Source organism: Paraburkholderia sp. RL17-381-BIF-C, from assembly GCF_046026435.1.
Taxonomy (GTDB): Bacteria; Pseudomonadota; Gammaproteobacteria; order Burkholderiales; family Burkholderiaceae; genus Paraburkholderia.
Genome location: NZ_JARESX010000039.1, coordinates 1 through 57,671, shown reverse-complemented (window position 1 = coordinate 57,671; position 57,671 = coordinate 1). Strand labels below are relative to the sequence as shown.

Annotated in this window: 42 protein-coding genes; 31 read left to right on the top strand and 11 right to left on the bottom strand. The window is 62.3% G+C overall.

Features of this window, described 5'->3' with window-relative positions; all coding sequences use genetic code 11:
* Positions 1 to 113: 113 nt before the first annotated feature.
* Both P0D70_RS22915 and P0D70_RS22910 read left to right on the top strand, forming a co-directional pair.
* The gene (locus P0D70_RS22915) at positions 114 to 1,013 is read left to right on the top strand and encodes a LysR family transcriptional regulator (RefSeq protein ID WP_091795365.1); all 900 of its coding nucleotides are present in this window, start codon (positions 114 to 116) and stop codon (positions 1,011 to 1,013) included.
* Positions 1,014 to 1,157: 144 nt separating this feature from the next.
* Positions 1,158 to 1,475, top strand: a complete 318-nt coding sequence (locus tag P0D70_RS22910; protein ID WP_091795362.1) for a single-stranded DNA-binding protein — start codon at positions 1,158 to 1,160, stop codon at positions 1,473 to 1,475.
* Here P0D70_RS22910 and P0D70_RS22905 read toward each other — a convergent pair.
* Positions 1,445 to 2,371: a LysR family transcriptional regulator gene (locus P0D70_RS22905; RefSeq protein WP_091795359.1), complete on the bottom strand. Its 927-nt coding sequence runs from the start codon at positions 2,369 to 2,371 to the stop codon at positions 1,445 to 1,447. The genes P0D70_RS22910 and P0D70_RS22905 overlap by 31 nt on opposite strands.
* Before the next feature lie 122 nt (positions 2,372 to 2,493).
* On the opposite strand from P0D70_RS22905, the gene P0D70_RS22900 reads away from it, so the two are divergent.
* The 4 genes from P0D70_RS22900 (at position 2,494) to cuyB (ending at position 8,507) form a co-directional block, all read left to right on the top strand.
* Positions 2,494 to 4,260, top strand: a complete 1,767-nt coding sequence (locus P0D70_RS22900) for an acyl-CoA dehydrogenase family protein (RefSeq protein ID WP_408186147.1) — start codon at positions 2,494 to 2,496, stop codon at positions 4,258 to 4,260.
* Positions 4,257 to 5,486 carry a CaiB/BaiF CoA transferase family protein gene (locus tag P0D70_RS22895; RefSeq protein WP_408186146.1) on the top strand — a complete coding sequence of 410 codons (1,230 nt, stop codon included), beginning with the start codon at positions 4,257 to 4,259 and terminating at the stop codon, positions 5,484 to 5,486. Before P0D70_RS22900 ends, P0D70_RS22895 begins: the two co-directional genes overlap by 4 nt.
* Before the next feature lie 57 nt (positions 5,487 to 5,543).
* On the top strand, positions 5,544 to 6,857 hold the full coding sequence (locus P0D70_RS22890) for an MFS transporter (protein WP_408186145.1): 1,314 nt from the start codon (positions 5,544 to 5,546) through the stop codon (positions 6,855 to 6,857).
* Between the two features lie 153 nt (positions 6,858 to 7,010).
* Positions 7,011 to 8,507 (top strand): cysteate racemase, encoded by a 1,497-nt coding sequence (gene cuyB, locus P0D70_RS22885; RefSeq protein WP_408186144.1) that lies wholly within the window; start codon positions 7,011 to 7,013, stop codon positions 8,505 to 8,507.
* 361 nt (positions 8,508 to 8,868) lie between these two features.
* On the opposite strand, the gene P0D70_RS22880 is transcribed toward cuyB, so the two are convergent.
* Positions 8,869 to 9,363, bottom strand: coding sequence for a tlde1 domain-containing protein (locus P0D70_RS22880; protein WP_091800645.1), 495 nt, complete (start codon positions 9,361 to 9,363; stop codon positions 8,869 to 8,871).
* Between the two features lie 484 nt (positions 9,364 to 9,847).
* Between P0D70_RS22880 and uvrA the strand changes: the two genes are divergently transcribed.
* The 17 genes from uvrA to P0D70_RS22795 all read left to right on the top strand — a co-directional run bounded on the left by uvrA (position 9,848) and on the right by P0D70_RS22795 (position 37,624).
* Positions 9,848 to 15,733 carry an excinuclease ABC subunit UvrA gene (uvrA, locus tag P0D70_RS22875; protein WP_408186143.1) on the top strand — a complete coding sequence of 1,962 codons (5,886 nt, stop codon included), beginning with the start codon at positions 9,848 to 9,850 and terminating at the stop codon, positions 15,731 to 15,733.
* Between the two features lie 978 nt (positions 15,734 to 16,711).
* A complete protein-coding gene (locus tag P0D70_RS22870) occupies positions 16,712 to 17,422 on the top strand; it encodes an energy transducer TonB (protein ID WP_408186142.1) in 711 nt (236 codons plus the stop codon).
* 76 nt (positions 17,423 to 17,498) lie between these two features.
* Positions 17,499 to 18,404: a MotA/TolQ/ExbB proton channel family protein gene (locus P0D70_RS22865; protein ID WP_091795332.1), complete on the top strand. Its 906-nt coding sequence runs from the start codon at positions 17,499 to 17,501 to the stop codon at positions 18,402 to 18,404.
* Positions 18,405 to 18,416: 12 nt separating this feature from the next.
* The gene (locus P0D70_RS22860) at positions 18,417 to 18,839 is read left to right on the top strand and encodes an ExbD/TolR family protein (protein ID WP_012432473.1); all 423 of its coding nucleotides are present in this window, start codon (positions 18,417 to 18,419) and stop codon (positions 18,837 to 18,839) included.
* 58 nt (positions 18,840 to 18,897) lie between these two features.
* Positions 18,898 to 19,326, top strand: coding sequence for an ExbD/TolR family protein (locus tag P0D70_RS22855; RefSeq protein ID WP_011487696.1), 429 nt, complete (start codon positions 18,898 to 18,900; stop codon positions 19,324 to 19,326).
* Positions 19,327 to 19,335: 9 nt separating this feature from the next.
* Positions 19,336 to 20,520 (top strand): tetratricopeptide repeat protein, encoded by a 1,185-nt coding sequence (locus P0D70_RS22850; RefSeq protein WP_408186141.1) that lies wholly within the window; start codon positions 19,336 to 19,338, stop codon positions 20,518 to 20,520.
* Positions 20,521 to 20,823: 303 nt separating this feature from the next.
* Entirely contained in the window at positions 20,824 to 21,399 is a 576-nt protein-coding gene (locus P0D70_RS22845) for a helix-turn-helix domain-containing protein (RefSeq protein WP_091795326.1), read from the top strand.
* A 305-nt stretch (positions 21,400 to 21,704) separates the two neighbouring features.
* The gene (locus P0D70_RS22840; protein WP_408186140.1) at positions 21,705 to 24,446 is read left to right on the top strand and encodes a TonB-dependent receptor plug domain-containing protein; all 2,742 of its coding nucleotides are present in this window, start codon (positions 21,705 to 21,707) and stop codon (positions 24,444 to 24,446) included.
* Positions 24,447 to 24,728: 282 nt separating this feature from the next.
* Positions 24,729 to 26,678 carry an extracellular solute-binding protein gene (locus P0D70_RS22835; RefSeq protein WP_408186139.1) on the top strand — a complete coding sequence of 650 codons (1,950 nt, stop codon included), beginning with the start codon at positions 24,729 to 24,731 and terminating at the stop codon, positions 26,676 to 26,678.
* A gap of 8 nt (positions 26,679 to 26,686) precedes the next feature.
* Positions 26,687 to 27,739, top strand: coding sequence for a microcin C ABC transporter permease YejB (locus tag P0D70_RS22830; protein WP_408186138.1), 1,053 nt, complete (start codon positions 26,687 to 26,689; stop codon positions 27,737 to 27,739).
* Positions 27,693 to 28,808 carry an ABC transporter permease gene (locus tag P0D70_RS22825; RefSeq protein ID WP_091795318.1) on the top strand — a complete coding sequence of 372 codons (1,116 nt, stop codon included), beginning with the start codon at positions 27,693 to 27,695 and terminating at the stop codon, positions 28,806 to 28,808. Before P0D70_RS22830 ends, P0D70_RS22825 begins: the two co-directional genes overlap by 47 nt.
* Positions 28,805 to 30,472 (top strand): ABC transporter ATP-binding protein, encoded by a 1,668-nt coding sequence (locus tag P0D70_RS22820; protein ID WP_408186137.1) that lies wholly within the window; start codon positions 28,805 to 28,807, stop codon positions 30,470 to 30,472. Before P0D70_RS22825 ends, P0D70_RS22820 begins: the two co-directional genes overlap by 4 nt.
* Complete coding sequence (locus tag P0D70_RS22815) at positions 30,465 to 31,901, top strand: TldD/PmbA family protein (protein ID WP_408186136.1); 1,437 nt, start codon at positions 30,465 to 30,467, stop codon at positions 31,899 to 31,901. The genes P0D70_RS22820 and P0D70_RS22815 overlap by 8 nt, the downstream gene beginning before the upstream one ends.
* A complete protein-coding gene (locus P0D70_RS22810) occupies positions 31,901 to 33,262 on the top strand; it encodes a TldD/PmbA family protein (RefSeq protein ID WP_408186155.1) in 1,362 nt (453 codons plus the stop codon). Before P0D70_RS22815 ends, P0D70_RS22810 begins: the two co-directional genes overlap by 1 nt.
* 7 nt (positions 33,263 to 33,269) lie before the next feature.
* On the top strand, positions 33,270 to 33,851 hold the full coding sequence (locus tag P0D70_RS22805) for a GNAT family N-acetyltransferase (RefSeq protein ID WP_408186135.1): 582 nt from the start codon (positions 33,270 to 33,272) through the stop codon (positions 33,849 to 33,851).
* 4 nt (positions 33,852 to 33,855) lie between these two features.
* Complete coding sequence (locus tag P0D70_RS22800) at positions 33,856 to 34,404, top strand: GNAT family N-acetyltransferase (RefSeq protein WP_091795303.1); 549 nt, start codon at positions 33,856 to 33,858, stop codon at positions 34,402 to 34,404.
* A 13-nt stretch (positions 34,405 to 34,417) separates the two neighbouring features.
* Positions 34,418 to 37,624, top strand: coding sequence for a multidrug efflux RND transporter permease subunit (locus P0D70_RS22795; protein ID WP_408186134.1), 3,207 nt, complete (start codon positions 34,418 to 34,420; stop codon positions 37,622 to 37,624).
* An 81-nt stretch (positions 37,625 to 37,705) separates the two neighbouring features.
* Here the strand turns inward: P0D70_RS22795 and P0D70_RS22790 are convergent, their stop codons facing one another.
* Positions 37,706 to 38,059: a DUF4148 domain-containing protein gene (locus tag P0D70_RS22790; protein WP_408186133.1), complete on the bottom strand. Its 354-nt coding sequence runs from the start codon at positions 38,057 to 38,059 to the stop codon at positions 37,706 to 37,708.
* Between the two features lie 365 nt (positions 38,060 to 38,424).
* Between P0D70_RS22790 and P0D70_RS22785 the strand changes: the two genes are divergently transcribed.
* The 4 genes from P0D70_RS22785 (at position 38,425) to P0D70_RS22770 (ending at position 42,592) form a co-directional block, all read left to right on the top strand.
* Positions 38,425 to 39,102: a response regulator transcription factor gene (locus tag P0D70_RS22785; protein WP_091800641.1), complete on the top strand. Its 678-nt coding sequence runs from the start codon at positions 38,425 to 38,427 to the stop codon at positions 39,100 to 39,102.
* A gap of 10 nt (positions 39,103 to 39,112) precedes the next feature.
* Positions 39,113 to 40,510 (top strand): HAMP domain-containing sensor histidine kinase, encoded by a 1,398-nt coding sequence (locus P0D70_RS22780; RefSeq protein ID WP_408186132.1) that lies wholly within the window; start codon positions 39,113 to 39,115, stop codon positions 40,508 to 40,510.
* Positions 40,511 to 40,546: 36 nt separating this feature from the next.
* Positions 40,547 to 41,254, top strand: a complete 708-nt coding sequence (locus P0D70_RS22775) for a response regulator transcription factor (protein WP_091795291.1) — start codon at positions 40,547 to 40,549, stop codon at positions 41,252 to 41,254.
* 222 nt (positions 41,255 to 41,476) lie between these two features.
* Positions 41,477 to 42,592, top strand: coding sequence for a porin (locus P0D70_RS22770; RefSeq protein WP_408186131.1), 1,116 nt, complete (start codon positions 41,477 to 41,479; stop codon positions 42,590 to 42,592).
* A gap of 255 nt (positions 42,593 to 42,847) precedes the next feature.
* On the opposite strand, the gene P0D70_RS22765 is transcribed toward P0D70_RS22770, so the two are convergent.
* The gene (locus P0D70_RS22765) at positions 42,848 to 43,123 is read right to left on the bottom strand and encodes a DUF4148 domain-containing protein (RefSeq protein ID WP_408186130.1); all 276 of its coding nucleotides are present in this window, start codon (positions 43,121 to 43,123) and stop codon (positions 42,848 to 42,850) included.
* Positions 43,124 to 43,448: 325 nt separating this feature from the next.
* On the opposite strand from P0D70_RS22765, the gene P0D70_RS22760 reads away from it, so the two are divergent.
* Positions 43,449 to 44,627, top strand: a complete 1,179-nt coding sequence (locus P0D70_RS22760) for a porin (protein ID WP_408186129.1) — start codon at positions 43,449 to 43,451, stop codon at positions 44,625 to 44,627.
* Positions 44,628 to 44,712: 85 nt separating this feature from the next.
* Here P0D70_RS22760 and P0D70_RS22755 read toward each other — a convergent pair whose 3' ends face one another.
* The 6 genes from P0D70_RS22755 to P0D70_RS22730 form a co-directional block, all read right to left on the bottom strand.
* Positions 44,713 to 46,203: an efflux transporter outer membrane subunit gene (locus tag P0D70_RS22755; RefSeq protein ID WP_408186128.1), complete on the bottom strand. Its 1,491-nt coding sequence runs from the start codon at positions 46,201 to 46,203 to the stop codon at positions 44,713 to 44,715.
* On the bottom strand, positions 46,196 to 47,410 hold the full coding sequence (locus P0D70_RS22750; RefSeq protein ID WP_408186127.1) for an efflux RND transporter periplasmic adaptor subunit: 1,215 nt from the start codon (positions 47,408 to 47,410) through the stop codon (positions 46,196 to 46,198). Before P0D70_RS22750 ends, P0D70_RS22755 begins: the two co-directional genes overlap by 8 nt.
* Positions 47,400 to 50,645, bottom strand: a complete 3,246-nt coding sequence (locus P0D70_RS22745) for an efflux RND transporter permease subunit (protein ID WP_408186126.1) — start codon at positions 50,643 to 50,645, stop codon at positions 47,400 to 47,402. Before P0D70_RS22745 ends, P0D70_RS22750 begins: the two co-directional genes overlap by 11 nt.
* Before the next feature lie 243 nt (positions 50,646 to 50,888).
* Complete coding sequence (locus P0D70_RS22740) at positions 50,889 to 51,563, bottom strand: response regulator transcription factor (protein WP_091795272.1); 675 nt, start codon at positions 51,561 to 51,563, stop codon at positions 50,889 to 50,891.
* Positions 51,564 to 51,579: 16 nt separating this feature from the next.
* Positions 51,580 to 52,503 carry a LysR family transcriptional regulator gene (locus tag P0D70_RS22735; RefSeq protein WP_408186125.1) on the bottom strand — a complete coding sequence of 308 codons (924 nt, stop codon included), beginning with the start codon at positions 52,501 to 52,503 and terminating at the stop codon, positions 51,580 to 51,582.
* A 319-nt stretch (positions 52,504 to 52,822) separates the two neighbouring features.
* A complete protein-coding gene (locus P0D70_RS22730) occupies positions 52,823 to 53,197 on the bottom strand; it encodes a hypothetical protein (RefSeq protein WP_408186124.1) in 375 nt (124 codons plus the stop codon).
* A gap of 750 nt (positions 53,198 to 53,947) precedes the next feature.
* Here P0D70_RS22730 and P0D70_RS22725 point away from each other — a divergent pair.
* Both P0D70_RS22725 and rfbC read left to right on the top strand, forming a co-directional pair.
* The gene (locus P0D70_RS22725; RefSeq protein WP_091795262.1) at positions 53,948 to 54,943 is read left to right on the top strand and encodes a GlxA family transcriptional regulator; all 996 of its coding nucleotides are present in this window, start codon (positions 53,948 to 53,950) and stop codon (positions 54,941 to 54,943) included.
* A 108-nt stretch (positions 54,944 to 55,051) separates the two neighbouring features.
* Positions 55,052 to 55,603, top strand: coding sequence for a dTDP-4-dehydrorhamnose 3,5-epimerase (gene rfbC / locus P0D70_RS22720; RefSeq protein WP_091795259.1), 552 nt, complete (start codon positions 55,052 to 55,054; stop codon positions 55,601 to 55,603).
* A gap of 47 nt (positions 55,604 to 55,650) precedes the next feature.
* On the opposite strand, the gene P0D70_RS22715 is transcribed toward rfbC, so the two are convergent.
* On the bottom strand, positions 55,651 to 56,541 hold the full coding sequence (locus P0D70_RS22715; protein WP_408186123.1) for an EamA family transporter: 891 nt from the start codon (positions 56,539 to 56,541) through the stop codon (positions 55,651 to 55,653).
* Between the two features lie 102 nt (positions 56,542 to 56,643).
* Here P0D70_RS22715 and P0D70_RS22710 point away from each other — a divergent pair, with 102 nt between their 5' ends.
* A complete protein-coding gene (locus P0D70_RS22710; protein ID WP_408186122.1) occupies positions 56,644 to 57,549 on the top strand; it encodes a LysR substrate-binding domain-containing protein in 906 nt (301 codons plus the stop codon).
* Positions 57,550 to 57,671 lie beyond the last annotated feature (122 nt).

The following is a 57,671-nucleotide window of genomic DNA, read 5'->3' as shown; positions in this document are numbered from 1 at the left end:
TAGATGAGCTGAATCATGGACGCTTTTCGCCCATAGATAATCCGGTTAGACTGGCCATCATCATTCCATTTGCTTTAACAATGGGCGCGCAGCCCGCCCGCCAGGCACCGAACATGGATCGTTTTGAGGAAATGCGCGTTTTCGTGCGGATCGCCGAGCGGCAGAGCTTCACGCGCGCCGCGGACGATCTGCAGATTCCGCGCGCCACCGTGACCAACCTGATGAAGCGCATGGAACAGAGGCTCGGCGCGCGGCTGCTCGAACGCACCACGCGTACGGTGCGCCTCACGCACGACGGCGAGGCGCACTACCGCCGCTGTGTGCGGCTGATTGCCGACATGGAAGAGGCGGAGGGCTCGTTTTCGAACCTCGCGCCCAAGGGACTGCTGCGGGCGAATTTGCAGGGCACGCTGGCGCGGCACTTCGTGGTGCCCGCGCTGCCGGCGTTTCTCGCGCGCTTTCCCGAGATCGAATTGACCATCGGCGAAGATGACCGGTTCGTCGACCTGGTTCGTGAGGGCGTGGATTGCGTGCTGCGAGCAGGCAATCTGCAGGATTCGACGTTGGTGGGCCGCCGCGTCGCGCAACTAGCGCAAGTCACTGTCGCGAGTCCGGCGTATCTCGCAGCCTATGGCGAGCCGGCCGATCCGGCGGCGCTGTCCGCGCATCGGGCGGTCAATTATGTGTCGAGTGCAACGGGCAAGGCCGTACCGCTCGAATTCAACGTGGCGGGGCGAATCGTGGCGACGGTGCTGCCGTCGGCGGTGTCGGTGACCGGCACCGAACTCTATACCGGCTCGGCGCTTGCCGGGCTCGGTATCGTGCAGGTGCCGCAATACCGGGTCGCGGCGGAGCTGGAAGCGGGCCAGTTGAAAATCATTCTTGCGGACTTTCCGCCGCCGCCGATGCCGGTGTCCGTGCTGTATCCGCAGAACCGTCAGTTGTCGTCGCGAGTGAGGGTGTTTGCGCAGTGGTTGAGCGACATCTTCAGCCCGCGCCGCGCGGCGGCTTGAACGTCTGGCGTCAGCCCATACGCCGAGCCGCACGCAATCGCGCGGCTTTTTATGCGGGCGGCGCGGCTTCTCGTGGGATCATACGCGCCGTGCGGGGCGATTCTGCTTTTGCACGGTACGGTACGGCACAAAAGGAGCAGGGCAATGATCGATGGACTGGTGGGCGGGCGATTGTACGGCGAGGCGCAGATCCGCACGGGGCAGAACGGCAGGCGTTTCGTGACCTGCAAGGTGCGCGCGACCACCAACGACGGCGACACGATTTTCGTCAACGTGATTGCCTTCGACGACGACGTGCAAACCGCGCTGCTCGCGTTGAGCGATGCGGACAGCGTCGCGCTGAGCGGCACCTTGACGCCCAAGGTCTGGACCGACAAGAACGGGCTCGTCAAACCGGCGGTGGATATGGTCGCCCACAAGCTGCTAACGGCCTACGAAGGACGCCGCGAAGCGGACGAGTGACGCGTGGCTCCCGGCGCGCCGCCGGCATCGCTGAGATACTCGACAAAGCGCTCGGCGACAGGCTCCGCGTCGCCGCTTCTGCGCAAAAGGAGCACTTGCGATGACAGCGTCTCGCCCGTTAGCGGCAAAAAACACACGCGAGGATCCTGCACCTGGCGCAACGTGTACGGCACCAGCGCAACGCCCATGCCGAAGCCGACCATCGTCACGACGGTCTGCCACAAGCGCGCCTCATGGCGAATCAGCGGACTGAATCCTGCTCCCACGCACTGCGCGATGATCAGGTCGTGATAGTGCGGCGACACGGTACGTGGAAACAGAATGAACGGTTCCTGCGCCAGCGCGCGCAGATCGACCTTGCGTTTGCGCGCGAGCGGATGAGCGGCGGGCAGACAGCACAGGAACGGCTCGGAGAAGATCGGCGTGGAAGTGACATCGGACGGGAAATTGCCCCAGTGCGCGCAACCCATGTCGATCTGCATCCGCTGGATTGCGTGCACCTGCTCGCTGGTGTTCATCTCCTTCAGGACGATTTCGACGCTGGGGTAATCGGCCTCGAAGCGTTTCACTGCTTGCGGCATGCCGCGGTACAGCATCGAATTCACGAAGCCGATGCGCAAGCGGCCGGCGAGGCCATGCGCCGAGCGAACGGTCATGCGTTGCGCTTCGCTCGCCTGCAATAACAGGCGGCGCGCTTCGCCGAGCAGCACTTGCCCGGCGTTGGTCAGCGACACGGTTTTGTTGGTCCGCGCGAGCAACTGCACGCCGAGTTGCTCCTCGAACTTGCGAATGTCGAAGCTGAGGGCGGGCTGCGAAATGAAGAGCCGCTTGGCTGCGCGGCCGAAATGCAACTCCTCGGCGACCGCCACGAAATAGCGCAACTGTTTCAGGTCCATGGCTGTCTCCCGGTTTCTTATCGATAAGCTGTGTCTATCGTACCGGACATAAGTTGTATTAGACGATTATCGTCGGCGCTCATATGCTCCTTTCACTAGCACTATCGTGCATGGAGACAAGCATGAGCGAAGACGACGCGCAGCCGGCACACGGCTCGTCCAACATTCCCGACAGCCGGGGCATCAACTTCTTCACCAGCGATCCCGACTTCGAGCGTCTGCTCAAGCTGCATCTCGGCGACACGCTGTTTCACGAACTCGAAAATCAGTTCGTTTCGCTGGGCCAGCGTGCCTCCGAAGAACTCGACGCCTGGGCGCTGTCCGCCGACAAGCATCCGCCGCAATTGAACCATCGCACGCGGCGCGGCGAAGCACTGCAAAGCATCGACAAGCATCCCGATTACGTCGCGCTGGAACGCGTGGCATATGCGGAGTTGGGACTCGCCGCGACGAGTCATGAGACGAACGAGGGCAAAGCCTCACCGCCGCCGCTCGTCAAGTACGCGCTGACCTTCCTGTTCGTGCAGGCGGAATTCGGCCTGTGCTGCCCCGTGAGCATGACCGATTCGCTCACGCGCACGCTGCGCAAGTTCGGCGCGCCAGAGCTGGTCGCGCGCTTTCTGCCGATGCTCGCCTCGCGCGATTTCGACACGCTGTTTCAGGGCGCGATGTTCATGACCGAACAGGCGGCGGGCTCGGACGTCGCGCGTATTGCCACGCGCGCATCGCTCGGAACCGATGCGAACGGCGAAGAAACGTGGCGCCTCTACGGCGACAAATGGTTCTGCTCGAACGCCGACGCCGATCTCGCGATGGTGCTCGCGCGTCCGGACACGGCGCCGCCCGGCATCAACGGACTCGGTCTGTTCCTCTTGCCGAAGACACTGCCGGATGGATCGCGCAATAGCTATCGGATCGTGCGTCTGAAGGACAAGCTCGGCAGTCGTTCGATGGCGAGCGGCGAAATCGTGCTGGACGGCGCGGTGGCCTATCTGATTGGCGAAGTGGGGCGGGGTTTTCATCAGATGGCCGACATGATCAACATGTCGCGTTTGTCTAACGGTGTGCGTGCCGCGGGTTTGATGCGCCGTGCGCTGACGGAAGCGCTGCACATTGCCCGCCATCGCGAAGCGTTCGGCCGCAAGCTGATCGATATGCCGTTGATGCAGCGTCAGTTGCTCAAGATGATGCTGCCCGCCGAACAGGCGCGTTCAATGTTCATGCGCATTGCACAGCTGCTGCACCAGGCCGACGCAGGCGACCGGCAGGCGGCTAAATGCGTACGCATCCTTACGCCGCTCATCAAGTTCCGCGCTTGCCGCGACGCGCGCCGCGTGACCGGCGACGCGATGGAAGTGCGCGGCGGCACCGGCTATATCGAAGAATGGAGCGACGCGCGGCTCGTGCGCGACGCGCATCTCGGCTCGATCTGGGAAGGCACGAGCAACATCGTCGCACTCGACATCGCGCGCGCGGCGAAACGCGACGGCGCGCTCGAACCGTTGCGCACCTATCTGCAGGATCTGCTCGGCACGGCGGGTTTGCCGACGGCCAGCCTCGCGTTGCTGCGCTCGACGCTCACGCGTGCGTGCGATGCGCTGGCCAAGGTGGCGGATTCCGGCTGCGACGAATGGGTTCGCCAGGCCGGCACCGCGTTGTATCACGCGAGCGCCGCCGTGCTGATGGCTTGCGAAGGCGTGCATTTCGCACCCGATTACCGGCGTCTTGCGCTCGCTCATCTGGTCGTGCGGCACAAGCTGTTGCCCGTGGATCCGCTGGCATTGCATTCGGCATCGGATGAAAGCGCTGTGATCGATGCGTTGGTCAATGGCCGCAGCGTGACGCTTGAAGAGGCGCTGCAACTCTTGCCGGCAGGGAGCGCGCAATGACCACACACGTGAACGACGGCAAGCAAGGCGCGCTGCAGGGCATCAAAGTCATCGACCTGAGCCGTGTGCTCGGCGGCCCGTACTGCACGCAGGCGCTCGCCGATCACGGCGCGCAGGTGATCAAGCTCGAACCACCGGACGGTGACGAAACCCGCGGCTGGGGGCCGCCGTTTTATGGCGACACCGCGTGGTACTTCGCGGGCGTGAACCGCAACAAGCAGGGCATCGCGGTCGATCTTTCGCGCGACGAAGGCCGCGCGATTCTCTGGAAGCTGCTCGAAGACGCCGACGTGCTGGTCGAAAATTTCAAGCCCGGCACGCTCGCGCGCTGGGGCATGGACTACGAGCGCGATTTGCGTGAGCGCTTCCCGAAGCTGATTCATTGCGCCGTATCCGGGTTCGGTCCCGACGGTCCGCTCGGTGGTTTGCCCGGCTACGACGCCGCGATTCAGGCGATGACCGGCCTGATGAGCGTGAACGGCGAGCGTGACGGGCCGGCCACACGCGTCGGCTTGCCGGTGGTCGACATGGTTACCGGCCTGAACGCGCTCGCCGGGATTCTGCTCGCACTCGCCGAGCGCGCGCAGAGCGGTCGTGGCCAGTCGATCGATATTGCGTTATACGACTGCGGCGTATCGCTGCTGCATCCGCATCTGCCGAACTATTTCGGCTCGGGCCGCACGCCGCAGCGCAGCGGCAACGCGCATCCCAACATCACGCCGTACGACAGCTATCGGACCGCGACCGCGCCGATCTTTCTCGCGGTGGGCAACGACCGGCAGTTCGCGAAACTGTGCTCGCATCTCGGCGCACCCGACCTCGCCGACGACCCGCGCTACGTCGACAACCGCAGCCGCTGCGCGCATCGCGAGCCGCTGAAGGCCGCGCTCGAAAGCCTGCTCGCCGCGCACGAGTGCGAACCGCTCGCGCACGCGCTGATCAACGCGGGCGTGCCGTGCGGACCGGTGCAGACCGTCGACGTCGTGGCACGGCATCCGCATACCTTGCATCGCGGCATGGTGGTCGAGATGGGCGAGTATCGCGGCACCGCTTCGCCGATCAAATTGTCGCGCACGCCGGCCACGTATCGCAGTGCGCCGCCGTCGCTCGGTGCGGATACGCGCGACGTGCTCGATAGATTGGGTATCGACTCCGCGACCCAGCAGCGTCTGTTCGAAGCAGGCGTGCTCAAAGCGGGCGGGCACCCAGCATCAGCGCAGCAGTGAGCGGTGACGGCACGAAGAAGCCGCGCCATCCAGAAGAAAGACCTAGGAGACAGAGACATGAATCGCGAGCCCGATGTCCACGCCGCAGGCCGGCAACCCACGCGCGCCGCAGCCGCGGCTTTTGTCGGCACCACGATCGAGTGGTACGACTTTTATATCTACGCCACGGCGTCCGCACTGATCTTCGGCAAGCTGTTCTTTCCCGGCAGCGATCCGTTTTTCGCCACGCTGGCTTCGTTCGGCACGTTCGCGGTCGGGTTCTTCGCGCGACCGTTCGGCGGGCTGGTGTTCGGCCACCTCGGCGACCGTATCGGCCGTAAGAAAGCGCTCGTGGCGACGCTGGCGATCATGGGCGTGGGTACTGTCGGCATCGGCTTCCTGCCGACCTATGCGAGCGCCGGTGTGTGGGCGCCCGTGCTGCTCGTGCTGCTGCGCGTCGCGCAGGGGATCGCGATCGGCGGCGAGTGGGGCGGCGCGGTGTTGATGGCGAGCGAACACGCGCCGCAAGGACGGCGCACGTTCTTTGCGTCGTTCGCGCAACTCGGCAGCCCAGCGGGGCTGATTCTGTCGCTGCTCGCGTTTCGCGCGGTGGCCTCGATGGACAAGGATGCGTTCCTCACCTGGGGCTGGCGTCTGCCGTTTCTCGCGAGCGCGGTGCTTCTAGTGGTCGGCCTGCTGGTCCGGGCGGGCGTTGACGAATCACCGGAATTCAATGCACTGAAGGCGCAACGGCGAGTGGCCGCGCTACCGGTCGCCGAAGTCGTGCGTGATGCGTGGCGCACGCTCTTGCTGTGCCTCGGCGCGAACGTGATTGGTGTGGCCGGAGCGTGGTTCGTCAACACCTTCATGCTCAATTACACGACGCAGACCCTCGGCCTCGATCGATCGTTGATTCTCGATTGCCTGTTCGTCGTGGCGTTCATTCAGTTGTTCACGCAACTAGGTTCGGGATGGTTCGCCCAACGCATCGGCACCGGACGATTCCTGAAGGGCGCGGCGGCGTTGGCGATGCTCTCGCCGTATCCCATGTTCGCGCTCGTTTCGACCGGGCGGCCGGTGGCGATCGTGATCGGCATTGCGCTGGCGGTGATGTGCATGTCGAGCTCGTATGCGGTGATGGCCGGGTTCATGTCGACCGCATTCGCCGTGCGTGTCAGGTATTCGGCGATTTCGCTGTCGTATCAGGTGTGCGCCGCACTGGCCGGCGGCCTCACGCCCCTGATCGGAACGTTGCTCGCGCATCGATATCCGGGCGCCTGGTGGCCGCTGGCCGTGTTCTATAGCGTGCTGGCCGGGGTGTCGCTGGTGTGCATCAGTACGCTGGAGCGCCACAAGCGCGTGGCGGCGCACGGCGTCGTCGAAGCGGCCTAGCGGGATATCCGTGCCGTCGACGCCTGGAAACGCGAGGAAATATGCGCTTCGTGGTTAACCCCACGTCATACTCCCCCGACATAATGTCATCCTCAGTGGCGCCAAAGCCGCCTACCATCAAAGCGGATGGCAAGAAAAACAGGGGAAGTCATCATGAATCGCTATCGTTCGCTGGGCGTCGTGACCGGTGCGGCGCAACTCGCCAGCGCCGATGTCCTGTGCAGAATGAACGCTGCCTGGCAGCGACACGGCGCGGCGCGTCCATTCGATCTCGTTCTCGAGCAGCAGTCCTGGCAGGGGCCCGCCCCGCAGAGCGAAGTGAGCGCCCAGTTCAAGATTCATGTGTTCGATACCCTACGCGCGTTTGAAAAGCGCGGTGTCGAAGCGATCGTGTTGCCGTGTTTCCTGAGTCATACCTTCATCGACGAACTCTCGGCGAATGTCGCCGTGCCTGTCGCCAACATCATGACGGCGCTGACGGCGCATGTGCGGCAAGCGTTTCCGTCGGTGCGACGGATCGGCGTGCTGACTTCGGACGCCATCCGCGATAACGGCCTTTTCGAGCGTTATTTCGACGCCGCGCAGTTCGACGTGCTGCATCCACGTAACGAAGCGGGCTTCGACTGTGTGACGAGCGCAGTCTTTAGCGACGAAGGCATCAGGAATGGCCGCCTTTTTGGCCGCCCGGTCGAATTGTTGCGCGCGGCGTGCGCGGATCTCATTGCGCAGGGCGCGGAGATCATCCTGCCCGGGCTGGTTGAGATCGCGCTGGTCGCGCCCGCGCTCGGCCGACTCGAAGTGCCGTTCGTCGACGTCAATCTGGTCTACGCGCGCTACGTCGCCGCGGCCCAATATTCGCAGCCGGAGCGGCGCTTCAAGGTAGGCGTGCTGGGCGGCGTGGGGCCCGCGGCGACGGTCGATTTCATGGCCAAGCTGGTACGCAACACTCCGGCCGCATGCGATCAGGATCACATCAAGATCATGGTCGAGCAGAATCCGCAGATTCCGGATCGCACCGCCGCGTTGCTCGGCAACGGCGAGGATCCGACGCTCGCGCTTTACGCCGCCTGCAAGACGCTCGAAGAGGGCGGCGCGGACCTGATCGCGATTCCGTGCAATACGGCGCATGCGTTCGTCGAACGGATCCAGCCTTCGCTCGGCATTCCGATCGTGAATATGCTGACCTGTACCGCGGATTATCTGCACGAGACCTTTCCGGGTCTGCGTGAAGTCGGCGTACTGGCGACCACCGGCACGCTCGCGAGCCGCGTGTACGAACGGTCGCTCGAAGCACGTGGCTTCGTGCAGATCGCGCCGGGCGAGCAGGCTCAGGCGCGACTGATGCGCGCCGTCTACGGACCGAAGGGCGCGAAGGCCGGCTTTACCTCGGGCGAATGCTGCGACGACCTCGCCGTGGCCGTGAACGATCTGGTCGCGCAAGGCGTGCAGGTGATCGTGCTGGGCTGTACCGAGTTGCCGCTGCTATTGCGCGATGCCGTGCTGGCCTGCGCGGGCGGGCGGGTGGTGCGGCTTGTCGATCCGACCGAGGTGCTGGCGAGGCGCTGCGTGGCGTATGCGCTGGGGGAAAGCGCGGGGCTGGAGGGGGTTCCGGTGGCGCAACGGATCAGCGTTGAGAGTGTTTGCGGATAGGCGGGCACGTCGCGCCGGGCTCTGATGTCAAGAGCCGATTGCAGCAAGTCCGCCCGCACCGTAGGGTGGCGCGCCGGCGCTAGCGCGTCTGTGTAGCGGCGCTTCAGAGGCGCAGTCTACGTCCGGGCGCCGGTGCGTCTCCACCACAATGCCCAGAGCACGACCGCGAACAGCACCGCGGCGTCCAAGGCGCCAAGTATGGGCAACGGATCAGTCCACTTGTCCATGTTTATCGATCGGGAATAGTAAGGTGCGCCGCTGCCATAAGCCTCCGTCAGATTGCATACGTTGAGCGCGCCTGTGGCAAGCAGGACGGCACACACCACAACAACGGATAAAATGCGTCCTGGGCCATTTCTGATCATTTTGAGTATCGGACCTTTAGCAGGATGAAGCAGTCTCGATCGGCTTTCACTTCGTCCTGGAGTTCGCGCACAAAGTTCTCCATTCCACCATGCAGGTTGATACAGCCGGCACTGCCCGGGTGCGTGCCGCCGTGAATGAAGAAGCCGCCACGCTTAAACGTCATAGTGGTTGGAAATACATGGATAGTAATCCTGTGAACTCCCCATGCTGCGGTCGGTGCGACGTTGTACCAGCGATTGGTCCACATCTGCGACGGCTGAAGCCAATAGTCTCCTTCGGGGATTGGGCCTTCCTGACTTTTCTGCTGTCTGTCCAAAGAATAGTCGAACCGACCGTCTGGCGAAGGGTGACCTGACACGGCCCAGTAGAAGTAGGAGCGCTTGCCACCGGTCATCCTTAGCGAATGCCCATTGAAAGCAAGTGCGAGGCTTGAACGTTTGCAACCGGGTAATCTCGGGTAAGTCTGCTCCGACGCGTACAAATTGCTCATGCATTCCTCTTTGGTCATCAAAGGGGATTCAGACTATCCGCGTCGCGGCTGCGACTTGTGCAAATTTGTCAATCGGGCGCAAGCTTGGAATGGCGCGCTAGTCGATTACCGTCTTCCCGTGATTGATCCCAACGAATGCGCGCGTTGCAGTCGTTAGCGGCGGCCCTGCGGCGCGCGGAGCCGCGAACCACCGCCGGCCGTGGGAACGGCGTTTCGGGCGTTGTCTCGGATAGCGTCTTGACCGGTCACGGTAACGCCCGATCGGGTAGGCTGGTGCTGGCGGAACAGCAGGTCCTGGCCGCCGACGGCTCCTGGCAAGACACTTGAAATTGTGACTTGCGGGCCAAACCTGTATAAATATACAGTATAGTATCCCGTTGCAAGCTGGGCCTCCGCGTGCGTCTCCGCCGGCCCCGCTGCACTGAACTTGCGCGGTCGCGAGGCGTCCGTGAGAGGTAGCCCACTCATTCAGGCGGTCGAAAAATTGGCATCTAACGGCATTATCAAGATTCGCGGCGCGCGCCAGCACAACCTCAAGAACGTCGACCTCGACGTACGAACCGGCGAAATGACGGTCGTGACCGGCCCGTCCGGCTCCGGCAAGTCGAGCCTCGTGTTCGACACGCTTTACGCGGAAGGGCAGCGGCGCTACGTCGAAACATTCAGCGCCTACGCCCGGCAGTTTCTGGACCGCATGGACCGGCCGCAAGTCGACCGTGTCGACGGCGTGCCGCCCGCCATCGCGATCGACCAGACCAACCCGGTGCGCAGTTCGCGCTCCACCGTCGGCACCATGACGGAGCTCAACGATCACCTGAAGCTGCTGTACGCGCGCGCGGCCGAACTGTTCGACCGCCAGACGGCCCGCCAGGTGCGGCACGACACGCCCGAAACGATCTACGCCGAGTTGCTCGAGCGCACCGCGCAGAACGAGCCGCGGCTCGTCGTCACGTTCCCGGTCGAACTGCCGGAGTCCGCGTCCGAGCAGGAAGTCGAGCAGTGGCTGTCGGCGAGCGGCTATACGCGCGTTCAGGCGCAGCGCGAAGTCGATTCGCCGACCGGCAAGCGCAAGCTGCTCGACGTGGTGGCCGACCGTTTCCGGCTGAGTTCGGTGGACAAGCAACGCGCGGTCGAGGCGATCGAGGCCTCGCTCAAACGTGGCGGCGGGCGCGTCAATATTTACGTGCTGCCGGCGTCGTCCGAAGGACCGGAAGCTCAGGAAAGCGAACCGGAAATCTGGCGCTTCTCCACCGGGTTGCATAGTCCCGAAAGCGATCTGCGCTATGCGGACCCGCAGCCCGCGCTGTTCTCTTTCAATTCGGCGTACGGCGCGTGTGAAGTCTGCCGTGGGTTTGGCCGCGTAATCGGCGTCGACCTCGGCCTCGTGATTCCCGATGCGCGCAAGACGCTGCGCGATGGCGCGATCAAGCCCATGCAAACGCCGGCGTGGAAGGAATGCCAGGACGATCTGATGCGCTACGCGGCGAAAGCCGACATCCGCCGCGGCACGCCGTGGGGCGAACTGACGGACGCAGAGCGCGACTGGGTCATCAACGGGTCGCCGGACTGGAACGGCAAGTGGCAAAGCCACTGGTACGGTGTCAAACGCTTCTTCGAGTATCTCGAATCGAAGGCGTACAAGATGCATATTCGTGTGCTGCTGTCCAAGTACCGCAGCTACACGCCTTGCGAAACCTGCGGCGGCGCGCGGCTGAAAACGGAGTCGCTGTTGTGGCGCCTCGGCAGCAAGGCGAATGCGGACGACGTGCTGCCGGCCGCGCAGCGCTTCCTGCCGCGCGGCGTCGACTGGACGCGCGCGCAACTCGAAGCGTTGCCGGGTCTGACCGTGCATGACCTGATGCTGATGCCGATCGAGCGCATCCGGCGCTTCTTCGACGAAATCAGCTTGCCGAGCGCGTTGCTCGACGACGCACTCAAACTGCTGCTCGCCGAGGTACGCACGCGCCTCAAATATCTGTGCGACGTGGGCCTCGGTTATCTGACGCTCGACCGGCAAAGCCGCACGCTGTCCGGCGGCGAGGTGCAGCGGATCAACCTGACCACGGCGCTCGGCACGTCGCTTACCAAGACGCTTTTCGTGCTCGACGAGCCGAGTATCGGTCTGCATCCGCGCGATCTGAACCGCATCGTCGAAGCCATGCATCGCCTGCGCGACGCGGGCAATACGCTGGTGGTGGTGGAACACGATCCCTCCGTGATGCTCGCGGCGGATCGTCTGATCGACATGGGGCCTGGGCCGGGCGAGCGCGGCGGTTCGATCATTTACGACGGCGTGCCCGAGGCTATCCGTTCGTCCGGCACGCTTACCGGCGAGTACCTCGGCGGCCGTCGGCATGTGGCGGACGCGGCACACTGGTCGCAGCGGCCGGTAGATGCCGCCACGCCGCGCATCGTGCTCGAAGGCGCGACCGAACACAATCTGCGCGATGTCACGGTGGAGATTCCGCTGGAGCGGCTCGTCTGCGTGACGGGCGTGTCGGGTTCCGGCAAATCCACGCTATTGCAAGACGTGTTGTATCCCGCCATGGCGCGGCACTTCGGACTCGCCACCGAATCGCCGGGCGCATTCAGAAGCCTGAGCGGTGCCGATCAGGTCACCGACGTGGTGTTCGTCGACCAATCGCCGATCGGCAAGACGGCGCGTTCGAACCCGGCCAGTTATGTCGGCGCGTTCGACGAAATCCGCAAACTGTTCGCCAAGGCGCCGCTCGCGCAACAACGCGGTTACGGCCCCGGCATGTTCAGCTTCAACTCGGGTGACGGCCGTTGCCCGACCTGCGGCGGCTCCGGTTTCGAACATATCGAAATGCAGTTCCTGAGCGACGTGTATCTGCGTTGCCCAGATTGCGACGGTCGCCGTTATCGCGCGGAACTGCTCGAAGTGAAAATCGAGCGCGGCGAACCGGCGCGCACGCTGAGCATTGCCGACGTGCTGGAATTGACGGTGAGCGAAGCGATCACCTTCTTTGCCAAAGACGCCGAAGTGTTGCGCGTGCTGCAGCCGATCGTCGACGTGGGCCTCGAATACGTGAAGCTCGGCCAGCCGGTGCCCACGCTGTCAGGCGGTGAGGCGCAACGGCTCAAGCTCGCCGGGTTCCTCGCGGAATCGGCTCAGGCGCGAACCGCGCGCAGCGCGAAGCAGCCGGTCGCAAAACGCCTCTTCATGTTCGACGAACCGACCACCGGCCTGCATTTCGACGACATCGCCAAGCTCATGCAGGCGTTCGGCAAACTGCTCGCAAGCGGTCATTCGCTGATCGTGATCGAGCACAACCTCGACGTGATTCGCGCCGCCGACTGGCTGATCGACCTCGGTCCCGAAGGTGGCGACGGCGGCGGGCGAGTGCTGTGCGCCGGCACGCCGGAAGACGTCAAGGCGTGTGCGGAATCGCATACGGGCGAAGCGCTGCTGCAATACGACCGCGCCATGAGCGCGGCGGAAGAGCCGGCGTCGCAAGGCATTCCGCTGCAAAAGGCGCTGAGCGCCGCGCGTGCGCGCCGGGCGATCGAAGGCGAGGACGTGGTGCGCATCGTCAATGCACGCGAGCACAACCTGAAAGCGCTGGACGTGGACATCCCGCACGGCAAATTCAACGTCATTACCGGCGTATCCGGTTCGGGCAAGTCCACGCTCGCGTTCGACATCCTGTTCCACGAAGGGCAGCGCCGTTACCTCGAATCGCTGAACGCCTACGCGCGTTCCATCGTGCAGCCGGCGGGGCGGCCCGAGGTCGACGCGGTGTACGGTATTCCGCCGACTGTCGCGATCGAGCAGCGGCTTTCGCGCGGCGGCCGCAAGAGTACCGTGGCGACCACGTCCGAGGTGTGGCACTTCCTGCGTCTCCTGTATGTGAAGCTCGGTTTGCAGCATTGCATTCACGACGGCACGCCGGTCACGTCGCAAAGCGTCGAGTCGATCGCGGCGCAGTTGCTGCGCGATCACAAGGGACAGCATGTCGGCTTTCTCGCGCCGCTGGTCGTGAATCGCAAGGGCGTCTACACGGATCTTGCCAAGTGGGCGAAAGCGCGCGGCAATACGCATCTGCGCGTGGATGGCGAGTTCGTGCCGGTGGACCCGTGGCCGAAGCTCGACCGTTTCCGCGAGCATACGATCGAATTGCCGGTGGCTGACCTCGTCGTTTCGCCGGACCATGAAACCGAATTGCGTCAGGCGCTCGATCAGACGCTGGAGGTCGGCAAGGGTGTGATGCATCTGCTGGCGCCGCTCGACGGTTTGCACGACGCGATCAGCGGCGGCCGTCCCACGGCCAGCCTTGGTGCCGTGAAGGTGCTGTCCACCAAGCGCGCGTGTCCGGTGTGCGGTACGAGCTACCCGGAACTCGACCCGCGCATGTTCTCGTACAACAGCAAGCATGGCTGGTGCACCACCTGTGTCGGCACGGGCCTCGCGCTCACGCGTGAGCAGCGCGCGGCATACGACGACACGATCGTGGTCGACGACAATCGCGGCCGCGAACAGAGTCTGCCTTCGGAAGAGCAGGAACCCGAAGGTCTCGTGGATGAACCGTGTCCGGATTGCGCGGGTACGCGTCTGAATCCCACCGCGCGCGCGGTCACGTTCGACGCGCAGGCCATTGTCGATGTCGCGCAATGGACCGTGTCCGACACGCGCGCGTGGATCGACACGCTGGAAATGACCGGCCGCGACGCGGAAATCGCGCGCGACGTGATCAGTGAAATCGGCAGCCGCCTGCAGTTCCTCGAAGAAGTGGGGCTCGGTTATCTGAGTCTCGATCGCGCCGCGCCAAGCCTCTCGGGCGGCGAGGCGCAGCGCATCCGGCTTGCCGCGCAACTCGGCAGCAATCTGCAAGGCGTGTGCTACGTACTCGACGAACCCACCATCGGTCTGCATCCGCGTGACAATCAGATTCTGCTGAACGCTTTGCGCAAGCTGGGTGAAAAGGGCAATACGCTGGTGGTCGTCGAACATGACGAGGACACCATCCGGCGTGCCGATCACATCATCGACATCGGGCCGGGCGCGGGCAAGCGCGGCGGTACGCTGGTGGCACAGGGCAGCGTGGCGGACCTGTCGGCGCATCCTGATTCGCTGACCGGACAGTTTCTCGCCCACCCCATCGTGCATCCGTTGCAGCCGCGCCGCGAAGTGGTCGCGCCGGGCAAGCGCACGGCCGCTGTGCCGGAAAACTGGCTGACGGTACACGGCGGCAAACTGCACAACCTGCGCAACGTTACGGTCGGCATTCCGCTCTCGCGGTTGGTGGCGATTACCGGCGTCAGCGGTTCCGGCAAGTCGACGCTTGCTCGCGACGTGTTGATGACAAATTTGCTGGATGCCGTCGGACGTTCGGTGCTGTCGTCGCCGGCCACGCGCCGCGCGCGCGCGGCGGCCGAGGAGAAACCCGCTGCGAACCGGCGCTCCAGCGTGCTGGCACGCACGGCGCCGCGCGCACCCTTGAATGTGACGCATGCCTGGCAAGGCTGCGATGCGATCACTGGCTGGGAGAGCATCGACCGCGTGCTGGAAGTCGATCAAACGCCGATCGGCAAGACACCGCGTTCGTGTCCCGCCACGTACATCGGCGTGTGGGACGCGATCCGCAAGCTGTTCGCTGGCACGCTCGAAGCGCGTGCGCGCGGCTATACGGCCTCGCGCTTCTCGTTCAACACCGGCGAAGGCCGTTGTCCGGCCTGTGAGGGGCAGGGCGTGCGCACCATCGGCATGAGCTTTCTGCCCGACGTGAAGGTGCCTTGCGACGTATGTCACGGGCAGCGCTTCAATCCGGAAACGCTCGCGGTCACATGGCGCGGCAAGAATATCGGTGACGTGCTGACCATGGAAATCGACGAAGCCGTCGAGTTCTTCGCGCCCATCTCGAACATCGCACATCCATTGCAGTTGATGAAAGACGTTGGGCTCGGTTATCTCACACTGGGTCAGCCTTCGCCCACGTTGTCGGGCGGCGAAGCGCAGCGCATCAAACTCGTCACCGAACTGAGCAAAGTGCGCGACGACATTACCCGGCGCGGACAGAAGCCGCCACACACCCTATATGTGTTGGACGAACCAACCGTGGGCCTGCATATGGCGGATGTGGCCAAACTGATTCGCGTTCTGCATCGTCTCGCGGACGGCGGCCATAGTGTCGTTGTCATCGAGCACGATCTCGATGTGATCGCCGAGGCGGACTGGATCATCGATCTCGGTCCGGAAGGTGGGGTCGGCGGTGGGTCGATTGTCGCTGCTACGGACCCCGAAGGACTATCTCGCGTTGCCGCGAGTCATACAGGCGCTGCGTTGCGGCCCGTTCTGGCGCGATCGCGGAACGACGACCTCATGGTAACGGGCGAAGGTACGAACGGTTGATGCAACAGAGAGCGGCGCAATCAACTTTGCGCCGCTCTCTTTTTCCGTTCGTTGAACTCCGGCAGTTCATGCAAGCTCGCCCCAGACGTTGCTGATATGCGCAACTCGTTCGGCGCCAGGTGCCGAAACGCGCCATGCGAATTCAACCTACCCGCAATCATTGTCCGGTTTGTTGGCATAATGTAATTTATTGGAATTAATTTGTAATTAAGGTTAAGGCGTAATTGGAATGCGTATTTAGAGTGTCGTAAATAGCGCTAAAAGTATTTTTAAACGCTGCTTTCCTTCTGCTATCGTCTCGCCATCGGCGGCGGTCTCGCCCCGGCGACTCACCATCCAGACAAACAAACTGATCGCGATCCGCTCGAATTACTGTGCGCCCGCGCGGAAAGGCTTGCCCGGTGGACTTCCTGGCGTTGTCGACGAGCATGCCGCCGGCAGATTCAAGTGCATCGGTGCACGTTGTAAGTGCAGAGAAATCCCAATTCTCGGGCATAAAACGTCGAATGCTTATCTGCTCGACATACACTTATTCTTTTAAAGCGGCGCCAATTCGCGGCGAGTTAGAGTTATCTCTCTAAACTAAGTATGCCGCCATCAAAAAAAGTTTGACCGGACATTTTTTGTCCTGCTATCTTTGCCTCCCATGAAACGCATGTGACGTTCGCGCAAAAAGTTCCAGGCGTTACGACACACATCGATCAGGTTGTCTCCAGCGTTCATGCAAGGCAGAAGTTGGCGGTTCAAATTTAATCTATTAGTAGTTCTACTTAGATCGGCTTTCAGGCTCGCATGACATGCGGCCGCAGCCTCCTTGAGTCACGTCCGATTCGTCGGATCGAGGCCGGGGAGTGCTGCGTCCATTTTGGACTGCGAACCAAGGGTAGTCGTTCGCCGGATGATTGAAGTGAATGTTATTTGCGGTATGTAAGCGCACTGCAGTTACAGAAATGAACGGTTCACGCCGGAGGAGTAAAGGTGGGTACGAAAGTCGAAGGGCAATTTCCGGCAGCAACGGCCCATATGGAGAGGCCAGGGCGCCCGCGAGAGTTTGGGCGCAAACAGCAAAACCCAGTACGCCGCTTTGGCGGCATCGCAGTCGTTCTGCTCCTGCATATCGTGCTGATCTACGCACTGATCAATGGCCTTGCCACCAAGGTCGTGCAGGTCATTCAACATCCTATCGAAACGAAGATCATCGAGCCGGTGAAGCCGCCACCGCCGCCGCCGCTGCCTACGGTGCAACTGCCGCCGCCGAAATTCGCGCCGCCGCCGCCGCCGTTCGTGCCGCCGCCCGAAGTGCAGGTGCAAACGCCGCCGCAGCCGACCATTGCGCATCAGGCCGCACCGGTTGTCTCGGCACCTGCCGTGGCGCCGCCCGCACCGCCGGCACCGCCCGCGCCGAGCAAGCCTGTGAGTACAGAAGTCGGAGTCGTGTGCCCGAACTCGGATCAGATCCGTTCGTCGATTCGCTACCCGAAGGAAGCGCAGGAAAACAACGTAACGGGTGATGTTCTCATTGAATTCGTCGTCGACCCGCAGGGCCATATTACGAATGAACGTGTTGCCAAATCCGCAGACGACTCCTCGCTGGATCGTGCTGCATTCAACGCGGTCAAGCAGTTCACGTGCGTTTCCCAAGGCCAGGCTGTCCGTGTGCAAGTTCCGTTCTCGTTTAACCTGAACTGAATTCACAGGCTGTTCGGTACCGGTAGCGATTTATCAGTCTTAGTTTGGAAGTTGTACTAATGAACTTGGAGCAGGCATGAAGAAGCGTACTCTCGCCGCACTGGCGGCAAGCATGTTGATCGCCGTAACTACGGTGGATACCTTTGTTGCACCGCAAATGGCCCACGCACAGGCCAGCGACGCCTCGGCGTCAGCTGCCGCGCCGGCCACGGCCGCGCCGCAAACCGCGAGTTCGGCCGCCGACGAAGCGGTCCCGCCGCCGGCGCCGGCCACGTCCGAAACCGTCAATAACCCATACGGCCTCGGCGCACTCTGGAAGAACGGCGACTTCGTCGCTCGCTTCGTGCTGATTCTGCTGGTGCTCATGTCAATGGGTAGCTGGTACATCATGATCACCAAGTTCGTCGAGCAGTTCCGCGCGAACCGCCGGGCCAAGAGCGCCGATGAGCAATTGTGGACCGCGCCGTCACTGGTTGAAGGCGCGCAGCGCCTCGACGAAGCGTCGCCGTTCCGCTTCATCGCCGAAACGGCTATCGAGGCTGGCGAGCACCACGACGAAGCGCTGCTCGAAGCCGTGGACCGAAATACCTGGATCGATACCTCGGTCGAGCGTGCGATCACCAACGTGTCGAATCGTCTGCAAGACGGCCTGGCTTTCCTCGGTACGGTGGGTTCGACAGCGCCGTTCGTCGGCCTGTTCGGCACCGTGTGGGGCATTTATCACGCGCTGACGGCGATCGGCATTGCCGGCCAGGCTTCGATCGACAAGGTCGCGGGCCCGGTGGGTGAGGCGCTGATCATGACCGCCATCGGTCTCGCGGTGGCGGTGCCCGCCGTGCTCGGCTACAACTTCCTGGTTCGCCGCAACAAGTCGGTGATGGAGCGTGTGCGTGCATTCGGCGCGCAACTGCATACCGTCTTGCTGGCCGGCAGCCGCCGCCCGGCGCGCGCCGCGGCTCGCGAAGCGTCGCTGGTTCAATAAGCGGAGTCCGTCATGGCAATGAGCGTTGGGCAGGACGACAACGACGAGGTCATCTCCAGTATCAACACCACGCCGCTCGTCGACGTGATGCTGGTTCTGCTGATCATCTTTCTGATCACGATTCCGGTCGTGACGCATACGGTGCCGGTGCAATTGCCGAAGGAGACGATCCAGCCACTGCAGACCACCCCCAAGAGTATCGTCATTGCGGTCAACCGTGACGGCGATTTCTTCTGGAACGAGAAGCAGGTCGATGCGCCTACGCTGCTGGCACGCCTGAAGACCGTGTCGGTCATGACGCCGCAACCGGAAGTGCATGTTCGGGGTGACCAGAGCGCGCGTTATGAATTCATCGGCCGGGTCATTACCGAGTGCGAGCGTGCCGGTATCGCGAAGGTTTCGTTTATCACGGAGCCGCCAGCGCGCGGTGGTTAACTTTGCATGGGACCGGACTAAGTGCTAAAGCACTAAGTCCGATCGACAGGAGCCGAGAATGGGAATGAATGTATCGTCGGGCGGCGGCAGTGAACCGGACGTGATGGTCGATATCAACACCACACCGCTGATCGACGTGATGCTGGTGTTGCTGATCATGCTGATTATCACGATTCCGATTCAGACCCATGCCATAAAGATGAACCTGCCGGTCGGCAATCCACCGCCACCGATCACGCAACCTGAAGTAGTGCAGATCGATATCGACTTCGACGGCACGACCACGTGGAACGGTCAGCCAGTGCCGAATCGTGCTGCGCTCGAATCCAGGCTCGCTCAAGTGGCGGCTGAACCGGTTCAGGCCGAAATTCATCTGCGGCCGAACAAGCTGGTGCCGTACAAGGATGTCGCGGAGGTGATGGCGTCCGCGCAACGACTGGGCGCGACGAAAATCGGCCTGATCGGTAATGAGCAGTACATGCAATAGGGAAGGGCAATGCAAACGATTCAACAACGCTTCAGGCTTGTCGTCATGGCGGCGGCTCTCGTACTGCCGCTCGCCGCTCATGCCGCCGACACGCTGCGGCCGGACGTGGCGAAACCGCTGAATGCCGCGCAGGATCTGTATCGCGCGCACAAGTACAAGGACGCGCTGGCGAAGATCGATCAGGCGGCGGCCGTGTCCGGTAAGACCCCGTATGAGAGCACCATGATCGAACAGATGCGCGGTGCGGCAGCGGCGGCGGCCGGCGAGTCCGGTGTCGCCGCTCAGGCTTACGAAACGTTGTTGAGTTCCGGGAAGTTGAGCGGCGCGGACGAGCAGCGTACGTCCGCGGCTTTGGCCGGCATCTACTTCCAGCAGAAGAACTATGCGCAGGCGGCGAAGGTCGCGCAGCGCTATCTGAAGTCCGGTGGCAGCGATCCCGACATGCGTACGCTGCTGGTTCAGTCGTACTACCTGTCGAACGATTGCGCGAGCGTGGTGAGCCTGCTCAGGCCGGGCATCGATGCGCAGGTGCGTGCCGGTCACGCGCCTGACGAGTCACAACTGCAATTGCTCGGCACGTGTGCGCAACGCGTGAAGGACGATGCCACGTATCGCAGCACGCTCGAAAAGCTGGTTGCCTATCATCCGAAACAGTCCTATTGGGACGATCTGTTCTCGGCGATTCGCAGCAAGCCGGGCTATTCGTCGAAGCTCGATATCGACACGTACCGGTTGCGCCGCGCGACCGGCTCGCTCTCGAGCGCCGACGATTACATGGAAATGACCCAGCTCGCGATCGTGGCGGGTACGACGGCTGAAGGCAAGCAGGTCATCGATCAGGGCTTTGCGTCGGGCGTTCTGGGGCGCGACGCACAAGCGGATCGCGAGAAACGCCTTCAGGCATTGGCGGCAAAACGGGCGCAGGCACCTGCAGATCCGGCGAATCCCATTGCGCCTGTCGACATGGCATTCAACCAGGTGTTCGCCGGGCAGGCAAAACAGGGGCTCGCTGCCATGGACGCGGCAATCGCGAAGGGTGGGATCGACCACCCGGACCAGGCGCAACTGCATCTGGGTGAGGCGTACTACGTGGCCGGCGATAAAGCGCGTGCGGTACAAACCTTCCGTGCCGTGAAGGGCACCGATGGTTCAGCCGACCTCGCCCGTTTGTGGGTGCTGGTGGCGTCGAAATAAGAGCACTCTGTTCCCGTTATGTTTCATCTGACGAGGCGCGCTCGAGGTGTCCTCATGGCGGGCGCGAGGGAGCGCGCTCGTCGTAAGGAATGTGGACCGTCTCCGATGTCTGAGCGTGGTTGCACTCGCAACTACCGCCAGGCATTCGGAGGAGGCGGAAGTCTTCTGGAAAACACACAGATCGAGTTATCCATAGCGGCATCCCGGCAGGCTTGTCGGGAATGGTCGAGGGAGGATGTTGCGTTCTATGAAACATAATTTGTATATATCAAACTATTTTTGACTACGGGATTCTGTCTTGCTATGGTTTTGCCACTCAATAACAAGGCACACGTTGCAATCTCTATAGGAAGCAAAATCCGCGCGCTTCGCCAACGGCTCAAGCGCACGCTGGATGAAGTGGCAAAGACTGCGGGCATTTCCAAGCCCTTTCTGTCGCAAGTGGAACGGGGTCACGCAACACCTTCTATTACATCGTTAGTAGGTATTGCTCGAGCGTTAGGTGTCACGGTGCAGTACTTCGTCGATACGCCGACCGAAGACAAGTCGGTGCGTAGAGGCAGTGACCTGAAGTACTTCGGATTTGACGGCAGTGCCAATCTGTTTGGGCGGCTCACGAATCTGTCGGTTGGCAGCAAGCTGGAAGTCATTCTCGTCAGGATGCCGGTGGGACAAAATCCCTCGGAAGTCACGACGCACGCAGGGGAAGAGTTTCTGTATGTGATGAGCGGCCAGATCTCGCTCACGTTGGAAGGCACAACGTTCGTATTGCAGGCAGGCGACACTGCGCATTACGAATCTACCGTGCCGCACTCCTGGTCCAATACCGCACGTGAAGAAGCGGTGATCGTTTGGGTAGGGACGCCACGATTGTTTTAGTGCCGCAGGTCATGCTTTTGCAAAGAGCACTCAATGTGTATTTGTAAGCATTACTTAAGTTTGTACCCGAGATTTGGGAATTGAGGGCCGGCGAGTGGCGGGATCCACTCGCGTGGCGGTAGAGATGACAACAATTTGAAAAGCGCTGCGCGTTTCGATTGCAATAAATTAGTAGTCCAACACTGAGTTATTTGATGTTGCTTTAACGGAGCGCGGCGCAAGATCGCCGTATATCGAGTGGAGAGGTTCACAAGACCTCTCATCACATATTGCTGTGGCCTTACTGACGAGCGAGAAGGGGAAAAATGAAACAAAGGGCATTGGCGCTGGCCATTAGAAGAATAGTCTGGGCTGAACTGGCATTGTCGGCCGCAATCGCCGTACCGGCGTTTGCACAAAGCCAGCCGGCCACCACCGGCACAGCGGCGGGCGCAACGACGGAAAGCGCGCCGGCGACAGGCGCTGCTGCCACGCCGTCCGCGGACAGCAGCACCGCGACGCCGGCGGGCAAAGGGGTTCAGCAACTCAAGAAATTTGAAGTGACCGGCTCGCTGATCCGCACATCGGACAAGGTTGGCAATACGGAAGTCCAGACCATCACGCCCAAGGAAATCCAGCAAAGCGGTTATACGACCGTGGCCGACTTCCTGCGCGGCACGTCCGCGAACTCAGGGAGCAGCTGGGGCCAAACGACGATGAACAGCTCCGCGCAAGGCGGTGGCGGCATTGCATTGCGCGGTTTGAGCGAGAAGTACACGCTGGTGCTGGTGGACGGCCAACGGGTGGCGAATTACGGCAAGGCGGTGAACTTCACCGACACGTTCTTCGACGTGAATTCGATCCCGCTCAACATGATCGATCACATCGACATCGTGAAGACCGGTGCGGTCTCGGTGTATGGTTCGGATGCGATTGCAGGCGTGGTCAACATCATCACGAAGAAGGACTTTCAGGGCTTGCAGATCGACGGCCAGCTCGGCAAGGCGCAGCATCCGGGCGACGCGCAGGGTAACTTCAGCGTGCTCGGCGGCGTTGGCGATCTGAATGGCGACCGCTTCAACGTGACGGCCGCCGCGAGCTACTATCGCGACACCGGCTCGTCGCTCGCCGATCGCGACATGACCGCAAATCAGGACTTCAGCCAGTTCCCGGGCGGTCTCGCGGGCCCGCTCGGTCCGAACCAGCAGTCGTACTGGACCTCGCCCGACGGCACCAAATCGGCGCTCAGCCCTTGCCCTCCGGGCAGCGTGTCGGCGAACGGCGCGACCACGTGTAAATCGAACCCGGCGAGCGCCACCTCGCTCATGCCGGCGATCACACGCCTGAATGCTAAAGTGCGCGGCACCTTCAAGATCAACGACGACGTGCAGGCTTACGCCGATTTGTGGGTGAGCCGCAACGAAACCGTGCAGAACGAAGGTCCGGCAGTGCTGAGCAGCCAGACGAACGCGTTCAACCCGGCTACCGGTTCGGCGTTGCCGCTGTCGCGCACGGTCTCGGGCACCAACCCGTACAACCCGTTCGGCGTGCCGACGCAGATCAACTACACGTTCCCGAACACTGTTTCGGCGGATACGGTGTCGACGTTCTGGCGTGCAATGACCGGCGTGAAGGGGTCGTTTACCACCGCCAAGTTCGGCGACTGGGATTGGTCCGCGGATTATGGCCATTCGCAGAGCACGGTCGACACGACCTACGGCAATGCGCTGAATGTGGCTGGCGTCGAGAACATTCTGCAGAACGGCGTGTTCAATTTCTCGAACCCGTCGGCCACGCCGAACGGCTTGAACGGCGTGTTCCAGAACGACTACGAACAGGCAATCTCGAAGCTCGACAGTGTTACGGCGAAAACCTCGACGGGTAACCTGTTCAATCTGCCTGGTGGCCCGGTCGGAGTCGGTTTCGGTACGGAATTCCGTCACGAAAGTAACCTGATCAACTCGCGCACGTATAGCGCGCTTGGGGTCACGGCGCCGGCAAACGTGCAGACGGTCGACGGCGAGCGCAACGTGGCCGCCGTGTACTATCAGGTCGATATTCCGATCATTCACAACCTGACGTTCACGCAAGCGGGCCGTTACGACCACTACAGCGACTTTGGCGGTGCATTCTCGCCGAGCTTCGCATTGCGCTTCCAGCCGGTCAAGATGCTCACGACGTATGCATCGTACAGCCGTGGCTTCCGCGCGCCGACTCTGGTCGAGAACTCGCAGGCAACCTATCTCGCCCACCAGAATCTCGTGGACCCGAACGATCCTAGCGGCACGCCGACCAAGCACTTCACGACGGAACAGGTCAACGGCAACCCGGCGCTGCAGCCTGAGCACACGAAGAACTACAACATTGGCTTCGAGCTCTCGCCGGATTCGTCGACGGATATCGGTGCGGCGTTCTACAAGATTCACATCGACGGTGTGATCGGCACGAACGATCCGAACGCGGTGATGGACGCAAACAACCCGTCGAACGTGATTCGCAATCCGGACGGCACGGTGGCCTACATCAAGGAACAGTTCGTCAACCTCGGCTCGCTCGACACCGACGGCTTCGACATGAACTTCCGCAAGTCGGTCGGCACGAAGTACGGTACGTTCACGCTGGCAGGCGACTGGGCCTACGTGTGGCACTTCAAGCTGAACAGCCCGGGTGCGCCCACGCAGGACTTCGCCGGCAACAACCTCGCGTTGCTGCAGCCGTTCGGTGCGTCCAATCCGCGCTGGAAGGGTAATACCAGCTTGTCCTGGGATTACCGCAAGCTGACCACGACGCTGACGTGGCAGTACACCGGCCCGTACACGAACGCGGTGGCGTCCGAGTTCGGCGACGGTGGCACGCTGTCGGTGGCGTCGTATAGCCAGTTCAACCTGATGGCTACGTATCGCGGCTTCAAGAACTGGACGATCTACGGCGGCATCAACAACATCTTCGATCGTAAGCCGCCGTTCGACGTCGAATGGCAGGCCACGCCGGATATCACGGGCTACGACCAGTCGCTGTACACCAATATCGGCCGTTTCTTCCAGGTCGGTGCGTCGTACCGCTTCTGAAGTCTTTGATGGTTGTGATTCATCCGCAGTCTGTCTAGTGGGTCGGCCGCTCCGGTTTCGGGTCTCCCGTTCCGGAGCGGCAAACCACGTTTAAAGACGTACATTGGTGTTCCCCGTGCACAATGCTCGCTCAGCACCACGACGAGCGACAGCGGGCGGTAAGCAGCAGCGTAGCGCAAGCGGGGAAAGCTACGGGAGCGACGGCGTCGGGCCGTCACTCGCGCCGATTCGACTTACCGCGCGCCGGCGTCAAGCCGGCGCGCGTCCTTACGCATTCCGAAGATGAGACTTGTGAAGTTTCGCCGGCCGCGCGCCGTGCCCACGGCAGCGTCCGCGCCCGTGCCGCGGCTTCGCACCGCCGCGCGGATCGCGTTGTGCGCCGGTGCGTGTCTGGCATTGAGCGCGATCTGCGCGCAGGCGCGGCCCTCGATTGCGCAATACGACGAGCCCAAATATCCCGCCGGCTTTACGCACTTCGACTATGCGGATCCCACGGCACCGAGCGACGGCAAGCTCAGCTTCCAGAACTTCGACGAACTGCAGAGCTACGATTCGCTGAATCCGTTTCTCGTGCGCGGCGCGCCCGCGCCGGACATTCTGCATCTGATGTTCGATACGCTGATGCAGCGCAGCTGGGACGAACTCGCCTCCGAATACCCGCTCATTGCCGACGACGTAGAAGTCGCGCCGGACCTGGCCTCGGCCACGTTCCACATCAACCCCTCCGCGCGTTTTTCGAACGGCGATCCGATTACCGCGGCCGACGTCAAATACTCGTTCGATACGCTGACGAGTTCCAAGGCGTCGCCCTTGTTCAACGCGCAGTTCTCGGTGATCAAGCGCGCCGTGATTGTCGACCCGGCGACCGTGCGCTTCGAATTCAAGCATGCCGAGCGCGACGCGCCGCTGATCGCCGGCGACTTGCCGATCTTCTCGCCGAAGTGGGGCGCGCGTGCGGACGGCACACGTTTGCCTTTCGATCAGATCGCGAACGAGGCGCCGATCGCGAGCGGTCCGTATCTGATCGAGTCGCGCAAGAACGACAAGCAGATCACCTATCGGCGCAACCCCGACTACTGGGCCGCGAATCTGCCGTCGCGGCGCGGCATGTATCGCTTCGCAAGTATCACGTTCAATCTGTACCGTGACCACTACACGCAACTCGAAGCCTTCAAGGCGGGCGACGCGGACGTTATCGTCGAATACAGCGCGACGCAGTGGGCCCGCAAATACGTCGGCAAGAACTTCGACAATGGCCTGTTGAAGAAGGGCGAATTCGCCGATGGTCCCGCGCAGATGCAGGGACTGCTCATGAATCTACGCAAGCCGATGTTTCAGGATCCGCGCGTGCGCCACGCGCTGACGATGGCATTCGACTACGACTGGATGAACCGGATGATGTTCTATGGGCAATACCGGCGCACCAGCAGCTATTTCGCGGCAAGTCCGTTCGGCGCGACCGGCATGCCCGGTCCGAAGGAACTGGCGTTGCTCGAACCATTGAGAGCCAGCGTGCCGCCGGAAGTGTTCGGTCCGATGCTCAAACAGCCCGACACGATCGCGCCGAACTCCTTGCGCGGCAATTTGCGCGTGGCGCGTGATCTGCTGGCGCAAGCCGGCTGGCACTATCGCGACGGCGCATTGCGCGACGCCAACGGCACGCCGATGACGATCGAAATCATGGACGATCAGCCCGGCATGGATCGTCTGATCCTGCCGTATATGCAGGCGCTCGGCATGCTCGGCATTCAGGCGCATATGCGGGAAATCGATAGCGCGTTGTACCAGAAGCGGCTGGACAATTTCGAGTACGACATGACCACCTTCATCTATCCGCCGGTCACGATTCCGGGCGCTGAACTGACGCGCCGTTTCGGTAGCGCGGCCGCGTCCGAGGTCGGTTCGGAAAACTATCCGGGGATTCGTTCGAAAGCGGTCGACTCGCTGATTCACTCGGCGCTTTCCGCGACCAATCTCGAGGACCTGGAAGCGGCGACCCGTGCGCTGGATCGCGTGCTGATCTATTCGTTCTACCTCGTGCCGGAGTACTACGCGCCAGGCGCGCGCATCGGCTACAAGACCACGATCGGCTTTCCGAAGATCGTTCCCAAAACGTACCAATACGAAGAATGGGTGATTGACTACTGGTACGCGAAAAAACCAGGCGCACCCGTCACTCAAACCACCCAGGCGGCGCAGTCCTCCGGGTCATCCGCGGCTGCGGCCCACTGAGGAACAACATGCTTGCCTACATTCTCAGACGTTTGCTGTTGATGGTGCCGACCCTGCTCGGCGTGGTCACGCTGACTTTTGTCGTCACGCAGTTCGTGCCGGGTGGGCCGGTCGAACAGGTGATGACGCAACTCCGCCACGGCGCTGGCCGTGGCGGAGAGGCGTGGGCGGGTGGCGGCGGTTATCACGGCAGCCAGGGTGTCGATCCGCAGCAGATCGAGCAGATCAAGAAGCAGTTCGGCTTCGACAAGCCACCGCTCGAACGCTATCTGTTGATGCTCAAGCGCTACGCGACGTTCGATCTCGGCCAGTCCTACTATCAGCATGACAGCGTGTGGGACGTCATCAAATCGAAGTTGCCCGTTTCGATCACGCTCGGCTTATGGACGGTGCTGCTGACGTATCTGATATCCGTGCCATTGGGGATCGCGAAGGCGGTGCGCAATGGTTCGCGCTTCGATACCGTCACGAGCGTGCTGGTGCTCGCCGGTTATGCGATTCCTGGTTTCGTACTCGGCGTGTTGCTGCTCATGCTCTTCGGTGGCGGCACGTTCTGGCAGGTGTTTCCGATGCGTGGCCTCACGTCGGATAACTTCAACGATCTCAGTGCATTTGGCAAAGTACTCGACTATTTGTGGCACATCGTGCTGCCGGTCACGGCCTCGGTGGTGGGCAACTTCGCGATCGTCACGATTCTGACCAAGAACACCTTTCTGGAGGAAATCGGCCGTCAGTATGTATTGACGGCACGCGCCAAGGGTGCGCCGGAGCGCGACGTGCTGTGGAAACACGTGCTGCGCAACGCCGCAATTCCGTTGCTCACCGGTTTGCCGGCGGCATTCGTAGGCGCGTTTCTGAACGGCAACCTGCTGATCGAAACGCTGTTCTCGCTCGACGGCATGGGCCAACTGTCGTACGACTCGGTGATTCGCCGTGATTATCCGGTTGTGCTTGGCTCGCTCTTTCTGTTCACGCTGATTGCCCTCGTAACCAAACTTATTGCTGACGTCTGCTATGTCCTCGTCGACCCCCGCATCCAATTCAACCGCCTGGACCGCTGACGCGGCCGGCGCGGCGCACGCGGCGTCGCCGTCTCCGTGGCGGCGTACGTGGCTGCGCTTCAGGCAGCAGCGTCTGGGCTACTGGAGCCTCGTGATTTTCGTGTCGTTGTTCGTCATCAGCCTGCTCGGCGAGGTGTTGTCCAACGACCGTCCGTTGATCGTGCGTTACGACGGGCACTATTATTTTCCCATCGTGAAGGACTATCCGGAGACGCTGTTCGGCGGCGACTTTCCGGCGCGTGCCAATTACCTCGACCCGTATATCCGTTCGCGGCTCGAATCGAACGGCAACTTCGCGGTCTATCCGCCGAATCATTTCCACTACGACACGATCGACTATTTCGCCGCGCATCCGTATCCGGCGCCGCCCACCGCGAGCAACTGGCTTGGCACGGATCAGTTCGGGCGTGACGTGCTGGCGCGGCTGCTCTACGGCTTCCGCCTGTCGGTGCTGATGGCGCTGGCGCTCACGGTGTCCGGTGTCGTCGTTGGCGTGTTGACTGGCGCGATACAGGGTTTTTACGGCGGACGCACCGATCTGATCGGCCAGCGCCTGATCGAGATCTGGAGTTCGATGCCGGACCTGTACCTGCTGATCATCTTCGCGTCGATCTTCGAGCCCACGTTGTGGCTGCTCTTCATTCTGTTGTCTATGTTCGGCTGGCTCGTTCTGTCGGACTACGTGCGCGCGGAATTCCTGCGCAATCGTTCGCTCGATTACGTGAAAGCGGCGCGCACCATGGGCCTGAGCAACTGGCAGATCATGTGGCGCCATGTATTGCCGAACAGCCTGACGCCGGTGATCACCTTTTTGCCGTTTCGCATGAGCGCCGCGATTCTCTCGCTGACCAGCCTCGACTTTCTCGGTCTCGGCGTGCCGCCGCCAACGCCGAGCCTCGGTGAACTGCTTCAGGAAGGCAAGAACAATCTCGACGCGTGGTGGATCTCCATGTCGGCATTTGCCGCGCTGGTGATCACGCTGCTGTTGCTGACTTTCATGGGCGACGCATTGCGCAATGCGCTGGATACGCGCTCGCGCGGTTCGGCTTTCGGCGGAGGTCCGCGATGACCAACACTCAAGCGCCGACCAATCGGCCATTGCTGGAAATCGATCGTTTCTCCGTGCGTTTTGGCGACAAGGTGGCGGTGCATGAACTCAGCCTGTCTATTGCACGCGGAGAGCGCGTGGCATTGGTGGGCGAATCGGGTTCGGGCAAGAGCGTGACCGCGTTGTCCATTTTGCGGCTCGTCGAGCATGCCGAATTGAGCGGCCGCATGCTGCTCGATGGTGAGGATCTGCTGCAGAAAACCGAGCAGCAGATGCGCGGCTTACGCGGCGCGGATGTCGCGATGGTGTTTCAGGAGCCGATGACCGCGCTCAATCCGCTCTTTACAATCGGCAAACAGATTGCCGAGAGTCTGCGTCTGCACGAAGGCCTGCGGCCGAATGCGGCGCGTGAGCGTGGCATCGAACTGCTCAGGCGCACCGGCATTCCCGAACCGGAACGGCGTATCGACAGCTTTCCGCACCAACTGTCCGGCGGCCAGCGGCAGCGCGCAATGATCGCGATGGCGCTCGCGTGCCGCCCGCGTTTGCTGCTCGCCGACGAGCCCACTACCGCGCTCGACGTCACCGTTCGCCAGCAGATCGTCGATCTGTTGATTTCGTTGCAGGAACAGGAGGCGGCTGAACGCGGCATGGCCGTGCTGCTGATCACGCACGACCTGAATCTGGTGAAGCGTTTCGCGCAGCGCGTCGCGGTGATGGAAAAGGGCGTACTGGTGGAGACCAATACGACCCAGGCGCTGTTCGCGAGTCCGCAGCATCCCTACACGCGGCGCCTGCTCGACAGCGAGCCGCAGCGTGCGGTGGCGCCGGTCGAGCAGGGCGCGCGCCGGTTGCTGGAAGTGCAGGGACTGGCCGTCGACTACCGCACGGCGGCGAAAGGCTGGCGTTCCCTGTTCGGACGCTCAACATTCCGCGCGGTGCAGGATGTCGATCTGAGCGTGCGGCGCGGCGAAACGCTCGGCATTGTCGGTGAATCGGGTTCGGGTAAATCCACGTTGGCCGCAACCGTGCTCGGCCTGCAACAGCCGGCCGCCGGGCATATCCATATCGACGGCATGCCGCTTTCCACGCTCAAAACCGCAAGCTCGCGCCGTGCGTTGTATTCGCGCATGCAAGTCGTGTTTCAGGACCCGTTCGGCTCGCTGTCGCCACGTATGACGGTCGAGCAGATCATCGGCGAAGGCCTCGCCGTGCATCGGCCGGAAGTGGACGCGAAGGCGCGGCGCGCACGCGTCGGCAGCCTGCTGGAAGAAGTCGGCATGCCCGCCGATGCGATGTTGCGCTACCCGCACGAGTTCTCCGGCGGCCAGCGGCAACGCATTGCGATTGCGCGAGCGCTGGCGGTCGAACCGGAATTGCTGGTGCTCGACGAGCCGACTAGCGCGCTCGACGTTTCGATTCAGAAGCAGGTACTGAATCTGCTGACAAATCTGCAGAAAAAGTACAAGCTAAGCTACTTGTTCATTACGCACGATCTGGCGGTGATGCGAGCCATGGCGCATCGCGTGATCGTGATGAAGTCGGGACGCATCGTCGAAGCCGGCGACACGCTCGACGTGTTGCACGCACCGTCGCATCCTTATACGCAGTCGCTGCTGGCGTCGTCGCTCAATGTGCCGGAGCCGCGCGCCGCACAGACGCACACGGGAAAACTCCATGATTGACGAACGTTGGGCGCAGGCCGCCCGTACGCTGAAAAGCCGCGCGGCCTTCTGGTCGCTGCGCATTGTCGACGAACAGATCGACGATCACGAGATCCGCAACGACATCGCGCAGCCGCTGCGCACGGTGCGCGATCGCGGGGCGATGCTGATTGCCTGGGTGGGCGCCGGCGCGGGTTATGCCGCGACCGCGAACCTGTCGGCGGCGGGTTTGCAGGCGGCGCTCGATATGGCGACCGCTCGCGCGGAAGCGAGCGCGGCCTTGTCCTTGATCGACCACCGCGAAGTCGCGCGTCCGGTGGCGAGTGGCGAGTATGTGTCGCCGAATGCGCAGCATGCGTTGCCGAGCCGCGCCGAGTGGCTCGACCGTTTGGGCGCTGAATGCGCCGCGGCCAATCTCGACGGAAGAATCGTGGAGCGCGTGGCGGCGGTACAGATCATCCACACGGATCAGCTCTACATGACCGGCGACGGCGTTCGCATCGACCAGCAATTCCGCTTCGTGATGCCGCAATTGAGCGTCGCCGCGCACGCAAACGGCGACACGCAAGTGCGCACGCTCGGCGGCAACTACGGCACGCTCGGGCAGGGCGGCATGGAAGTGCTGGCGCGCTTTAACTTCGAAGGCTCGGGCGCACGTGTCGCCAACGAGGCGTTGCAACTGCTGGCCGCGCCGAATTGCCCGGCGGGCAAGCGCGACCTGTTGCTGATGCCTGACCAGATGATGCTGCAGATTCATGAGTCGATCGGCCATCCGCTCGAACTCGACCGCATTCTCGGCGACGAGCGCAATTTCGCGGGTTGGAGTTTCGTGAAGCAGGACATGTTCGGTTCGTACCGCTACGGTTCCGAGTTGCTGAACGTCACCTTCGACCCGGAACTGCGTGAAGAAGCGGCAGCCTACGCATTCGACGACGACGGCACCGAAGCACGCAAACAGTACCTGATTCGCAACGGCGTGCTGGAGCGTCCGCTCGGCGGCGCGTTGTCGCAGCAGCGCGCACGCATGCCGGGCGTGGCGAACTCGCGCGCGTCGAACTGGAACCGGCCGCCGATCGACCGCATGGCGAATCTGAATATCGAGCCCGGCGAGAGTTCGCTGGAAGAGATGATCGGCAGCATCGAACACGGCATTCTGATGCGTACCAACACGTCATGGTCGATCGACGATCATCGCAACAAATTCCAGTTCGGCTGCGAGTTCGGCCAACTGATCGAAAACGGAAAGCTCACCCAAGTCGTGAAACAGCCGAACTATCGCGGTATTTCTGCGAATTTCTGGCGCAGCCTGAGTGCGGTGGGCAATGCGGCTACGCGTGAAGTGTATGGCACGTCCATGTGCGGCAAGGGCGAACCGGCGCAGATCATTCGGGTGGGCCACGCTTCGCCGGCCTGCGTATTCAGCAATATCGACGTTTTCGGAGGCGCATGATGAGCCAGTTCATCTCCTCGCGCGCCGCTACGTCGGTGGATTGGCAGCGGCATTTCACCGCGCTTGCCGATGCGATCGAGCGCCTGCAACAAGGTGGCGAAACCACGTTCAGTTCGTTTGCGGGTGAGCAGTCCGACTTTATTCGATTCAATTCGGGCAAGGTACGGCAAACCGGCAGCGTGTCGCAAGGCAAGCTGACCTTGCGCCTGATCGACGGCGCGCGTCAGGCTTATTCCACGCTGACCGTATGCGGCGATCTGCAACAGGATCTCGACGAAGTGAGCGCGGCGCTCGCCACCTTACGAGCAGGGCTGCGCGACGCGGCGGACGATCCGCATCTGCTGTTCGACACGTCGAAATGGGAGCGCACCACTCAGCGTTCCGGCAAGCTGCCGGACCCTGACGGTTTGGCGCGGGTCGTCGCCGAATCCGCGCAAGGGCTCGATTTCGTGGGCTTTTACGCGGGCGGCACGATCGTGCGCGGCTTCGCGTCCACGAGCGGCAGTCGCGGCTGGTATGAGGTGGACAACTTCAATTTCAGCTGGTCGTTGTACGACCCGAGCGGCCGCGCGATCAAAACGACCTACGCCGGCGACGACTGGAGCGACGCCGTGTTCTCGCGCAAAGTCGAGCAGGCCGGGAGCCGCCTTGCCGTGCTCGCTCGCACGCCGCGCGCGTTGGCGCCGGGACGCTACCGTTCCTATCTGGCGCCCGCCGCGTTGTCCGAGCTGCTCGGTGTTGCCGCATGGAGCGGCTTTTCCGCACGCGCCCAGGCCAGTTCACGCAGCGAGTTGTACAAGCTGCATGTGGGAGAAGTCGTAGTCGACCCGCGAGTGACGATCAGCGAAGATCTGAGTCTCGGTATCACGCCCGGCTTCAACGACGACGGCTATCTGCGCGACAGCGTCCCGTTGATTCAGGCGGGCCGCAGTGCCGAACGGCTGACCAACGCACGCAGCGCGCGCGAATACGGCTTGACGCCCAATGGGGCGCTCGCCGGCGAGTCACCGGCCGCACTCTCTATGCAAGCGGGCGATCTGCTCGAAGAAGACGTGCTGGCGAAACTCGGTACCGGGCTCTATATCGGCAACCTCTGGTATGTGAACTTCTCGGACCGCATGAATTGCCGCCTCACCGGCATGACGCGCTTTGCGACCTTCTGGGTCGAGAACGGCGAAATCGTCGCACCACTCGAGGCCATGCGTTTCGACGACAGCCTTTACCGTTTGCTCGGCAGCGAACTCGAACAACTCGGCGCGCAGGCCGAACTGCTATTGAGCGACTCGACATGGGGCGAGCGCGCCACGGGTGGGATGCAATTGCCCGGCATTCTGGTGAAGTCATTCGAATTGACGTTATGAGCCGCCTATGGATCAACAAGAAATAACAAAATCGAAACCTGAGAGCTTGCCCGAGGGGCTGACGCTGCGTGCGTTGCGCGTGGCCGACACGGAGCAATTTCACGCCATGCTGCAGTTGCCAGGCGTGGTGAACGGCAATCCGCATATGCCATATCGGACGGTGGCCAGCACGCGCGAGTACCTCGAAAAACTCGCGGCCCCGGAAATCGCGATCGCCGCGGTGATCGGCGACACGCTGGTCGGTGAAGCGGAACTCACACCTTTAAAGGGGCGCCGCGCGCATGCCGCTTCGCTCGGCATCGGTGTGCACGACGCATGGCAGCGGCGCGGCATCGGTCAAGTACTGATGGCCGAACTGATCGACCTGGCTGACAACTGGCTCGGTCTGCGCCGCCTCGAACTGCATGTCTTCACCGATAACGACCCGGCGCTCGCGCTGTATCGCAAGTTCGGCTTCGAAATCGAAGCACATCAGCGCGGTGCGGTATTGCGTCGCGGCGCGTTGATCGATTGCTATTTCATGGCACGGTTGCGTGAGCCGGCGCCGTGGATGTCGCCGGCAACGGCCGCCCATTTCGCAGCGGAATAAGACCATGAAAGAAGAAAGGTTGCCGGACGGCGGAGCGCATGACAAATGTATTATGGTGCGCGCGCTCGAATCGTCCGACATGGATGCGTTCGCGGAGATCATGAGCTTGCCTCGTGTGCGGCGTGGCACCCTGTCAGTCGGCTATCGCAGTCCTGAACAACTCGCGGCGTGGTACGAGCGGCGCCTCAAAAGCGGCGTGAACGTGTGCGCTGTTCTCGACGGCTGCGTGGTCGGCCACGCCGGGCTGGAGATTCACCGGCCGAGCCGCGCGCACTGCGCCCATATGGGGCTCGCCGTGCACGACGCGTATCATCGGCGCGGTGTCGGCTCGGCGCTTCTGCAAGCCTTGATCGACTGCGCAGACGGCTCGCTCGGTTTGCGCCGTATCGACCTCACGGTATTTTCCGATAACGCGCCAGCCATCGCGCTGTACCGCAAATTCGGCTTTGTCGAAGAGGGCTTCTCGCGCGCTTTTGCGATACGCGACGGCGTACTCGCGGACGTGCTGCACATGGCCCGCCTTGTCGACGCACCGAGCCTCCAGGCCATCTGAACGGGTTCATTGAGTGCCATTCTTCTTCATCGACCGCCCGGTATTCGCTTGGATCGTCGCGCTCGCCATTGTCGTGGCGGGCGCGCTGGCTATTCCGCAACTGCCGGTGGCGCAGTATCCGCGTCTTGCGCCACCGCGCATCGTGATTTCCGCCACCTATCCGGGCGCTTCGACTGAAGTCGTGGACGCGAACGTCGGCAGCATTATCGAGGAGAGTCTCGATGGCGCCGACAATATGCTGTATTACGAAACGACCAGCGACAACCTGGGCGAGCTCGAGATCGACGCGACTTTCGCGCCCGGCACCAATCCCGATCTCGCGCTGGTCGACATTCAGAACCGGCTCAAGCAGGTCGAACCGCGTTTGCCGCAACAGGTCGTGCAGCAGGGCATTACCGTGTTCAAGGCGGCCAACACGTTCCTGATGCTGGTAGCGCTCACCTCGACCGACGGCACGCGCGACTCCGTGCAATTGAGCGACTATCTGAGCCGCTACGTGTTGCGCGAACTGAAGCGCGCGCCGGGAGTGGGCTCGGCTCAACTGTGGGATGCCGACGAAGCGCTGCGTATCTGGCTCGATCCAATGAAGCTGCGTGAATACGGACTCGGCGCCGCCGAAGTGAACGCCGCCATTGCCGCGCAGAACGCGACCGTCACGGCCGGTACGCTCGGCGACGCGCCGTTCGTGTCGGGCCAGCAACTCACAGCCTCGGTGAACGTGAAGGGGCAATTGATCTCGCCCGCGGAATTCGGCCAGATCGTGCTGAAGGCGCGGCCGGACGGCTCGGCCGTGCGCCTGCGCGACGTCGCGCGGGTGGAAGTCGGGCGCGACAATTACTCGTTCTATTCGCGCCTGAACGGCAAGGCCGCGGCGACGGTCGGGATTCAGCTCGGGCCGCGCGGCAACGCACTCGAAACGTCGAACGCGATTCGCGCGCGGCTTGCCGAGTTATCGAAGGGATTGCCTTCGGGCGTCTCCATCGAAATCCCGTTCGACAACGCGCATTTCGTACAGATCGCGATTCATGAGGTGTTGGTCACGCTCGCGGAAGCAGTGGTGCTGGTGTTCTTCGTGATGTGGCTGTTCCTGCGCGATCTACGCTATACGCTGGTGCCCACCGTGGTGATTCCGGTCACGCTAATGGGCGCGTTTCTCGCCATGTACGCCTGCGGTCTGTCGATCAACGTGTTCACCCTGTTCGGCCTCGTGCTCGCCATCGGGATTCTCGTCGACGACGCGATCGTGATGGTGGAGAGCGTACATCGCGTGATGGAAGAAGAGGGCTTGCCGCCACGGGAAGCCACGCGCAAGGCCATGTCGCAGATCGGCGGCGCGATCATAGGCGTGACGGCGGTGTTAACAGCGGTGTTCGTGCCGATGGCGTTTTTTCCCGGCGGCGTCGGCGGCATTTACCGGCAGTTTGCGGTGGCGATGATCGCGTCGATGCTGGTGTCGTCGTTCATGGCCTTGTCGTTGACGCCCGCACTCTGCGCGAACCTGCTGAAGGCGCATACGCAATCGGTGCGTCAACGCGATGCGCGTCGCGGCATTCCGGGTTTGGCCGCGCGCGCGGCGAGCCGCTTCACGGCCGGCTTCGATCGCGCCGCGCATGGCTATCGCGGGCTGACCGCGCGCACGCTGCGCCGTATTGGCCCGATGCTCGCGGTCTACGCGGTGCTGGTGGGTGTGTGCGGCTTGCTCTATTGGCAAATGCCAGGCGGTTTTTTGCCGAGCGAGGACGAAGGCCAGTTGCAGGTGATGGTGCAGTTGCCCGCGGGCGCCACGCAGGCTCGCACGCTGGCCGTGGTCGAGCGCGTGGAAAATATTCTGCACGCCGAGCCCGCCATCGCCAACGTGACGAGTGTGATCGGCTGGAGCTTTTCGGGCAGCGGTCAGAACGTTGCGATGGGCTTTGTCGAACTGAAGGACTGGGGCAAGCGCAATGTCGACGCGCTAGCCTTGCGCGACCGGCTCAACGCAAAGTTCGACCAGATTCTGGATGGCAATGTCGAGGCGCAGTTGCCGCCGTCGGTGCCGGGCGTCGGGCATTCGGACGGTTTCGTGTTTCGACTGGAAGATCGCGGCGGGGTGGGGCTCAACGCGCTGAAGGCCGCGCGCGAGCAACTGTTCACGCAGGCCAAGGCGAGTCCGGTGCTGGCCTCGGTGCACTTTCAGGATCTGCCTGACGCGCCGCGCGTCGAACTCATCGTTGACCGCGCAAAAGCGTATGCGCTCGGCGTGTCGTTCGATCGCATCGCGGACGTGCTCGGCAGCACCTTTGGCTCGACCTACATCGACGATTTCCCGGCGGGTGGCCGCATGCGCCGCGTGATGATCGCCGCCGACGCCGCCGCGCGCATGACCGAAGACGACCTGCTGGCGCTCGCGGTGCCCAACTCGACGGGCGGCATGGTGCCGCTATCGGCTATCGCGACGCGCCAGTGGACGATCGGCCCGGTGATGCTGACACGCTACAACGGTTATCCGTCGCTCGACGTGAGCGGCCATGCGGCGACCGGTTACAGCTCCGGCGCAGCCATGGCGGAGATGGAACGGCTCGCCGCCGCGCTGCCGGTCGGCGTCCAGTACGACTGGGTCGATGCGGCACGCGAGGAAACCTCGGCCGCGAAACTCACGCCGCTGTTGGTCGGCCTCTCGTTGTTAGCGGTATTCATGGCGCTCGCCGCGCTCTATGAAAGCTGGACGATCCCGTTGGCCGTGCTGATGGTGGTGCCGCTCGGCGTGATCGGCGCGGTTGCCGCGGTGCTGTTGCGCGGCCTGCCCAACGACGTGTACTTCAAGGTCGGCATGATCACGGTGATCGGCCTCGCGGCGAAGAACGCGATTCTGATCGTGCAGTTCGCCCGCGATCTGTATCAACGCGGCCTGCCGTTGACGCGTGCGGTGACCGAGGCGGCCGGTGCGCGCTTCCGGCCGATCGTGATGACCTCGGCGGCGTTTCTGCTCGGCGTCGTACCGTTGGTGGTGTCGAGCGGCGCGGGCGCGGAAAGCCGCCGCTCGATCGGCACGGGCGTATTCGGCGGGGTGCTGGCTGCCACAGTGTTCGGGCTGGTGTTCGCGCCGGTCGCGTTTCATGCGGTCGCGTCGCTCACGCATGGCCGGCGCCGGCTTGCGGAGCTGCATCGCAAGCGCGAGGCGCGGCGGGCACGCCGTGCTTCGCTCGAACGCGCGCCACTCGACGAATCGCCGACCGCCTGACGGCGTGCCGCCTGCGCGTTGTCCACCTATGCGTGATCCACCTGCATGATCCACGTGCATGGCCCACCTGCGGCGCCGCGCTCAACCGGCCGGCTGATGCGCCGCCGGAGCGGGGGCAGCGCCGGCCGGCGCCTGCGTATTGCTCGCCGACACGTGCGGTGCGGCAGGCATGCAGTCCGCACGATACTCGGTTTGCAGCCTTTGTTCAGCTTGTTCCAGGTCGCTCGGGTAGTTGTCGTCATCGTCGCTGGGTTGGTAGCCGACCGCTTCGAGTTCGCCGAGCTCGCGCATCAATTGCTTGTGCGTCACTTCGCCTTTCAATTGTTTGAACGGGTAGTCGTTGCATTGCTGCGGTGTGAGATGCGGCGCCGCCATGGCCGATGCGCTGCCGATCAGAAGAAGGGCGCTGAGCAGAGTTTTCGTTGCAAGTTTCATTTCCGATTTATCCACGAGAAGGTTTCATTCGTCCCGCGAGGAGGGGTTGCGGGCTGACATCAGGCTAGTGGAAGCGGCCTACCGGCAAAGCGTCGGGAAAATGAAACTTGTTTTATCGTCGCGTGGTTTTCCGGACTTTCACGGCCTCGCGGTGAACTTAAATTTTTCTTCATGAAGCGGATATCCATCCGCTAACCCCGCTCGCGTAGCCTGCATGCAGGCATTTGGGCGATGCACCGGCATCCGTCGACCGCTCTCCCGTGCTCAGAACGCGCAAGCCGAATATGGCATCATGTCCTTCTCCTGATAACCTGTCGCGCCGGCCGCTTGCATCGTTTGAGCTGGCTGCGGCGCATGCAATGATCATGTCGCGAGTATTGACGATCGAAGACGATGAAATTACCGCGAATGAAATTGTCGGTGAACTGAAAAGCCGTGGCTTCACCGTGGACTGGGTGGCCAACGGCCGGGACGGCATGGCCCGCGCGATTAGCGAAGACTACGACGTGATCACGCTCGATCGCATGCTGCCCGGCGTGGATGGTCTGACGATACTGACCACCATGCGCAGCATCGGCATCCAGACGCCGGTGCTGATGTTAAGCGCGCTCGGCGACGTGGACGAGCGGGTGCGCGGGTTGCGCGCCGGCGGCGACGATTATCTGACCAAGCCTTTCGACCCCGAAGAGATGACCGCGCGGCTCGAAGTGTTGCTGCGCCGCAGTCAGACTTCGACTGCTCAACTCGAAACTCAATTGAGAGTCGGGCCGCTCGAACTCGACCTGATTTCGCGCAAGGTGCAGCGCGACGGCGAGGAAATCGCCCTGTTGCCCACCGAATACCGCGTGCTCGAATTCATGATGCGCCATGCGGGGCAGACCATCACGCGCACCATGTTGTTCGAAGCGGTATGGGGCTATCACTTCGATCCGGGCACCAATCTGATCGACGTGCACATGGGGCGCCTGCGCAAGAAAATCGACCCGCCCGGCGTGACGCCGATGATCCAGACCGTGCGGGGCTCGGGCTATATCCTCGCATGAGCACATTTTGATGGACACTTCCTTCCCGGCTCAGTCCGCGCTCGGGCGGCGCTGGCACTCCACCACCTTTCGCCTGCTTTCCGTCTACGCAGTCATCTTTTCGTTTTCCGTGATGCTGTTGCTGGGCTTCATCGGCTGGGCCGTGACCGGCGACATGGAGCGCGAGACCGATGTGGTGATGGATTGGCAACTGATCTACTTCGATTCGCTGCCTGATTCGGACCTTGCGGATGCGATTCACCGGCGCATCGAACATGAGCGCATGCACACCAATTACTACGGTCTGTTTGCCGCTGACGGCCGTCTGCTGGCCGGCGACGTGCTCGCGTATCCGGCCGCGTTGCCCACTAACCGGAGCGGCAAAACGCTCGATCTGACGCTTGCGCTGGGGCGCAACGATCAGGCGCCGGTGGTGCGCGCCATGGCCGAGCGGCGTAAGGACGGCTCGACGCTCGTGATCGCGCGCGACCTCACGCACATTCTGCGGATTCGCGAGACCATCATCAATGCGCTGGTGGGCGGCGGCGTATTCTGTCTGCTCGCCGGCGTGGCCGGCGGCCTCGCGATGAGCGTGCGGCAGATGCGCCGGCTGAAAGCGATCCGGCGCGTCACGCAGCGCATCGCGCAGGGTGATCTCGCGCAGCGTCTGCCGATCGGCGGACGTGACGAAGTGGATATGCTTGCGCATCTGGTGAATCATATGCTTGCCGAAGTCGAGCGTCTGATGAACGAAGTGAAGGGTGCGTGCGACGGCATCGCGCATGATCTGCGCACGCCGCTCGCGCATGTGCGAACCCTCCTTGCGCACGCGGCGGAGCGCACGGAAACGCTCGACGATGCCGCGCTCGCGAAACTGGTGGATCGCGCGCGCACTGAAACGGACGCGCTGCTCGACCGGTTTCGCGCCATGCTGCGCATCTCCGAGATCGGCACATTGCAGCGGCGCGGCGGGTTTGGCGAGTTGCAACTCGAGACGCTGATCACCGAGGTCGGCGAACTTTACGAGCCGCTTGCCGAGAGTCGTTCGATCCGGCTTTCTGTCCATGTCCAGCCGGTGGATTCGATTTACGGCGACCGCGCGTTGCTCTTTGAAGCATTGAGCAATCTGGTGGACAACGCCATCAAGTTCACGCCCGAGGGCGGCGTGGTGCGTATGGAACTGCGGCAGACGGCAGCCGGGCCGCAGGTGGATATCGTCGACAACGGTCCAGGCATTGCCGCCGGCGAGCGCGATGCGGTGCTGCAGCGTTTCTATCGCGGCGAGAGCACGCGGCATCTGGCCGGCTCCGGACTGGGGCTGAGCATCGTCTCCGCCGTGATGCGGGTGCACGACTTCACCATGAAGATCGGTAATGCGCAACCAGGCACCCGGATATCCATCGAATGCTGGTCGAGCACGTTGGCGTGAGTCCTGTTTCTTTTTCTCGTTCCTGAAGGGTAGTGAATGCGTGTTCTCTTCGTGGGTCCTGCTCATCCAGAAGCTGCGTGGCTTTTCAAGGCGCTTCAGGAGAGCGCGCACAGTTTGCAGCGTGCCGATGATCTGCGCGATGGGGTCTTTCTCGCGACTCAGGAACCCTTCGACACGATCGTTTTGATGGTGCTGGAAGTTGGTTTTTATCCCACCTTGCTGCAGTTCATTGGGGAGTTCGCCGCGGCGCGCAGTGGCGCGGCGATCGTCGCCGTGCTGGGAGCGGCTACCGCCCAGGATCGCACCAAGGTCTTGCGCGCCGGCGCGGATGCCTGTTTCTGTCAACCTTATTCATTCATTGAAATGCATGAGCGGTTGCAGGCTTTGCAGCGTATTGGCGTGGCACGGGTGGCGTTTGGCGGTTCTGGTCCCACTTCGTTTTCTCCGGTTCTGAATGCTGCCGATGAACCTTCTCTCGACGCGGCTACGCGGGAGCTTGTTTTTGGGGGGCGGAGGGTCGCTGTTACTCGTAGGGAGTTTCTGCTGCTCGAGTGTCTGATCAGGCAGGTGAATGCGCCCGTGGCACGGGATCAGCTTATTCGGTATGCCTGGCCGGAGAAGGAGGATGTCGATCCTTCGAGTGTCAATCTTGTCGTTTCCCGATTGAGGAGAAAACTTTTGGGTGATTTGCCCGAGGTCAGGATTGAGACGGTCAGTCGGTTTGGGTATCAGGTTTCGGTTTGATGCCGGTGACAGGTTGTTCTCTTTTTCACTCATTCCTTCCGTTTTCTCCGATCCGCCATTACGGCCTGAGTCAATGATCTGTTCATGAAAATCCAACGCATTAATTGAAAGTCTGTCTTGCAGGCGTGGTGCTTTCTGATCCCGATATATTCGTGGCGTGGTCGCATACATCGTAGTGTGATCGCTTTTGTCAGGCATCCTCAATTAAATGAAAGGTGATTCATGAATCAGAAGATGAAGCTGGTGCGTCTGGTCGGGGCACTGTTTTGCGTCGGCATCGCATCCTCCGCGCATGCGCAGAGCAGCGTTTCTCTCTACGGAATTCTCGATACGGGTATCGACTTTGCCAGCAACGTCAATGGCAACCGTCTCTACCAAATGGCCAGTGGTGTCAGCGCCGGCAGCCGTTGGGGGCTCAGAGGCAAGGAGGATCTCGGGGGTGGCATGTCCGCCATTTTCGATCTTGAAAGTGGTTTCAATTCGACCAATGGCAGCCTCGGCAGCGGACTCGCTTTCTCGCGTAATGCCTACGTGGGAATCGCCAGTCAGACGGCCGGCACTATCACCCTCGGGCGGCAGTGGGATCCGATCGTCGATCTGATCGAACCGTTCTCGCTCAACGATAGCTATGGCGGCTGGTATTTCTCCCACCCCAACGACATGGATAACCTCGATAACGGCTTCGCGATCAGCAACGCCGTGAAGTACACGAGTCCCACTATCGGCGGCTTCACCGGCGAAGCGCTCTATTCGTTCGGCGGTCAGGCGGGGCAGTTCTCGAATAATGCGGCTTATAGCGCGGCGGCCTCGTACACGAACGGGCCGTTCTCCATTGGCGCGGGCTATCTGCGCGTGAACGATCCCGAGGAGTCGATCCAGAGTTATCAGAACGGCTCGGGATTTACCAATGCGGTGTATGGCAACTATCTGGCCAATGCGCGCAGTCAGGGCATCTTTGCCGCGGGTGCTTCGTATCAACTCGGCAAGTTCAAGGTAATGGGCAACTTCACCAACGTCGATTTTCAGCAGGGCGACGCGGGTCAGGATGTCAAATTCCAGAACTACGAATTCGCCGGCACTTTCGCGGCGACCAGTCAGCTCAATCTCGCAGCGGGCTATACCTACACGGATGGCAGGAATCACGCGACCGGACAGGAGCCGAAGTATCAGCAGCTCAATCTGAGCGCGGAATACGAGTTGTCCAAACGCACCGCCGTGTATGCATTGGCCGCCCTGCAAAAGGCGAGCGGCGGCGCAGTGGCGCAAATTGCCGGCTTCGATCCGTCGTCTGACGGCAAGCAGGTGGTCGGCCGGGTTGGGGTGCGGCACTCGTTCTAGGGCTGAAGCTGTTGGCAGAAAGAGCGCGCTAGCCGTAAGGTTAGCGCGCTCTTTTTTCTAGGAACCAAAATAGATGTTGCAAAAACTGGGTGGCCCGACGCAGTTGTCGGCAGTGCTAGAAGGTGCCGTCGCGCAACCGGATAACAGCAGGCCGGCGGCAACTACGGCAGCGGCGAAACGGGCGGATCGTTTAATCGCAGTGCGAAAATTCATCGATATCGTTGGCGAGAAATTTGATCGTGCACTACAGGTATCTCAGTGCGCGTAAATCGTCGAATTCAGATACGCGAGTTGTCCGTCTTTCTCCGCGTGCACCAGTTCCCGGTAGACCTGAGCACGCGTCTTTTCACCGGTGGGCTGGCCATAAGGTGGAACCCACGAGCCGGCGGCGTTGACCGCCGCGGTGCTATTCGCGGCCACTTGCATAGAGGGCGCGGCGGACTGCTGGTTTGCCGCAGTAGTCGATTGAGCGAAGGCTGAAGCCGTTGCGGTGGCACCGATGAAAGCGATGGCGAGTGTCAGGGTTTTCATGTCGTAATCCTCACAAATCAGATTGGGTGAGACCGATGCGCGAACCTGGATGCGCTCGCGCATCGGTTGATGAGAAGGATAGACAACCGGGTTTAGCGGATCGGCGGTGTGTGCATGAAAAGATATTTATCCGTTGAAGCGTCTGTTAGCCGATGAATGGGTTGCCCGCAGTACGCATGTCATGAAGATAAAAAACGTTTCATTGAGCGACCGGTTTTGATCACGGGTGTGTCATTGCGGCTATCTACATTGCGGCTACCCGCACGGTGTGCGGGGTCGGTCTGGCGATGCGCGGACCGGCGCCTTCTCTTACCCGGAATCAGACATGAACAAAGCACTGGCAACCACTCTCGTCGCGCTGGCCGGCACCTTCTGCGCGGCAGCGCACGCGCAAAGCAGCGTGACACTCTACGGCACGCTCGATACGGGGCTCGACTACATCAGCAACCAGAAGGCGGGCACCGGCGGAAAAAGCAACTGGATGATGGAAAGCGGCAACGTAAGTACCGATCGTTGGGGGCTGCGCGGTAACGAGGATCTGGGCGGCGGACTGAGCGCAATCTTCGATCTCGAGAACGGTTTCAATATCGACAGTGGCAAGTTCTCCAACGGCGGGGATGAATTCGGCCGGCAGGCGTGGGTCGGTATCGCGAGTACGCAGTGGGGTAGCGTGACAATGGGCCGGCAATACGACTTTCTGGTGGATTTCGTCGCACCGCTGTCCGCGACTGGTTCGGGTTTCGGCGGCAACATTGCAGATCACCCATTCGATAACGACAACCTCAACAACGATCTGCGCATGAACAATTCGGTGAAGTTGCGCAGCGCAACCTATGACGGCGTTACGTTGGGCGGCGCCTACGCGTTCAGTAACGCGGCGGGCGGCTTCAGCGACAACAACGCCTATAGCCTTGGTGCGCAATGGGCGGGCGGCCCGTTCAATCTGGCGGTCGCCTATCTGCAGGCCAACCAGCCGGGCGGTGTCAATCAGCCCAATAATACGGGCGGCGCGCTGAGCAGCAGCGACGGCGATGCGACCTTGACCGGCGCACGTCAACGCATTCTGGGGGCGGCGGGGCGGTACACGTTCGGCGCGGCGACGGTCGGCCTCGTCTTCACGCGCACAATGCTCGACGACCCGCACCAGATCACGCAAGGCGGTGCCTATTCCACGCTCAACGGCGATCTGCTGACTTTCAATAATTACGAACTGAACGCGCGCTATGCAGTCACCCCAGCGTTTATGCTCGGTGGTTCTTATACATTGACCGATGGGCATTTCAGTGACGCCGGCAAGAGTGTCTCTCCGAGATGGAATCAGTTCATGCTGCAGGCGGACTACGCGCTGTCGCGCCGCACCGATCTGTATCTGGAGGGCGTGTATCAACGCGTCTCGGGTGCGGACGGCATCGCAGTGCTATCCAATGCCTCGATTTATTCACTGGCGGCTTCTTCGAATGATCGCCAGGCCGTGGTCGCGGTCGGAATGCGGCACAGGTTCTGAGCGTAGCGAGGGGATCACCACCTCGACAGAAACGCAAGATTCGCCGGTAACGAGCCGGCGACTTCTTCATGCGCTGTTGCTCGCGTCAACTCGTGGCGTCGGCAACGCTTACCCTGGCAGCCTGCACTCGCGCTTGCGTTGCCCCATTGTCATGCGGGCTTTTGGCGCCCTCGGTCGACCAGCCGCCGCCCAATGCTTCGATCAGCCGCACGGAAGCCTGCAAACGCCGCGTATCGAGGTTCAGCGCGGCGATCTGCGTGTTGAGTTCGGTGGTCTGCGCGGTCACCACGTCCAGATAGCTGACGACACCGTCCCGATAGCGCGACATTGAAAGCGTCAAGGTGCGTTGCGCTGCGATGAGCGCCGCGTTCTGTTGCGTGGCTTCGTCGCCGAGATGGTGCAGTTGCGCGAGGCTGTCTTCGACTTGCTGGAAAGCGAGCAGCACGGCGGCCTTGTACTTCGCGCCATTCTCCGCGAGCCTGGCGCGAGCCTGCTCGGTCATCGCGGCCCGGCGGCCACCGTCGAACAGCGTGAACACGAGGCTCGGCCCGACCGACCAGATTTCGTTTGGCGCCATGAGCCAGGGCGAGAGCGTGTCGCTCTGATAGCCGCCGTCGAGGCCGAGCGAAATATCCGGGAAAAACGCGGCTTTGGCGACGCCGATCTGCGCGTTCGCCTGGGCAACGCGTCGTTCGGCCGCGGCGATGTCGGGCCGCCGTTGCAGAAGCGCCGCCGGCACGCCAGTCGGAATGGACGGCAGGTAAGCCGAACCGGCCGCGGCGCCGAGCGTGAAGTTCGGTGCGGGTGCGCCGGTCAGGCTCGCGATGGCGTGTTCGTAGAGCGCGCGCCGCGCGGCGATGTCGTCGGCGGAAGCGCGCGCCGTGTCGAGTTGTGTCTGCGCGCGCGACACGTCGAGGTCCGACGCGATGCCGCCGGCGTGCCGGCTTAGCGTGAGCTTGAGAGCACGCTGATAAGTGTCGATCGTATCGCCGAGCAGTTGCTGTTGGGCGTCGAGTCCTCGCAAGTTGAAATAGGCACTCGCGAGGTTCGCCTGCAGGCTGAGGCGCACAGATTCAAGATCGGCCTCGCTGGCTTGCATCGCTGCGCGTCCGGCGGCAACTTCATTGCGAATCTTTCCCCACAGGTCGAGGTCGTAGGCGATGCCGACATCGACGGTATTGGCGCCGTACGCCGAAGGTTGTCCCGCGCCACGCAGCGGCCGGTTATCCGACTGGCGCTGACGTTCCACGGACGCTTCGGCGCCGATCGTCGGGAACAAACCCGACCGGGCTTGCGCGAGGTAGGCCGTGGCTGCGTCGTGGCGTGCCATGGCCGCAGCCACGTCCGGATTGGCGGCCGCCACCTGTTCTTCGAGGCGGTCGAGCACGGGGTCGCGGTACACGCTCCACCATGCATTGCGCGGCACCCGGTCGGCGGGGCGAGCGAGTTGCCAGGGGCCGCTTTCCTTGAACGTGGCCGGGATGCTGGTCGCCGGCGTGTGATAGGTCGGCGCAAACGAGCAGCCGCTCAGCATCGCCGCGGCCGCCAGTGCCATGCATAGACGGCGTTTATCCATGGGTGCTCTCCGTCGCGCGCCGGCCCGCCAGGGCAGTGTCGCTCGTGCCGCTTGCGGTGCTCTGCAGGCGCACTTCATCGCCCGACGCGATGGAGTCGGGCGGATTGTCGATCACGCGATCAGTGGCATTCAAACCCGATGCGATCTCCACATGCGTGCCGAGATCGGTCGCGATCGATACGGGTTTGAGTAGGGCGCGATTGTCCTTGCCGACCACGGCGACCTGCAAACCGTTCTGCCGGAAGATCAACGAACTCGCCGGAATCGACAACGCGTGCGCATTGGCCGGCAAGGCGAAGTGCACCTCGGTGTACTCGCCGGGGATCAAGACGCCGTCGTGATTGTCGACCGCGAGCTGGACGAGCAGGGTGCCCGAAGAGGGCGTGATGGCGTCGTCCGTGTCGACGAGCTTCGCATCGAAGTTCACGCCCGGACGCTCAGGAACGGTCAGCGTGGCGTTCATGCCGGGCTGGATGGCGGCCGCTTCATCTTGCGGCACACTCACGTAGACACGCAACCGGCGCGCGTCGGACACCGAGAACAGCTCGGGCCCATTGCCGCCGCCCGCATTGATGAGCGCGCCGATGTCTGTCGTGCGGGCGGTGACGATTCCGTCGAACGGCGCCGTAATACGCTTGAAGGATTCGAGCGCTTCGAGGCGCCGCACGTTGGCCTCGTTGGCGGCGACGGTCGCCTGTTTGGCGACGAGATCGCTGGTCTTTTCATCCGCTTCCTGCTGCGAGACGGAGTCCTGCTGCAACATCTGCGTCCAGCGGCGCGCGGTGGACGCCGCGAGTTTTTCGTTGGCCACCGAGTTCTGCAAGTCGGCACGCGCCTGCTGCAATTGCTGATCGAGATCGGGTGTATCGATGTCGGCAAGCAACTGACCGGCTCTGACATGCGTGCCGATGTCCGCGTACCACGCATGCAGATAGCCCGACACGCGCGCATAGATCGGCGCGTTGACGAAGGCGGACAGGCGGCCTGGCAGCACCAGCGTCGGCGCGGCGAGATCGTGCTTCGGGGTATAGGCCACCACGGTGGGCACGGCTTGCTGGGCCGACCAGGTGGTCAGTTCCTGCTTCGCATGCACGCGGCTGGCAATGCCGCTTGCCACGACGCCCGCCGCTGCCAGCAGCGCGACGATACCGGCGAGTTTCAGGTGACGCAGCCGTTTCGGCGAATTGATCTCGATCTCAGTGGACATGATGCACTCCGGGTTCGGAAGAAGAGGGGGCTGGAGAGGGGCGGTGAACCGCGGCGTCGCGCCGGTGCACGATGCTGAAAACGACGGGTACGAACAGCAGCGTGGCGAACGTTGCGCAAAGCAGCCCGCCGATCACGGCGCGGCCGAGCGGCGCGTTCTGTTCGCCGCCATCGCCGAGACCGAGCGCCATGGGCGCCATGCCGATGATCATCGCCAGCGCGGTCATCAGGACCGGGCGAAAACGCGTGAAGCCCGCTTCCATGGCCGCGACGAGGGCATTGCCGTTAATGGCCAGCCGCTCACGCGCGAAGCTCACGACCAGAATGCTGTTGGCGGTCGCCACGCCCATGCAGAGAATCGCGCCGGTCAACGCAGGCACCGAGAGCGGCGTGTGCGTGGCGAACAACATCCACACAATGCCGGCCAGAGCCGCCGGCAATGCGGTGACGATCACGAACGCGTCGCTCCATGAATGGAAGTTCACGACGATCAGCAGATAGATCAGCACGATCGCGCCGACCAGACCGAGCGACAGACCGAGGAACGCGCTATTCATCGTCTGGACCTGGCCGCGCAGCGTGACGATGGAACCCTTGGGCACGTCGTTCGCGGTGGAGCGCAGAATGTGCTGGATCTTCGCCGCCACGGCGCCGAGATCCTGACCTTGCGTTGTCGCGAACACGTCGTAGAGCGGTTCGATGTCGTAGTGCGAGACCACCGCATTGCCCACGCCGCGTGTAATCGTCGCAATGCCGCCGAGAATCTGCGCCTGGCCGCTCTTGCTCGTGACGGGCAGATTGTTCAGATTCGACAGAGACGTCATGCGATATTGCGGCGTCTGCGCGACGATCGGGTATGACACACCGTTCTTCGGATTGAGCCAGTACGTCGGCGATACCTGACTCGTGCCGGACAGGCTCGCCACCACGGAGTTGGTGACATCCTGTTCGGTAATGCCGAGCTGATCGGCGCGCGAACGATCCACGGAGACGGTGAATTGCGGATATGTCGACGCCTGTTGCATACGGGTATCGGCAATGCCGGGAATCATGCGCATGCGGCGCAGCACTTCGCTTGCGTACTGGTGATTGCCGGCCTGGTTCGGGCCCGCAACCTGCAGATCGATTGGCGCGGGTGCGCCGAAATTCAGAATCTGGCTGACGATATCGGCCGGCAGAAACGCAAACGTCGTGCCCGGGAACTGGCGTGGCGAGGTTTCACGCAACGCGCGCACGAAGTCCGCGGTGGGGCGATGATTTTCGTTCAGCGAAATCAGAATGTCGCCGTCTTGCGGGCCGATCGTGCCGCTATTGTTATAGGTCAGGTTGATGCCGCTGTTCGGCAAGCCGATGTTGTCGATGATGCTGCGCAACTGGTCTGGTGGAATGGCGCGGCGCACCGCGTTTTCGATCAGATCGAATTGCGCCGCGGTATCTTCGATCCGCGTGCCGACCGGCGCCCGCACGTGAATGGCGATTTCGCCGGAGTCGATGTCCGGGAAGAAATTGCGGCCGAGCCACGGCGCGAGCAGGAACGACGCTCCGACCACGATCAGAAAGCCCGTCACGAAGCGCTTGCGATGGGTGAGCGCGAGGCCGAGCACGATCCGATAAACGCCGCGCACGCGTTCGAAGCGATGTTCGAAGCCGCGCTGGAAGCGCACCAGCGGATTTCGCGAGGGCGCCGCGTGGGCATCGCCGCCATGCGGGGCCATCGTCGCGGCCAGTTCGCCGGAAGCGTGGCCGCCCGACGCATGCGCGCGCAGCAGGTATTGCGCCATCATCGGCACGAAGGTGCGCGAAAGGATGAAGGACGCGATCATGGCGAAGATCACGGCCTCGGCCATCGGCACGAACAGGAAGCGCGCAATGCCATCGAGCAGCAGCATCGGCACGAACACGATGCAGATGCACAGCAGCGACACGAACGCGGGCGCGACGATCTGCGCGGCGCCGTCGAGAATCGCGCTCTTGACGTCCTTGCCTTGCTCCAGATGCCAATTGATGTTTTCGATCGTAACGGTGGCATCGTCGACCAGAATGCCGACGGCCAATGCAAGGCCGCCCAGCGTCATGACATTGAGCGTCTCGCCCATTGCCGCGAGTCCGGCAATCGCCGCCAGCACGGCAAGCGGGATCGATGCCGCGATGATCAGCGTGGAGCGCCAACTGCCGAGAAACAGCAGGATCATCAGCGAGGTGAGCGCGGCGGCGATCACGCCCTCGCGCGCCACACCGCTCACGGCGCCTTTCACGAAGGTCGATTGATCGCCCATCGTGACGAGTTTGAGTCCCGCTGGCAACGTGGCTTCGATACGCGGCAGTTGTGCCTTCACGCCGGAGATGATGTCCAGCGTGGAAGCGGAACCGTTCTTGAGGATGCTCATCAGGACCGCGCGGTGTCCGTCCACGCGCACCACGTTGCCTTGTGGCGGATAGCCGTCGCGCACGTGCGCCACGTCGCGGATATAGATCGTGGCGCCGTCCACCGTCTTGATCGGCAGCGCGTTCAGTTCGTCGAGCGCGAGCGGACTGTTGTTCAGTTTGATGTTGTATTCGAAGCGGCCGATCTTCTCGGTGCCCGCCGGAATGATCTGATTCTGCTGCGCGAGTGCGGTGGCAACGTCGTTTGCCGAAAGTTTCTTCGCCTGCAAGGCCTGCGGATCCAGATCGATCTGCACTTCACGCGTCTTGCCGCCGTACGGCGTCGGAATCGCCACGCCCGGTACGCTCAGCAATTGCGGGCGAATAAAATTGGTCGCGTAGTCGGCGAGTTTCTGTTCGTCGAGCGTATTGCTGGTCAGCGCCAGTTGCAGCACCGGCACGGTGGAAGCGTTGTAGTTCAGGATCTGTGGCGGCGTGGTGCCGGGCGGCATTTGCTTGAGCACGGTCTGCGAGACGGAAGTCACCTGCGCGGTGGCGGTGCGGATATCCACGGTCGGCTGGAAGAAGATCTTCACGATGCCGTAGCCCCGAAACGACTGCGACTCGATATGGGCGATGTCGTTGACGGTGGTGCCGAGCGTGCGTTCGTAATAGGTGACGATGCGCCCGGACATGTCGTCCGGTTGCAGGCCGGCATAATTCCACACCACGCTGATCACGGGAATGCGGATGTCGGGAAAGATATCTGTCGGCGTGCGCAACGCGGCAAGCGGGCCGATCAACAGGATCAGCATCGCGAGCACGATGAACGTGTAGGGCCGGGTCAACGCTAACCGGACTATTTTCAACATCGAAGGCTGCTCCGTTCAGAGGCGCGATTGAATCTGCGCGGGAGTGTGGCAAGAGGACTCGCGCCGTTGGCGCGCTCCGGTAACGGCATTCTGGGGAGCGAGGCCTAACAGGCGCGGGCTAAACAGATGAAACTAGTTTTAGGAAGCGCCGTTTGACCAGCGAGTGCCTCGATAGGCCTGCGCAAACGGCATTAGCGCTGCATGCAGCGCTAATGCCTGTCTGTGAAAACGGGAATGTGTCGGTCAGCCGAACAGATAACCTGAGCCGCGAATCGTGCGAATCAACGGACGCTCGCCGGGCATTTCGACTTTCTTGCGCAAACGCCCCACGTGCACGTCGATCAGGTTGGTGCCCGGGTCGAAGCGGCAACCCCATACGGCTTCGAAAATCATCGTGCGGGTGAGCACCTGGCCGGTGTGGCGCATCATGAATTCGAGTACACGGAATTCAGTGGGTTGCAGATCGAGTTCGCGCTGGCGGTGGGTGACTTTGCGGCGTACCAGGTCCAACTCCAGCGCGCCGTTGCGCAGCATGGTTTCAGCTTTCGCATGACGTGGGCGCCGCCGCAACAGCACCTCGACGCGCGCGAACATTTCCTCGGGCGAGAAGGGCTTGGTCAGATAGTCGTCGCCGCCGGCTCGCAGGCCCTGTATGCGCTGATCGACATCGGACATCGCGCTCATCACCAGCACGGGCGTTTCCATGCCCACGCCGCGCATGGTCGCGACGATCGTCAAGCCGTCGAGATCGGGCAGCATGCGATCGAGCGTCACGACGTCGTAGTCGCCTGCCATTGCTTTGGCCATGCCTTCCCGGCCCGTGCGCGCCACATCGACGGAAAAGCCGCTCGCGCTGAGCGTGCGAACGATGTCGTGAGCGATCAATTCGTCGTCTTCAATCGTCAATATTCTCGGCATGATGCGCGGACCCGATTCAGGCGACCGCGCGCAAGGCGACCGGGCGGTCCGGCGCGCGATACTGGCCGACCGCGAAGTCGATGAAGGTGCGCACGCGCATCGAAAGGTAATTCCGGCCGGAGTAGAGAATCGACACGTGGCGCGAGCCGCCGTTGATCTCGAACTGTTCGAGCACCGGAATCAACGCGCCGCGCGCGAGATCGTCCGCGATGATCGGCATGGGCAGCAACGCGATGCCCATGTGGTTGAGCGCAGCCGCACGCACCATCGCGCTGCTGGTGGCGGTGAGCGCACTGCCGGTGCTGACGCGATAGATGCCGTCGGCATCCGCGAACTCCCAGGCTCGCGACGAACCGTCGGACACGGTCAGCAGACCGTGCCGGTTCAGCGCCGCGGGATCGCGAGGCGTGCCGTTGCGTGCGAGATAGGTGGGCGAGGCGACGGTGACTTCGTCGACGCTGGTGAGTGTGCGGCTGACCAGGCTGGAATTGGCGAGGCGCCGGTCGTCGGAGAAGCACACATCGAAGCCGCCCTCCACGAGATCGATGTGCGTATCGAACGTGGTCACGTCGAAGTCCACGCGTGGATGCAGCGCGCGGTAAGCGGCGAGTAGCGCGCCCAGCCCCGTGGTGGCGAAGGTCATTGGCGTGGCGATCCGTAATGTGCCTTGGGGGTCGCGCGTGGTTTCAAGCAGACTGGATTCCATTTCGTCGAGCTTTTCGATGATCGCGCGGCAACCGTCCAGATATTCGCGCCCCACGTCCGTCAGCGAAAGACTGCGCGTGGTGCGGTTCAGCAAGCGCATGTTCAGATGCGCTTCCAGGGTGCCGACGCTGCGCGTGACCGCCGCCGCGGACATACCTAACTGTCTCGCCGCGAGATTGAAGCTGGCGAGATCGACTACCCGAATGAAGACACGCATCGCTTGTAGCTGGTTCATATTGGAACGGTAGAGAAGGGCGATGGACGCATCATCGGCGATGGTGGATAAATCCGCGCTGCTAGGTGCATTAAGTCTTTTTTAATTTCGTGCAATGTTCATGAACTGCGTGCGCGGACTGCTTCCGGTTCCGGAAATAAAGATCAGCAAAACTAAGCAAGGAGAAAGCGCGCGGACGAGGCCGCGCTTATGGAAGAGGCTTGAATGAAAGTGACGGCAGCCGGGGTGCGTCCGAAGTGGGGGGCTGCATGGCGCGGTGCGCGCGTGATCTGAAACGCAGTGCTGCGCGACGCGCAACAAACCCCCGCGCGCGGATGCTTCAGTTGAGCATGCCGTGGGTTGCCAGCGAGTCTTCCAGGTGGCGCGTGAGCGCGTGATGCAATTTGGCGAGGTTTTCGGCTGGCAGCGCGAAACCGGCCCAGCCGAGACCGGAATGACGCAGGAACAGCACTGCGCCGTCGTGCAGCGGATGCTTTTCGGTGTGCCAGCACGGGTCGATCTCGATCACATACTGGTGGGTGCGCAACGGCTCCGTGGGCACTTCCGGGCGCATGGCGGCGCGCAAGACGCCGAGGTGTTCGATCACCGCGTCCAGATCGGCCGCCTCGAGCAGTACGACGCCGCCTTCGACGGCGATGCGAACCGCGTTCTGACCATATTCGTTGACTCTTTCAATGCTCATGGGGCGCGACATGTCCTGGCTCCTTGTGCAACTATCACGGTGCAGGAATTATGTCGCGGCCATGCCGGGGAAATCCTTAAAGTGTGCGATCCGTGGATGAAACTTTGTTTAAGGAACGTGCGCACCGCACCGGCCCTGCGTCCGCCAGAGTTCCGACCGCCGCGCGCTGCAAATATCGATTAAGTCATACTTTTAACCGACCCGATGTTTCAATATAGAAACATTTTTAGTCGTTCGGGAAATGCGCTGAAAAACCTTAAATCGAAGTTGAACGGATAAATAACGACCGGTTGCATCGAGGTGGCCGTTAAATTCCCGATTTGCGAATGAAGGTGCTATGGAACGGTCATTATCTGCGAGGTTTGGATTTCAGGTTTGAAACACTTTTGAATGTGGCTGCGACATACGTAAGTCACAAAACAGCTTGCTTGACAGGGGCATGAGCGATACGCCACGATGACCGAAAAGGTCGTCTGGTAGCCACTTCCGGCGCTGGAGCCAAAGTTCAGTGCCGCAGCGATTGGCAGCGGATCCGATACGACCAGCGTGCCTCATATCAAACAGGCGATAACTGTTTTCTTCATACATTCCGTTTTTCGATAGTATTTGTTTTTCAAATTTACTATAGCGAGGGGTTCGGCTAACATCACGCTTAATCCGTTAAGTGGCGTTGTCCGAAATCTTCCTCGTCATAATCATTCCGTTCATATCGGCCGCTAACGGGATCGGGGTCCACAATGTACGACAGCCTGGGGAAATATCATGCCGCACATGCACCTTGATACTGCGAGGATCACCTGGCTGCATACGCCGACACTGAGCGCGCGTAATGCGACGCGGCGAATCGGCGTGTTGCTTTTCGACGGCTTCTGGCTTTTGGGGCCGGGCACGGTGGTGGAGATGTTCCAGACCGCCAATGAACTCACCGCTTCACGCGCTGGCGAAGAACAGCCTTACGAAGTGCAATTCCTTTCAATGGACGGCGGCAGCGTCGCCAGCTCCTCTTCGGCGCGCATCTGGACTGACCGGATCGACGCGCGTTTCGGCAGCGGCTTCGACGTACTGTTTATCGCCGGTGGCTACGGTGCGCATGTGGCGGCGCGCGACGAGCGCGTGCTTGGCTGGCTGCGCGCGGTGCAATCGCGCACTCGCGCGATCGAAACGATCGGTGAAGGTCGGCTCGTTCTGGAAGCGGCCTGCCCGTCGGATCACGACGGACCGCAGGTGAACCGCTATCTGAACAGCGTGACCAACGACTCCGCACTGAGCGCATCGAATGATCGGCATGACTGTGCGCGCAGCGCGCTCATGTTCATCAAGCGTGACCTTGGCGCCGAACTCGCCCGCAGCGTCGCCGACCGTGTGATGCCCGGCATGGCCGCCACCTGGGTGCCGTTGCCGGCTGAAGGTGGCACGCTCAGCGTGGCCGAAAAAATCCGTGCCGCGGCGCGGTGGATGGAGGCGAATTGCGACCGTCCGGTTTCGGTGGCGGACGCCGCGCAGGTGGCGGCGATGAGCGAGCGCAATTTCCTGCGGCGTTTCAAGCACGAAATGCAGGTCACCCCGTCGGACTATCTGTTGCAGATACGCCTGCGCATTGCCTGCAACTTCCTGACCGAGACCGAATTACCGGTCGACAAGATCGCGCGCCGCAGTGGTACGGGTAATGGCGATCGTCTGGCGAAAATCTTCCGCAAGCGCATGGCGTTATCTCCAACGGAATATCGCGCCCGCAGCCGCGTCGTGACGCAGGCGTAGTGTTGGTGAATGCGGCTGCGCCATTAGCCGCGCGCCTTATGCGAATTGGACGCGGCCGTCATGACGGCCGCGTTTTCGCCGGTCTAGCTTCTTACGAGTACAGCGGCAATGGGCAACAAGGTGATCGCGACGGCATTGCCGGAGGTCAAGCTCATCGAGCCCGAGGTGTTTTGCGACGAATTCGGCTTCTGCTTCGAGAGCTTTAGCGAGGACGAGTTTAACTGTGACGTCTCGCAAGCTTTCCAGTTTGTGCAGGACCGGCATTCGAGCGCGGTGCATGGCGTATTGCGCGGGCTGCACTATCAGGTGCAGCGTCCTCAAGGGCGGCTCATGCGGGTCGTCGTGGGCGAAGTGTTCGGCGTCGCCGTGGACGTACGGCTCAATTCGCCGAATTTCGGCAAGTGGTGTGGGGCGCATCTGAGCGCGGCCAACCACCGCCAGATCTGGGTGCCGCCGGGCTTTGCGCACGGTTTCGTGGTGCTGTCCGACGTCGCCGAGTGTTTGTGGAAGACCACGGAATACTGGTTTCCCGAACTGGAGCGCTGCATCCTGTGGCGCGATCCCGACATTGGCATTGAGTGGCCAATCGATTTCGAGCCGATCCTCGGCGCGAAGGATGCCGCGGGCCGGCGTCTCTACGAAGCTGAAAACATCGCCTGAGCGGAGCGCGGAGTGCAGCCGCGCGTGCCGCTGTCCTGCGCTTCCGATCAGCGGCTTGCGACCACCGCGCCGACACTTGCAGTGACCACCAGCAGCGAACCCGCGATCTGCAATACCCCCATCGCCTGATTCAGCACGACGAAGCCCGCCAACGCGCCGATTGCCGGCTCGACACTCATCAGGATCCCGAATGAACCGGCCGGCATGTGCCGCAATGCCACCATTTCGAGCGCGTACGGCAGCAGCGGGACCAGTAGCGCGAGGCCCGCCGTCGCCGCGACCTGAGCGCCCGCGACGTGCAGCCCGCTTTGCGCGAGTCCGAACGGCGTGGCCACGAGCGCGGCGGCGATCAGCGACACCGACAGTCCTTCGAGTCCCGCGAACAGGGTGCCGGTCTTTTTCATCAACACGATATAGCTGCCCCAGCCGAGCGCCGCGGCGCACGCGAGCAGCACGCCGAGCGGTTCGCCGATCCACCCGGCGCGATCGCGCGAAAGCAGTATCACACCGGCAATCGCCAGCGCGGGCCAAAGCAATGCTCGCGCGCGGCGCACCGCGAAGGTCGCCACTGCGAGCGGCCCGAGAAAGTCGATCGCGACGGCAAGCCCTAGCGGAATGCGCTGGAGCGCCGTGAAGAAGCACAACGTCATGCCGGCCATCGCCGCGCCGAGCGCGCCGGCGGCCATCCAGTGCGAACGCGAGTAGCTTCTGAAGCGCGGGCGCACCAGCAGCGCGAGCACCAGCGCCGCCCAGCACAGGCGCAGCCACGTGGTGCTGAGCGAACCGTATGCGGCCATCGTCGGTGCGGAGAGGGCGGCGCCGAATTGCACGCTCGACATCGACAGCACGCACAGCAACGCCGCCCCGGCGGCGGCGCGGGCCGGCTTCACGTTGTTCTGCGAGGAATTCAGCGGGGATTGAATAGTCGTGTCCTGCATGGTCGTCGGTGTGCCGCTCGATGGAATCTGTTGACCCTATCTTATCGGTGCGTGCGGTATTAAGATAAGTTGATATTTCTTATGCCGACTTCAAGAACTTTTATGACCCGAGATCTCGACAGCAGCCTGCTGCGCGCCTTTGTCACCGTGGCGGAGACGGGCGCGGTGGGTGTGGCGGCGGCGCGGCTCGCGCGTACCCAGGCGGCGGTGAGCATGCAGTTGCGCCGGCTCGAAGAAGAACTGGGGCAGCGTTTGCTCGACCGCTCGCCGCGCGGCGTGCAACTCACCGAAGCCGGGCATCTGTTGCTGCCCTATGCTCACACGATCCTCGGTGCGGGTGCCGACGCGCGCCGCGCGTTGGGCGCCGGGCAAGTGTCCGGCACCGTGCGGCTCGGTATGCTGGAGGACATTGCGGTCGGCCGTTTGCCGCGGGCATTGCGGCGTTTTTCGATCGCATACCCGCAAGTGGCGCTGGAAATCGTGGTCGACAGCAGTGCGGCATTGTCGAACCGGCTCGCGGACGGCAGCCTCGACGTGGTGGTCGGCGATCCCGCGCTGGTCGACGCCGCGCCGCTTCTTACGTGGACGCAGCCCCTCTTCTGGGTCGGCGCGCGCGGCTTTGGCCGCGACGCGCGGGCGCCGTTGCCGGTGGTGGCATTCGGCGACGCGTGTCTGTGGCAGCAGCAGGTGCTGACGGCGCTACGGCGCGCGGGGATCGCGTGGCGCATCGTGTGCACGAGCACCAGCCTGCCGGCCGTGCAATCCGCCGTCGAAGCCGGGCTTGGCGTATCGGTGCTGCTCGACGGCAACATCCGTTCGGAATCGATGCGCGTGCTGGGCCAGGCTGAGGGTTTGCCCGATGCGCCCACGGCGGACTTCGGGCTCTTCATGCGGGAGGTTTCCGGCGCGCAGGCGGCGGCCGTGCAGACTTTGCAAACGTTCCTCTGCGAGGAATTGCATCTCGGCTTGCGCGAAGGCGAGCCGCAGCTTGCGTCGGCTGTGGGCTAGTGCCGCATCCGGTGCTCCCATGTGAGTTTTTACGACATTTTTTCTTGAGACGCACCCACTCGAAATCTACACTTCGGGCATCCTGATACCGCGAGGTGCTCAACGTGAAGCGACGTGCAACG

What these genes read in the sequence shown, in the direction of transcription:
- P0D70_RS22915 (WP_091795365.1), top strand. Translation starts at nt 114, where the DNA reads ATGGATCGTTTTGAGGAAATGCGCGTTTTCGTGCGGATCGCCGAGCGG.
- P0D70_RS22910 (WP_091795362.1), top strand. Translation starts at nt 1,158, where the DNA reads ATGATCGATGGACTGGTGGGCGGGCGATTGTACGGCGAGGCGCAGATC.
- P0D70_RS22905 (WP_091795359.1), bottom strand. Translation starts at nt 2,371, where the DNA reads ATGGACCTGAAACAGTTGCGCTATTTCGTGGCGGTCGCCGAGGAGTTG.
- P0D70_RS22900 (WP_408186147.1), top strand. Translation starts at nt 2,494, where the DNA reads ATGAGCGAAGACGACGCGCAGCCGGCACACGGCTCGTCCAACATTCCC.
- P0D70_RS22895 (WP_408186146.1), top strand. Translation starts at nt 4,257, where the DNA reads ATGACCACACACGTGAACGACGGCAAGCAAGGCGCGCTGCAGGGCATC.
- P0D70_RS22890 (WP_408186145.1), top strand. Translation starts at nt 5,544, where the DNA reads ATGAATCGCGAGCCCGATGTCCACGCCGCAGGCCGGCAACCCACGCGC.
- cuyB (WP_408186144.1), top strand. Translation starts at nt 7,011, where the DNA reads ATGAATCGCTATCGTTCGCTGGGCGTCGTGACCGGTGCGGCGCAACTC.
- P0D70_RS22880 (WP_091800645.1), bottom strand. Translation starts at nt 9,363, where the DNA reads ATGAGCAATTTGTACGCGTCGGAGCAGACTTACCCGAGATTACCCGGT.
- P0D70_RS22865 (WP_091795332.1), top strand. Translation starts at nt 17,499, where the DNA reads ATGAAGAAGCGTACTCTCGCCGCACTGGCGGCAAGCATGTTGATCGCC.
- P0D70_RS22860 (WP_012432473.1), top strand. Translation starts at nt 18,417, where the DNA reads ATGGCAATGAGCGTTGGGCAGGACGACAACGACGAGGTCATCTCCAGT.
- P0D70_RS22855 (WP_011487696.1), top strand. Translation starts at nt 18,898, where the DNA reads ATGGGAATGAATGTATCGTCGGGCGGCGGCAGTGAACCGGACGTGATG.
- P0D70_RS22850 (WP_408186141.1), top strand. Translation starts at nt 19,336, where the DNA reads ATGCAAACGATTCAACAACGCTTCAGGCTTGTCGTCATGGCGGCGGCT.
- P0D70_RS22845 (WP_091795326.1), top strand. Translation starts at nt 20,824, where the DNA reads ATGGTTTTGCCACTCAATAACAAGGCACACGTTGCAATCTCTATAGGA.
- P0D70_RS22840 (WP_408186140.1), top strand. Translation starts at nt 21,705, where the DNA reads ATGAAACAAAGGGCATTGGCGCTGGCCATTAGAAGAATAGTCTGGGCT.
- P0D70_RS22835 (WP_408186139.1), top strand. Translation starts at nt 24,729, where the DNA reads ATGAGACTTGTGAAGTTTCGCCGGCCGCGCGCCGTGCCCACGGCAGCG.
- P0D70_RS22830 (WP_408186138.1), top strand. Translation starts at nt 26,687, where the DNA reads ATGCTTGCCTACATTCTCAGACGTTTGCTGTTGATGGTGCCGACCCTG.
- P0D70_RS22825 (WP_091795318.1), top strand. Translation starts at nt 27,693, where the DNA reads ATGTCCTCGTCGACCCCCGCATCCAATTCAACCGCCTGGACCGCTGAC.
- P0D70_RS22820 (WP_408186137.1), top strand. Translation starts at nt 28,805, where the DNA reads ATGACCAACACTCAAGCGCCGACCAATCGGCCATTGCTGGAAATCGAT.
- P0D70_RS22815 (WP_408186136.1), top strand. Translation starts at nt 30,465, where the DNA reads ATGATTGACGAACGTTGGGCGCAGGCCGCCCGTACGCTGAAAAGCCGC.
- P0D70_RS22810 (WP_408186155.1), top strand. Translation starts at nt 31,901, where the DNA reads ATGAGCCAGTTCATCTCCTCGCGCGCCGCTACGTCGGTGGATTGGCAG.
- P0D70_RS22805 (WP_408186135.1), top strand. Translation starts at nt 33,270, where the DNA reads ATGGATCAACAAGAAATAACAAAATCGAAACCTGAGAGCTTGCCCGAG.
- P0D70_RS22800 (WP_091795303.1), top strand. Translation starts at nt 33,856, where the DNA reads ATGAAAGAAGAAAGGTTGCCGGACGGCGGAGCGCATGACAAATGTATT.
- P0D70_RS22790 (WP_408186133.1), bottom strand. Translation starts at nt 38,059, where the DNA reads ATGAAACTTGCAACGAAAACTCTGCTCAGCGCCCTTCTTCTGATCGGC.
- P0D70_RS22785 (WP_091800641.1), top strand. Translation starts at nt 38,425, where the DNA reads ATGTCGCGAGTATTGACGATCGAAGACGATGAAATTACCGCGAATGAA.
- P0D70_RS22780 (WP_408186132.1), top strand. Translation starts at nt 39,113, where the DNA reads ATGGACACTTCCTTCCCGGCTCAGTCCGCGCTCGGGCGGCGCTGGCAC.
- P0D70_RS22775 (WP_091795291.1), top strand. Translation starts at nt 40,547, where the DNA reads ATGCGTGTTCTCTTCGTGGGTCCTGCTCATCCAGAAGCTGCGTGGCTT.
- P0D70_RS22770 (WP_408186131.1), top strand. Translation starts at nt 41,477, where the DNA reads ATGAATCAGAAGATGAAGCTGGTGCGTCTGGTCGGGGCACTGTTTTGC.
- P0D70_RS22765 (WP_408186130.1), bottom strand. Translation starts at nt 43,123, where the DNA reads ATGAAAACCCTGACACTCGCCATCGCTTTCATCGGTGCCACCGCAACG.
- P0D70_RS22760 (WP_408186129.1), top strand. Translation starts at nt 43,449, where the DNA reads ATGAACAAAGCACTGGCAACCACTCTCGTCGCGCTGGCCGGCACCTTC.
- P0D70_RS22755 (WP_408186128.1), bottom strand. Translation starts at nt 46,203, where the DNA reads ATGGATAAACGCCGTCTATGCATGGCACTGGCGGCCGCGGCGATGCTG.
- P0D70_RS22750 (WP_408186127.1), bottom strand. Translation starts at nt 47,410, where the DNA reads ATGTCCACTGAGATCGAGATCAATTCGCCGAAACGGCTGCGTCACCTG.
- P0D70_RS22745 (WP_408186126.1), bottom strand. Translation starts at nt 50,645, where the DNA reads ATGTTGAAAATAGTCCGGTTAGCGTTGACCCGGCCCTACACGTTCATC.
- P0D70_RS22740 (WP_091795272.1), bottom strand. Translation starts at nt 51,563, where the DNA reads ATGCCGAGAATATTGACGATTGAAGACGACGAATTGATCGCTCACGAC.
- P0D70_RS22735 (WP_408186125.1), bottom strand. Translation starts at nt 52,503, where the DNA reads ATGAACCAGCTACAAGCGATGCGTGTCTTCATTCGGGTAGTCGATCTC.
- P0D70_RS22730 (WP_408186124.1), bottom strand. Translation starts at nt 53,197, where the DNA reads ATGTCGCGCCCCATGAGCATTGAAAGAGTCAACGAATATGGTCAGAAC.
- P0D70_RS22725 (WP_091795262.1), top strand. Translation starts at nt 53,948, where the DNA reads ATGCCGCACATGCACCTTGATACTGCGAGGATCACCTGGCTGCATACG.
- rfbC (WP_091795259.1), top strand. Translation starts at nt 55,052, where the DNA reads ATGGGCAACAAGGTGATCGCGACGGCATTGCCGGAGGTCAAGCTCATC.
- P0D70_RS22715 (WP_408186123.1), bottom strand. Translation starts at nt 56,541, where the DNA reads ATGCAGGACACGACTATTCAATCCCCGCTGAATTCCTCGCAGAACAAC.
- P0D70_RS22710 (WP_408186122.1), top strand. Translation starts at nt 56,644, where the DNA reads ATGACCCGAGATCTCGACAGCAGCCTGCTGCGCGCCTTTGTCACCGTG.